The organism is Terrimonas sp. (assembly GCF_003075435.1).
GTDB lineage: Bacteria > Bacteroidota > Bacteroidia > Chitinophagales > Chitinophagaceae > Agriterribacter.
In genome coordinates, this window is the sequence record NZ_QCZJ01000009.1 from 1 (window position 1) to 57671 (window position 57671).

The following is a 57671-nucleotide window of genomic DNA, read 5'->3' on the forward strand; positions in this document are numbered from 1 at the left end:
TTCTAATTTTAGCTAAGGTTTTTATTGCTAAAATCAGGTGGTATTTTTTTAAAAGTTGTATAGGTATCCAAAAATAGACTTGCATTTTTTAAATCAAGGTTGTGCAACAGCCACGAGACGCTTGCGCCTGATAGGGGGATAAAATAATACATTTAAATGGAAATAATAGCAACTAGATTTTCATTGGGCTGTATAATTTTAAATTTGGCAATACTGGCTTTTGTATTCTTTAAGACACCATATTGTAGTGAATTTTCAGCTTTCTATATAATCTACAAAACCCTATTTTTACTTTGTGCTCAATTCTTTATATATATTTTTTTTAGAAAAAATATTGTTATCGGCTTTTTGGTGTTGTTATGTGTAATTTGGAACATATTCGATTTTATCCATTATTTAAATTCTGCTTCAAGCTGCTGGTAACCTACACCAGTAGCTATAGGAGGCGCATTATTATCCGTTCGGCGGTACACTTGCCGGCATATCTGCGCAGGCTGCTAATAAACTAGATAACAGATTTGAGTATAATGGAAAGGAAAAACAACAAAAGGAATTTTCGGATGGTAGTGGATTGGAATGGTATGACTACGGTGCAAGGATGTATGATAATCAAATAGGAAGGTGGCATGTGATTGATCCATTGAGTGATGTTTCAAAAAGATGGTCGCCTTATAACTATGGGTATAATAACCCAATGAGATTTATTGATCCTGATGGAATGCTGGCTGTCGGTGGGCGGTTTTGTAAGCGGCAAAAATAGTGTTTTACCATAAATAATAAGGCGATATCCGGTTGTGGGCCTGGCTACTTAAACGCGCAACAAATTTTTTAATCTTATAAGATATTTTGTTTCTTCCTTATTGAGCTTTCGTGTTGCTTCCGCAATATGCCGCGCACTGTTGAAAACGCGAACGCGGGTATGTGTATCAATTTCCTGCTGATGGTCATTAAAATAAGCTTCAAAAGCATTGTATGCTTCTTCGGCTGGAATCATGCTGTCTTCCATCGCTTCAAATTCAAACTCGGTCAGGAATGCCCTGTCACTGCCAAAGCGGTCGGTGCTGTTGTCATAATGTTTCCAGGCAAACTGTATCTCTTTATCCAGCTGCGTTTTTTCTTCAGCTCTAACAGTATCATCCGCGGCGGCTATGGCATAAAATAAATCGCCTAATGCTTTATAAAATTTGCGTGAATCTTTCATGCATCAATATTAAAATTGTTCCAGGCATTTATCAATGATCTTTATCATGGTGCGGAGTGTTTTTTGTCAATTCCCCATGCCGTATTATTGCCGCTATATAATCCGGGGATATCTCAATTTTCCCCCATTCCTCCTATAACATTAATTTAACGCAATAAGCCAAATGCTGGTAGCATTTTGGATATACATCTTACCGTGAACTTTATTCTTCATTTAAATCGATTGTTATGAAATGCATAAACGTAAAATCAGTAGTAACTATGGGATTTATGGCTGTTACCCTGCTGATAAGCGCATCTGTATCTGCGCAGGATAAAATGCAACACAAAACCCCGGAAGAGAAAGCGAAAATGATGAGCGATAAAATGAAAACAGCATTAACGCTTACAGATGAACAATACCAGAAGGTGCAGGTTATAAACCTTGATTTTGCTACCAAATCAAAAGACATCAAAAAAGACGGCGCTGATAAAAGCGCCTGGATGGAAAAAATAAAACCACTGGAAGAAGAAAGAAACACTGCCCTGAAAGGAGTATTAACGCCTGAACAATTTACCAAGTACGAATCTTTGAAAGAAGAAATGAAAGGGAAGATGAAAGACAAACAAAAAGAAAAGTCATAGGTTTTGACAGTAAGCGTATAAAAAGCGCCCCAATTAAGGGGCGCTTTTTATTTTGTGAAAACAGGAGCGGCGATATAAATTTTCAGTATCTTAGGATTGTTGCTGTAACCATTGCTAATGCTAAACGTTGTTAACCATGACCACCAAACCTATGGCGATACTTTTTTTATGTGCTCTTTGCTGCACACGCGTTTTCTCCCAGGATTATTTTTACAATAACCGCTATTACGACAAAGACTTTCTGTTTGAAATAAATGCTTCTGCCGGTGCAATAAATTGCCTTACTGACCTTGGCGGCAGGTCAGGGGATGGTAAAGGCTTTTTGAAAGACCTGAACCTGGTCAATACTAAATTCAGCGGAGGAATAAGCGCCGGGTTTGTTTACTTATATACGCTGGGTGCAAGGCTTGAATTTAATGCAGGAACTATTACCGCTTCGGATAATATCCTAAAAAGCGATCAGTCAACCGGCGGAATAAACCGTTATAAAAGAAATTTGCAATTCTGGAGCAATATCTACGAATTGCTTTTACTGGTTGAGTATTACCCGCTATCGCATTTGCTTTTTAATAATGATAAACGTTCCCGGTTTTCACCTTATATAACCGGCGGCATTGGTATATTCCATTTTAATCCGCAGGCGTACTTGCATAATGAAAGCATAAACCTTCAGCCCTTGCATACAGAAGGACAGGGATTTACTGAATATGGTGATCGTGCTCCGTATAAACTAACACAGGTAAATTTTCCGGTTGGAGCAGGGATAAAATATGAACTCTCCCCTTTGTGCAATCTCCGTATTGAAGTGCTCCATCGCATTACCACAACAGATTATCTTGATGATGTAAGTACGCGATATATTGATCCTGCATTATTTCAAAAATATCTAACGCCCGAGAATGCCAGTCTCGCTATGCAATTGCACGACAGGCAGGGAGAACTTGACCCGTCACATATCACAACTCCGGGTTCCATCAGGGGAAGAGATAGCAGAAATGATTCGTATTTTACAATACAGTTTAAAGTTGGAATTATTTTAGGAAGAGCGTTGCGCTAAACTGCAGTTTCATATCCGGCCATTCCTTTTTAGTTTGGGGTCAGTTAATTCTGCCCGGGTTTCGGCTTAGTTCATCAGCGATTGTTAATGAGATTTATAATGAGTTGTATCATTAATTCTTTATCATCAGGATTGCTTTGCGCTACAAGTAATGCGAGCGCCACTAATCCGTTATCATTTATTTTAAGCTCTCCATTTTGTTTGAACCGGTGTTTGTTTTTTTCCAGGAACCATATAAACAAAAATGCGCCTATTCTTTTATTGCCATCGCTGAAGGGATGATTTTTGATAACAAAATATAAAAGATGTGCCGCCTGCTCTTCAATACTTTTGTACAGGTATTCACCACCAAAGGTTTGAACTATATTGCCAAGAATGCCCTTGAAACTTTCGTCTTTTTGATTCCCAAATAATGCAGTGGCTTCTTTATTTTCTATCAATTGTTGTTTAAGCGTTTCTATTGCCTTTATCGCTTCTGTGTATTGAATTTCATATGTAATGTTTTCATCCAGTCGCTCACTGGTGAGCCTGTTACTGTCGAAACGGTTTAGGAGCACGAAACTTTGGGTGTAATTGGCAATGATATCCAGCAGTCCTTTTACTTCCGATGCCGATAACCCTTTATTTTTTCCTGATTCCTGTATTATACTTACCACCTGTTGTAATTGTTCCAGTCGCTTTTGGTTAACTGCATAACCCTGCACTAAAAAGTCTTTAAGGCGTTGGGTGGCCCATTGCCGGAATTGCGTGCCTCGTTTGGAGTTGATACGATAGCCAACCGACAAGATTGCATCCAAATTATAAATTAATTGTTTACGTTTTACCTGTCTTTTCCCTTCCTTTTGAACTTGTAAGTATTCCTTACAAGTTGAATTTTCTTCAATTTCATCTTCCGCATAAATGTTTTTAAGGTGAAGGGTGATATTTTGCGGTGTTGTTTGAAAAAGTTCAGCCATTTGCTTTTGTGTAAGCCAAGCGGTATCTCCTTCAAACTTAACTTCTATTTGCGTTTGATCGTCTGGAGATTGATATATAACAATTTCACTCATCTTATCTTTTTTCAGCATAGGCTGTTGTATATGAATCTATACGTTGAACACACAATGTAAAAAACATAGGTAAGATTGCCAACCCATGTTTTGCCCTTCAGTGATAAAACATAATTGAAAAACGACCATAAACACCCAAATTTATACCGGGCACTAAAAACAATCCACAATGCTTTGATTAATCATTTCTATTTTCTAATATTACGTTCCCTCCCTGAGCAGATGCCTATGACCCCTTTTACAACACATTATCCGCAACTAGAAAACTTTATTGCATAAAGCACCTGCCACCCCTGTAAAATCACATCCTGAGTTTTGTGTAAAACCTATCCATTAGTTCATTCATTAAATTCAATTTGATGACACAGGCGCAATTGTCTGCCATGCTCGAAAGCATTACCGGCCATCTTACCGCCAAAGATGCCGCACAGGAAGAACAACTTCAGCAGGCGAGGTTGAGGGTTGCATCTTCCCTGCTCAACCAGAAAATTGAAGATACGGGCAGTGAGCAGCTTTTTTATAAAGCCAATCTCTATAGCAGGGACAATATAAAAAGCAGCACACTGCAAAGTATAGATAACCTGGCTCACCAGCTAATTGGCAATGCCGGGGCAGAGCCAACCGAAAATGTTTTTGTACGCAGCACTCCGGTGTTGAATGCAGCAATTGCAGGCAGCAAACCCGACTGGGCTGCAGGCGCTTCTCCGGCTGAAAGTTTTGGACCGTTCCTGAATAATGAAGGGCGTGAGATATGGATAGATATTTACCGTGTAGAAAAGCTGATTACATTATATCTCGGTAACCAACCCATTCTTTTATTTAAAGCTTCGTTCCGCGGCGGCATATTCCTGCCTGCCAATCAACTCTTCACCACTTATAATATTGTTGCCGGCAGTGTTTGGATCAATGCAAGGTTTTTGTATGCTTCCGCGGCAGCAGACAGGTTTGTTGGTGTGCAGGTAAAGAAAGGCAGCCTTAAATTAAGCGCCGCTCCAACACTGCAGAACAACCAGATAACAATTAATCCGGCTGCTGTAATAGAAATGTCGCTGGAGCTGGTGCAGGATGAAGATGACGGAGCAGCAGAAACTTCTCCTTATGGTAAAGATGCACGTGCTGCCATTTATACGCTTCCTGCAACATGGGCATTTACATGGCAAAACAATAAAGCGAACGTTACACAGGTTGCTCCTTCTTCCTGTAATATATATGGTCAGGATATTGCTTTCAATTTTACGCCTGCTGCAAGCACTGCCTTCAAATATGTAAATGATATGCTGCTGATCCCCTGGAGGGCAAGTGTAAATGAGTTTAGTTTTTTAAAAAATCAAAGCCCTTGGATTTTGCCTGCCGACACCGCGGAGCTGCAAAAATCATATTGGGCTTTGCCAACCAGCGCAATCAATATAGCCTCGCCGGTTGCCGCTTCCGGCAATGGGTTGGTAATGCTGCAATGTGCAGAAGGACTACGCATCAGCTGGACAGGATTGCAGGATGAAGACATCCGTCTTGTTGCCCCCACCATATTAGGCAAGCCAGGTGATATTGCTATTATTGATCTTGAATCAAACGGGCTTGGCGCATCACATCATTTACAATTATGGCAGGATAACGAGAACCCCCATGGCACAACCGCTGATCTTTTATTACTGGAAAAAGCGCCGCTTATTTTTATCAGCAACAGTAAGGCCGCTGTTGAAGTGATCAGCACTTTCTGCGCGGCAGATATACAGGCCGACAGACCGGTAAAAGTGAACGGTGAACCATTCCCTGTAGAATCTTTATCGTGCTCATTATTATTGAGCGGCGGCAAAAACGGAAGAAGAGTAATGCTGATAGAAGATGATGTGCAGGCTGACCAGGCAGTTAATACGAATATAACAGGTGCGGCTCAGCAGGTGCGGTTGTTTTCTATTGCGCTTGAAAATGCTTTGTTCACCGTATCTCCTGTAAAAACATTTATTCTTTTTGGAGAGTGCGATGATAGTATGACGGATGTGAAGCGCGGAAATTTTATTGTTGTATTTACACTATACAGCTATTTGCCAACCCTGCCTGATCCTTATGTAGCAAACCTGGGATTATGGAGAAGGGGTGCAGGCAATGACAGGTATAACCGTCTTGCAGGAGCTGCGGGCTTCAGCAGCCTGCTGGTTTGTTTCATAACTTTTGTTGGGGCTGATGAAGCAACAGATAATGTAAAAGTCAACTTTTACTTTGGCGGCGTTGAGCTGCCCAATGTTATGGATCTTCCGCAGCAAACGCCTGTTAAAAAAGCGATTAAAGTCTCCGATGCAAAAGCAAGAACTACTATTACAGCGTTAAAGAAACCATTGCGGCAAACAGCCACCGTTGCAAGGTCTCTGTTTGGTAATTTGCGCACAACAACTAAATTAACAAGCAACCAGTTTTTACCCGAGGTAATAGATGATATACTAACCGGCGAAATCATAAAACAGGAACCACAACTGAATGTTGATCTGCTCTCAGGGTATAAAGATGGCAATGGAAAAATATATGATGCGAATGCGCTTGCCAAAATGAAGAGAGATATAGAAGATGTATGGGATAGCAGCATCGGTGTTCAGCATGAATTTTTTTCTTTGTTAGATGTAAGCAGCAATGCCAACCAGTTGGGTGTAAGCTTTGGAACCAACTGGCAGATCATAAAAACAGGAAGTGTTCGCGGCAGGGATGGAGAAGTGCATAATATAGATTACAATGCCGCGGCGTATAATACCGCGTTCCCGTTTTTGGTGGAAGGCATGCAGGTTAAACTGCCATCGCACCGGGTGCGCGCCTTCACATTGCCGTTAATGGCCTGGGAGCCGGAGATAAATCTTACTCCGCCGGATAGTGATAATCCTCCTGCAAAATTATTAATGGATCCCGATGCAGGCTTTTTATATTATGCTGATGATGGCGGCCCGGCACGTATATGGAATAACAATGCTGCCCCTGTTCCGTTGGCGCCCATACCGGTTACCAATGGATTGATTGAAGACTTTACATCGCAACCGGGTAATTATACACTGGCAACCTTCACCCTGCCATTTGGCTTAAAAGCCATCAGCTATATTTCAAAACATTTTGTTGAACCGCAAAAGCCGGCTATTGAAAATATCCGTCCAAAGTTCAGGAAGAACGAAGAAGATAACACGTATAAACTTGAGGGCGGTATCCAGGTAAGCCTGCAGGCCGGAAGATTCGGCAAACCCAATCCTGCCAATCCAACGGAGTATGATAGTGATATGTTTCCCGGCTATACCGTTCAGGCAAATAACCTGCTGAACTGGTATGGTATTGCTTCTTATGCCAGCAACCTCGGACACAGAGTGACAGAAATTTTTAATAATGAATTTTTATTCGGACCATTAAGCCTTTCCTCTCTTTTAAAAGATTCACGCGGCGTGCCTGTTTCCCGTATGGATGTTACGGGATATGGCGCCAGCATATTCAGCAACTGGATAAGCCCCGGCGCGGCGTTGGCGCAAACCAGCCAGGCACGGTTTGATGTAATGCTTGGCCGCACGGGGCATGAGGTGATACAGGTGAAAAGCATCCTGTATCCCTGGGGTATACGTGTAGTGCGCACCATTACGGTTTTCCGCACAGGTTCAGGTTATGTGTTCAGAACCGACAGCGGCTGGAAAGCAGAAAGTGACGGCTTGTTTGATTTTTCATTCAGCTATTTAAAGAAAGGTGTTGACCCATTCGGCCACCTTACAACAAATGACTTTGTGCACATACCCGATGAAGCGAATAATATACCCCCGCAATACGAATTCCACACCGGTATCATCAGGGGATTATTCAATGTAAGAAATATCAAAGACGCCCCTTCCGTAACGGAATATAACAGCGAAAATATTATTGCAATCAACGAAGATTATGTGAACGGTGTGAAAGGACAGTTATATACAAATACAACCGGCGCTCCTTTGCATGAGCCTGTAAAATGCGGCGGTGTATATTTTGATGCTGATGTAGAAATAGAAAATGTAGTGCAGGGGCATGTAAATAAAAGAGTGGTATCAAAACGCATACTCGGTTATGTGCAGGTAGCGCCCGCCGGCAAACCGCTGACAGCCCAACAATTAAAAGAACTGCTGGATCTGCAAAACGGGAGCATCGGCGGCGATATTGATTGTGTACTCGATATCAATAAAAGCAACCAGCAAATACGTGCAGCGCGTTTTGATGTAGCGCCTTCAATTGATAAGGCGGGTACCAAGCCGGTATTTGTGGTGGCTGCAAGGGGTAATGTTTTTCTGCCTAAAGATGGTAGCTGGGCTTTGGTTCAGCATAATGTAGGCACAGGAGAAGTTACGCCGCTGCCAACAGATACAATGGTTCCGCTTATTCGCACAGGCGCATGGAAAAAAGGAAATGTGGTTGATAGCAATATTCTGCAGAAACAACTTGTTCGTGTGGCGCATCCTATGGAAATATTACGCGACCCTGCTGCTGACACACTGAACTTCGGTTACCTGCAATCAACCGCAACGCAAAAAGCCTTATTCCTTACACCGGCCTACGAGCTGAATAATGCTAAAATGCTCAGCAAAACGCCGCCTGTTTTTGCTGATGCTTACCGCCTGATGAGCGGGGAAAGTATATTCCCTAATATCGGTAATGCCATAGACAATTTTGGCAAGGCCATGCCTTTGCTCAACAGCAAAGATGGTAATGGCAACACCTTCCAGGCTTTTACGCAAAGCGTGCTGGAAGACGGAGGAACAAAAGTTTGGGAGTTAATGCAGGTGGAAGCAGTGAAGGCAGGTGAAGCCGCGATCAGCCAGGGTATGAATATGCTGAAGCAGGGGGCAAATGGCATTCTTGATAAAGCATTGAGGTTTGATGTGCCTTCTTTTGAAGTGCCGCTGGTTGACACGGAAGCGCTTAGAATATATATTGAATATAAAACGGGTAAAAAGGATGCTCCTGCTAATACTTATGTAGACAGTAAACTAAACTTTGATGTAGATTCTTTTGCCAACGATATGGGCAACCAATGGAAGAGCCGCCTGAATAATCTTGCGATGGTGGTTGACCTGGGTGACATGAAACGCCTGATGATTATCAAAGGAAATTTTGATGCCGGAAAAGGCAAAGAGAGTAATTATGAAGGCGGACCTGATGGTAATACTGACGGGCTGCCAATGCCGGAAATAGAATTCAGCGATGCATTACAACCGGTAATTGATATACTGCAGATGCTGGCATCGTTAAGCACCAATGATTATAAAGAAGTGCTGAAAAAAGGATTGAAGCTTGCCATGAGCAATAGTGGCGAAATATGGCAATATAAATTTGAAGCCAGCAAAGAGATCGCCACCATCCGGTTCCCGCCTACAGATGAACTATACAACAGCGCTCAAACACCGCTCAAGCTTGAAGCATCATTAAGCGCCGGCGTATATTTTAATGCTGCATTAAAAGTTACTACAGATCCTTCACAATTGTTGCCAACAGCAGGAGCATTCCTGCAATTCCACGGCGGTTTGCAGATCATGTGTTATTCCGTTGGTGTTGGATCAATATATGCTATTGGAGCGGTAGATGTAAAAATTGCCGCAGATACTAAGGTTGGGCCGAGCCTGCAATTGAAATTTGGTTTTGGGGTATCCATAGTTGTTAGTCTGCCTGTGGTAGGCAATGCGAGCGTAAGCTTTATGGTAGGTGTGGAAATGTATGCAGATAAAGATAAAGTGGTGCTGGCAGCATTAATGGTATTTAAAGGTCAGGCAAACCTGCTGGGTGGTTTGGTATGTGTTGCCATTACTATAGAAGCCAAAGGAATAGTGGTGCGGGAACTGGGCAGTGATAAAACAGACTGCAGCGCCCAGGTAACATTTGCTATAGATATCAGCATCTTTTTGATTATTGATATCAGCTTCTCCAAAACATGGGGAGAAGACAGGCAGGTGGCGTAGGGCGGTGGGCAATGGGCTTTGAGCTATCAGCCGTCAGCTATCAGAAGGTCTTTCATGCCGATCGCCCATAGCTCATTGCCCATAGCCGACGGACTAAATATTAAACGTTGATAATATTATATTATGGAAGCGAACAGAAGATATACTACGATGGTTTTCCCTCAGGGATTTGATGGAACAGTATTAAAGCTGAACATCGTGCTTATTCCGCGTAACCGTGATCCTTTTAATAATGCAACAGGACTGGCCGCGCCATTTGATACCGCAACAGCTTTTGCTGATATTAACCCTGAGTTTGAATTAAAAGTAGTTAAAGGAATGAGTGAATGGCCTATTGGTAATGCGTTGGCTGTTGGCAGAACCCCTGTTAGTATTGGCATTAACGTGAATGCTGCGGGAAATAAAAAAGCTTTGCTTGAAGCGATCAGAACAGATTTTGGCGCTAAGATCAATATTACGGATACGGATAAAACACCCAGTGAATTTTATACGGTAAATAAATACCTGCCGGAAACCTACCGCGATTCATTCAACTTTACCGGACCGCGTGTGCCTAATGCAAAAACAGATGACAGCTATCACTGCGCCATAAAAAAAGATACCAAGAAGAAAGATGGCTGGAAAAACGATGACGACCTGAGCTGGGGTAAAGTATTTGCCTATATACTCCGCCAGCCATTGCTTGCAAAAGCATGCGGTATGGTTTACGAAACACAGTTGGTTATTGATGACGGCAATAAAGCATTGTTCGAAAAAGGTTGCTATATATATGCTGATATCACCACACCGGAATATAAAAATATACAGGATCAGTTGATGATTACCGCAGATGGCCCGTTTATTAAGCCGTATGCCGCAAGAATACCCAAATTAAAATTGGGTGATGAAAACAAACGACCTGTATTTGCACCCATTTTATTCCCGGTATTGTTTGTAAAAGCAGGTGAGCTTGTAGACCCGGAGCCGCCCAAAGCGCCCTGGGATAAAATATTCGCTGAGCTCAATGAATATAATGACGGCTTCTCAAAAATTGTACATGCCGGTCAACCTGTAAGCCGTATATGGCTGGCTGAACAACAGGATGGCGCTCCGCCTGTAAAAGATGAAGGCATACGGCTTGCATGGGATGATGAGCAGATACTGATATGGTATATGCGGCAGTTAGAAGCCAACCCGCAGGAGCCGGGCAAACGTATTGATGCACCGCTTGGCGTATTCGGGTATAAGATTGATGTACAGGAAGATGCCGTGAATGCCGACTGGAGCAGCCTTAACCTGGTAAGCTGCAAACAGGCATACAGTTTTGGCGGCGTACCGGTAGGTAATGCACCCAACCAGCAGCTCGAATTACCCTTCCAGGTTTTTCCCACACAATTGGATAACGATACTACGGCGCCTTTCTGGCTGCCCATGTATTTTACAAGCTGGATAGGCAAGAGCATGATCTTAAAAGATACCGACGCCATTGCTATTCACCAGAATGATGAAGCAAGGTTGGATAAGGATGATCCCACCCCAACCAAAGCGGTTGACGCCAATAATATGTTTGATGAAGTGCCTGCGGCTACGCTGCTCCGTTATGGTCACCGTTACCGGTTCAGAGTGCGCATGATGGATATAAGCGGCGGCGGGCCGGGCATAAGCGAAGATGTATATAACAATGCGCCCGCGCCAACTTCTGAATGGAGCTTTAAAAGATATGTGTCGCCGGCATTATGCCGCATAGAAAAGCCATTGGATATACGACTGGTTAAGGCTGATTTTTATAATGAGATCATCACTGAAGGGCAACCTTCGGTATTTGATGCAAATCCGGTTATTAATATTCAACGACCACTGCTAAACTACCCTGCTGTTGTATTTACTGATAAATACCAGGCGCTGGGCAGCAACCCTGTACAACTGCTGATACAATCCGCACAGGATCAAAAGCAGGGAGGAACTACTGATGAGCCCAATGTTGTTCAGCCTGCGATTGCTGATCCTGATGTAACCAAAGTTGAAGTTAAGGTGGAAGTTGAAACGCTGAGGCTTGATAACCTGGCCAGCGATAGTGGTAAGGAAAATTATATTACACTATACAAAACCACAAGAGATTTCCCGGCGGTAGTCAATGCCGCTGATTTTGAAAATTCACTTTCGCTGAATGTGGTTTTTCATGATATACCAACACTTAATCTGGGCAGCCTTGATGATCCGTTTAATGACCCTGCATTGAACAAAGCAGCTATCGACGCTATGCAGGATATACCATTGCCTTCCGCAAGAAAAATAAGAATGACGATAAGAGCTGTATGTGATGGAAACAATAGCTCGTATTACGGGTTTATTAACGAAGGTAATCATGATCTGGACAGCCGCTACGGTAAAACAACCCAATTCCGGTTTTATAAGGAATCTGCTGATGAAAGTAACCTGCTGTTGCCAAAAGCCAATGTGCCCGGGCTGAAGGGGTTGTACCTGCAACCCGACCCTGAGTATATACGCAAGGGCGTTGTTGGGCAGTTTTTCTTTTTTAACGCAGAAACAAGCGTGCAGCCCAATATCATGCAGCGGCTTGCACAGCAACTGGGTGTAAAAGCCAATGGTTTAACGTTGGTATCAGAAAAAGGCGAAAGGGTTGTGTTTGGCTGCAATAACAAGATACGCCATAGCCTGGCGCCAGATGGCAGCAGCATTACTTTTTCATCCAAAGGAGATTTGTGTAACCACTGGTTGGGTTGCCTGGTATACCGGATTGACCGCGACTGGAGCTGGGACGCATTGGAAGATGTAGCCTTTACTATCTCCCGGAATAAAAAATTCAGTAAAGATGCGCCGGATGAAGCAGAGGTGCTGGCAAATATCGGCGATATAGAACTGAAGCATTCGGCTTCGTTCGAGTCATTACAGGCGGACGCTTTTGGTAATGTGAACAGGAGCAGTACCACTATTATTTTTATTGACGCGATTGAACCAAAATCTTCTTTACTTACTCCTGGTGGACGACTGCGTTTCCCGGATACAATAGAAGTGCAGTATACCGTCACACCAAATTTTAAACCAGGGCATGGACAGCCTGCAAGTATACAACCAGACCTGATTCTGTTGCCTTCAACCGTTATCCCATCACAGGTGCCTAAAATTGCGAGTGTAGGATTGGCGTTCTCTCCATATATCAAGGCAGAAAAATATCAATCTACCGAGGCAAGACAAAAATATTTATGGGTTGAACTGGAAGAGCCGGTTGAAAACCCGGCTGATACCTTGTTTTGCAGGGTGCTGCATTACGCGCCGGACCAGCTCATCGGTAATAATAAGCAGCTTGCCGAGCTGTTGCGTGAAACAGAAGAAAATCCGCCTTTACCCATTGAACCGGAATATATCCGGATGATCACGCCCGGGCAAACAGATGATATGGCCGGACTGAGCGCTATGCAGCCTATGGAAAAAGCAAGCGATGATGACGATATTCACTACCTGCTGCCTTTGCCACCGGGACTGTATGCTGAAAGCCCTGAACTGTTCGGGTTCTTTACCTACGAGTTCCGCATCGGCCACGGGCACTGGAGCGACGGCCAGGAAGGAAAAGAAAATTTATGGAGCACCGCGCAGGGGCGTTTCGGACGACCGCTTGAGGTAGCCGGTATGCAACATCCCGTACCAACATTGCTGTGCAATGTAAACAGGGATAAAGACAAAGTATATGTAACCGCGCCGTACGCCAGGGCAGTATATAAGGGAAAGAATGTAACCAGCGATCCGCCACGTACACAACTGCATTGCGTATTGTATGCACAGGTGCAGCAGGCAGACCGGCTTGAATACAGGAATATATTGCTGGATGAAAAATTAATGACACTGGTAAAACCACCGGCCAGGGGAACTGTGGGCACATTTAATCCCGGCACTTTTACCAATACGGTTGTGTCGTCCATAACCAATATATCAACGGTATGGACACTGGGCGAAGTGGATGATATAGCAAGAGCCAATGTGGTGCTGAGCAATCTTACTTTAATGAATGAAGTATCGCGGTTGAATGTGAGCGGTGAATATGAGAAAAAGATAACAAGGGCTATAACAGATTACAGGAAAGGCAAAGTGGTTAAAATAGATAAAGGCATGGCCTCAACTATATTGCAGGCCTTTGATGAGCTGAAGCTGAAAGAGGCTGCGCCGCCTGTAGCCGCCGCAAAATTTACTGATGCTACGCTTGTGGCGGGAGCAATAAAAGCGATTTATAAAGACCTGCCTAAAACCGCCACCGCTGTCTGGGATAATAAAGAGATCGCGGTGCTGCTTACACAATTGGGTTTACCTGAAGATGCCGCGCTGAGCGTATTGGTGGTAGAAGTATTCGGTAATATCACCAGCTTCTTTGATCATTTCTTTTCTTTAACGGATGAGCAACTGACCGCCTTGCAGGGTATTGATAATACCCAGTTGATCGCATCAACATTGCTGGAAAGAAGACGGAAGAACCGCCAGGCGTTGAATGAAGAACTGGGTAATTACAGGATATTGCGCACATCGCCGCTTACAGAGGTGCCGTTTGTTTGCTGCCCTACGTGCGGGTGAGGGTATCGCCAGAGGCGATAAGAGGGCTATGCGTGGCGAAGACGCCACGCATAGCATGAACGCCACGCATAGGATGAAGACGCATTATCATATATATTCAAACCCATAACACTACATGATAAACCGCGGATAAGCATGCTCACCCGCGGTTATCGTTTTCTCATTACCTGCTATTCATCCACCGCAGGGGTTTTTGCCGCAGGTATCGATTTCAGGTACCGGTATATTGCTTTCAGTTCAAGATCCGTCATACGCTTAAAACTATTCCATGGCATTGGGCTTGCAGGATTAATTTTTCCTAACCGCATACGCTCAATAAAAGTTTGCTCCGACCAGCCGAATATACGGCTGCTGCTATCGGGTGTAAGATTAGGAGAGATCAGGCCTTCTACATTATTTCCCCCTGCCATCAGCGGCCCGGTGAATTTACCGGACAGGTCTCTTTTGGTATGACATCCGGCACAGTTGGTTGTACTTGTTACAATATACTCACCATACGCAATACTGCTGTCTGGCTTTATATGCTTCTCTACAGCATGAGATGGTCCAACAGGTTTGATCAAAAATGCTTTCACCGTTTTCCCCATCATGCTGTATTCAGGTGAAGGAACCGGCTCGTGAACCGGCTTTTGTGTTCGCAGGTAAGATACCACAGCCGTAAGGTCATCATCACTCATATTGGCAAAGCCCATAAAATTCAGTACGGCATTTCCGTTGGCATGCACGCCGTAACGGATAACCCTCGCAATCTCTCCGTCTGTTCTTCTTCCCAAACCATACACGCTATCAGACGTTAAGTTAGGTGTATAAATTTTCGCGATGCCTACATCAAATAACCTGCCGCCGCTTAATGCGGGTTCAATACCAAGCTCCAGTAAAGAATCAGCATTTTGTTTGCTGTGGCAATCCGCACAATGTGCCTGGCTGAAAACAATATGCCGCCCCCTGTTGATCACATTACTGTCGCTGCTGGCGCGCACATCAGGATACGGGGCCTCGAACTTTAAATTCTGGCGCATTGATATAAGTACTACCAGGAGTATAACCAGGATCAAAAGCCCTGATACAAATCTTTTGGCTATCTTTTTTATTCTTTTCATTGTTATATTTATTACAAAAAAATTTCCAGCTACCCGGCTAAGCATGATTTCCGGGAAGAATAATTGCTTTAAAAATGGATTATCAGTAAACCGTTTTAGACAATAGCGATTGCCTGCGTTTTGGTGAGCGGTTGTTCATTAATTCGTCAATGTATTTTTCAATCAGCGCATCTGTTGCATAGCTGTTCAGCTCTTGTGCAAGCCTTACAACATTTGCTTTATATACCGGGTTTTCAAAAATTTCTTTTACAGCCTTCTTTATCCGGGCGGCTCCCGGGCGTTCTGTCTTCAGGTTAATACCGTATTTAAAATATCCAACCCTTGCGCATATTTCATTTTTCCCTTCATGCACACCGGCAACCACCATCGGCATTTTATGCTCAATACCGAGCAGCACACCACCATAACCTCCATTGGTTATAAATACATTGGTATAGGGCATGATGTTTTCAAAAGGAATAAAATCTTCTATAATAATATTGGGCGCATTATACTTTGCGCGCAGCGCTTCTGTATTTGCACTGCCGGTTGTGCAAACCACCAGCACATCTTCATCATCTTTAAATGCTTCAAGCGTAGGTATAATTAATTTTGAAGGATCCTTCTCCACGGTTCCCTGTGTAACCAATACAACTATTTTATATTCCTCCAACCGTTTATCGAACCAGGAAGTTGCCTGGTTCGATTTGCGATAAGGAAGTACCGCACCGATAAACCTGACACGTTTATCCAAATCACTTCTTTTATAATCAAAAGACGGGCAACCGCTCTGCAGAACGATGTCTGACTTTTTATAACCTATATCAAATATGCCTGTATTGTTGTGCGCAATGCTGTATTTCTCCAAAGCCTTACGCATGGCACTATCAGCCTTTCTGAACAAAATTTTTCGGGATAACCATCTTAACCCCTTGTGAAAAATTTTACCTGCACTGGTGTTGGCTGGTATTAATCCAAGCCCATAAGGAGGCAGGTCACAGGAACTGCCGGGAAAAGGGAAAACCGAAACAGCTATTACCGGAAGCTTCATGCAATCTTTGATATAAGGAATGCCGGGAAAAGCAATATCACAGATAACAATATCTGGCGGAAAATTTTGCCGGATCTCGTCAATGTCTTTCATGTATTCTTCCCCGCGTTCAACAAAAACATGAATCATGTCGAAATTTAATTTTCTGACAGGGTTTCTGATCTTTGCTCTTTCAGGATAATGCGCTTCCATATACGAAATATGGAGGTCTTTTGCGATCCTGAACGGATAGTGCTTCATGCCGAGACCTGCTATATCATTTGTATATTCTTTTGAAGCGTACCAGCGAACATCATGCCCGCAGGCATCAAGATATTTGGCTATGCCTGTAAGCGGCTTAAAGTGACCATCTGCAGGAAAACATGCCACCAGAACTTTTAATCTGCCTTGCATTGTAGAATTATTTAAAATATTTAACTACTTCATTAGAATCTCAAACTGTTCCTGTTTTCCTTTATGATCATTGGTCAGCGCTTCAGCTTCTCTCGTCATACGTATCATTTCATCATACAGGCTTGTCAGTGCCTGTGCAACCCTGGGCTCAGTATAATTGTAATCAACAAGACTGGCGTTTTTTGCTTTCCCCCAGGGATAAGCGCCTATCATATCATTGAATTCCCCGAAAGCAATTTTTGTATTTGTTTTGAGCAGGTTCCACAGTATTGTGCGGGTAGCAGCTTCTTTTTCCTGGAAAGCATGCATAATAGTTTGCCTGCATTTCATGAGTTCAGCTAACCCGTTTTTTTCTCGCTGCGCGGTAAGCGGCAGCGCATCATACTGCTGCTTATACCATTTCTCAATATCGCTGTACACAGTATAATAAAACTCATTTGCCTGCTCAGTTCCTTTGGCATAAGGAATGGTTGCTTCCTGCATTTGCTGTAAACATTTCGCTATTACCATGTCAATATTCATAGCGGCAGATGTGTTGTTTACATTCTTTTGTAATTCCTCCGATGTCTTATCATCTCTTTTCACCGGTTGGCTCGTCATATATTTTTTTAATTCTTCCTGCTTCTGTGCATCGGTCATTTTATTATAGGCTTCCCTGTATTCAGGGTCATTCATCATTCGTTTCATCATGGCGTTTAAGCCTGCGGAAGCACTCATCTGTCCTTCCGGGTTATTCACCACCTGTTCAGCAGCTTTTTGTGCAGCCTGTTTTCTTTCTGCTTCGCTCATATTCATTACCGCATCCGTGCCTCCCATTTGTTGCACTACCGCATTATTATTGGCGGCAGCTTTTGCATCAGCAATCATCATTTGCTGATCGTTTCGCTGTGCAGTCAACTGTTGCTGCATCATGTCGCTTAGTTGTTTTTTTCTTAGTGTTACCTTGTCAATATAAGCCTGGTATTTAGCGGCGTTGGTTAGCCTTGCTTCAGGCAAAGAAGGAACGGGTCCCGGCATTTCTTCCCATAGTGGAAACAAATTCATTTCACCAGCTTTGTGTTCATATCCCGGCTTATAATGCTTTACCAATTCCTGCTGTTCCTGCATTGCCTGCATGACCCATTCCCTGATTTGTCCTGTTGCGTTATCTACCTTTTCTCCAAGTATTTTATAATATGATTTTTGTGCTGCCGCATCCTGCTTTGTTGTTTTATATATTGCCAGTATATCATTTAATGTTGCTTCAGATATCTTTGATTTGTTTTGCGCTGATGCTGCAATAAAACAAAAGATCAGGCAAACTGTTAGTTTGAATATTTTATACATACCGTTTATGATTTGCATTGCAAAGATTGATCGCGGTTAAAACCTGGTCAATAGCAGGTGCTGTGAAATGCTTAACTACGTACATCAATTGCTGAGATCGATGTATGAATATTTATTTGAAAATCTTTTCCGCAGCATACACAAAAAGCAGAATCCTGAAAGTGTACATGGCGTGTACAAACCATAACACACACGCTGTGCGAAATACCCCTACAGGAATAGTTGTATGAATTGAGGATTTTGATGTATGAACTGTTAAACAAGCCGTACATGCGGCATGTATTTTTAAGTTTGATACAATAGATTTGTATTAAACAGAACCCTTGCTCAGGCACATACTTTTATCACTCTTTTTGTTGGTTTGTGTACATACAGATGCACAGCCGGATTTTTTGTTTTCATACCTCGGAATGCAGCATGGACTTGCAGGTGAATATGTAAGGCAGGTTCAGCAGGATAAAAACGGTTACATGTGGGTGATGACAAGAAGCTGCCTGCAGCGCTACGATGGCATACGGTTCCTGGATTTATATACCGGCAGGGGTGTGCTGCCACAAGGTTTTATAAGAGAAATACTGATTGATAAACAAAACAGGCTATGGGTTTCTTTTGAAAATGATATACTGGGATACCTGGACCCGGTAACATTTAAATGGCATCCGGTAAAGCTTATCCTGGGCAAAGGGCTCGCAGTTCGCGATCCTCATTTTTTTGAATCGAACGATGGGAAAATAATATTCGCCTGCACCGGCAAAACTTTTTTAACGTTCAGCGAGGAAAAGCATGAATTTTCGGAGGGCTATAACCTGTTTAAATTACCCGGAGGGTGGAATTTTATCTCGCTCTGGCAGGATAAAAACCAAAATTACTGGGTCTCCACATACGGAGGACTGGTTAAATATAACTCCTCAAAGAATACCCTTTCTTATAAAGGGCATAATACTGATGCCGACAGGTATATTGCAATGACAGAGGATCTTACCATGATCCAGAACTTTTTTATTGACCAAAATGAAACAGGCTGGATCACTTCATGGCCTGCAACCACCGGGCTTTCTTTTAAAAGCATTGATATAAAAAACGGCAAAACCAGGAAACGGGAACTTGAAATATACGATGGCTTAAAAGGGGAATATTATACCATTATTAAGCTGCTGCAAATAAAAGGCGCGTTATGGATGTATGGAGATAATCTTTTAGCCTTGTACGACAGTGCGAACAGCAGGTTTCTGTATGTGCCCAAAAGCGCTCCGGGTAAATTCAGTATTTCATATGATGTTGTTAACCATGTGTACGAAGATCGCGAACACAATATGTGGATTTCAACCAACCAGGGATTATACCGGTATACAGCAGCTAATAAACAACTCAGATCTTTCAACAACTATAAGCCGGGCAACAAAGAGACCTTTACTGTAGAAGTAACAGATATTCTTGAAACAACCAGTGGTGAAGTTTGGATAAGTACATGGGGTGGCAACGGGATATATACTTACGACACTGCGTTTAAACCTGTATATTCTAAACTGCTGAAAGATGATTATGGTAAAAACGCTGCAATGGTGTGGAGCATGGTTCAAATGAACAATGAAGACATTTGGTGGGGCGCGCAGGATGGATGGCTATGGAAATATGATGCAGCAAAGAAACATGTGTATAGTTTTCAGCCGGCATTGGCTGCGCAGCATACCATACGCCAGTTAGCCAAAGATGCGCAGGATAATTTATGGATAGGTGTGCAGGGCGGGCGCATTATAAAATTTAACCCGGCTACCGGTGAATGGCTGTTTGTGCATAAAGCCGGTTCAAGCGTTACCCGGATGATCGTTTCACAAAAAAATGAAGTGTGGGTAGCAACGGATTATGACGGTGTGTATTGCATAGAAGCTGCTACGGGTAAAGTAATGAGGCATTATACCGACTCCCTGCCGCAGGGTAAAAAATTATTAAGCCCGGGCGCAGGTGATTTTCTTGAGTATAACGATAGCATAATGCTGATTGTTTCTGCCGGGTTAGATATACTTAATCTCCATACCGATTCCATTCAACACAATTATTCGCAGTATGAAATATTTAACCTGGCAAAAGATGCTGAAGGCCTGGTTTGGGCAAGTACCAATCTTGGGTTAATGGCTTTTTCGTTGCGTCACGAAAAACCGGTATTGAAATATGATCAGCGTGATGGTTATAGCAATTTCTCTTTTAGTATAGCGGCATCAGGCAGTATCAGTAATGGAACGATTGTATTTGGGAATAATCATGGATTTCTTGCATTTAACCCGGAAATGCTGAAGAGGGAAGTTGAAAAAAACATTGCAGGCAAAGTACTGATCGCTGAAGTATATGTGAATGAAAGCAGCCTGAGGGTAGATTCCATCCTTCAGTTAAAAAGGCTGAAAATTGGCCCGGGAGATGTATCTGTAAAAGTAAGATATACTACCAATGCTTTTAAAGAACCCTTACCCGTATATTATATGCTGGAAGGTATTGATAAAACATGGAAAGAAGCTTCCGGCAACAGTGAAGTAATGATGAGTTATTTGCCACCAGGCAAATATTTACTAAAAGCGGGAATAATGGATGAGAACAACCAGGTAGGTTCTGTTACTGAATTGTTCGTTGAAATAGCCCCCAGGTTTTACCAGACGGAATGGTTTTATATTTTAATACTGCTTGTAGCGCTGGGCATTTTATTTCTGCTGGATTATTACCGCATGAAACGTAAAGAAGATGTGCAGCAACTGCGCAGAAATATTGCGAGACAATTGCATGAAGACGTGAGCAGCACACTGGAAAAAGTGAATATCCTTAGTGATATAGCCATCATAAAGCATGAAACAGATCCTGTTAAATCGCGGGAGTTTATTGCTGAAATAAAGATGAGAAGTGCAGCGATGGTTTCGGCCATGCAGGATATGCTGTGGGCTATTGCACCGGAAAATGATAGCATGAAAGAACTGGTAAAGCGCTTTCATAAATATGTGCAGGTAACCAACAACAGGCATAATGTGCAGATAGATTTTGCAGCAGATGAAAAAGTGAGCAAACTAAAATTGAATATGCAGGTAAGATATGAGCTGTTGCTGCTTTTTAAACGAAGCCTGAAATTTTTAATGAGTGTTGCTGTAAAAGAGGTGAGGATTTATATAGGGTTTGAAAAAAATATTTTGTATTATATATTTCAATTTGTTAATGAAGCGGGAGACACAAAACAGCTGAATAATTTTTTCAGCAGCAAAGACCTGAATGACAGGCTGAAGAAGCTGAACGGAGAAATCACTACAACGGTAAAGGCGCATATCACCGAAATTATTTTCAGAATTAACGTATAGTATGAAGCTGCATCGCCCTGCATATAATTCAAAAGAATGGCTGATAATGCCGTTTATTTGTTTTGCATTTACATTTATTATCAACAGTATTTACTTTGGCAAACTGTATTACAGCAGCGGCTTGTTTTTTATCGGCGCCACCATAATTACTTATGCAGAGCTGATCATAGATTTTCTTATCTGCGGCTATATAGCGCTTTTGCTTACAAAACGATTCCCTGATATAAAACAAACGGTAAAAAAGCTGGGTTATATGATCGTAAGTTTTGTGCTGCTCAGCTCTTTTCTGAAATACCTGTTATTTAAACTGTATGAGATATTACCTTTTTTTAAAACCGAGCTTAACGAGAACAGGCTGGCCTGGGTTTGTCTTTCCATAGCCATTGCCAATATCTTTCTTATTTTTTTGATGGAGGGTATTTCAAGATATGAAGCCTGGCAGCAGAGTGTAAAAGAAACAGAATTGCTCAACACGAATTACAGGCAAACGCAATTAAATGCTTTAAAGAGTCATATTACACCACATTTTTTATTCAACAACTTAAATACCTTAAGCAGCCTCATTGAAGAAAATGAAGATATGGCGGAAGACTTTCTTAATGAAATGACGAAGGTTTATCGCTATATGCTGAAAAATGACAGCGATCAACTGGTTACACTCGATACGGAATTACAATTTCTTCAATCGTATTTGCATCTGATGGAAAAAAGATTTGGTGAAGGCTTGCGGGTAAATATTGACATAGCCGAAGTATATAAGCAAAAATATATTGTTCCTATGCTGCTGCAGGTTATTATTGAAAACGCTTTCAGCCAGAATGCCATCAGCAGGTCAAAACCACTTGAGATCAATATTTTTTCAGAGGACGTGGATGTGTTGTTGGTACAAACCCTGCGGCGGCCTAAAATATTTTCTACTGACGTGGAAATTGAAACCGGGCTCGACACAATGGTGAAGAAATATAAGCTGCTGGGTAAGCAGCTGGAGGTAACAGATACGGCCGGTGATATAAGAAAGATTTTCATACAACTCATTAATGAAAACGTAAAGGCATGAGAAGATTGATCCCTGGGTTTACAAGACTAAAGCAATACAGCTTTTTAACTTCAATGCCTTTTATTATAGCTATGCTTCAGCTGATCATGTTTGAAGACAGGGTTTGGCAGGAGCCTTCTGTCTGGATTTTTTCTTCACTGATCATTTTTGTAATGGGGTTTTTCTCAATGGTGGGTCACGTGCAGTATGATAATTGGGTAGAAAAAAAATATCCGCTGTTATCGCAAACACGGCAGAGAATACTGACGAAATCGCTGATTACCGTATTTGTAATGACGCCATCAGTATATGCTATCTTCCTGCTGTACCACGTATTTCATTTGTTTAATTACAGTATACAACCAGATCATTTGTGGCAGGGTGCGCTGGTTGGGCTGAGCGTAAACGTAATATTTGAAACTTTGTATGAGGCCGATTTTGTTTTCAGAAGGGTTAGAGAAAACACCGCTGAAAACGCTACGTTACAACAGCTTTCGCTAAGGCAGGAATTTGATACGCTTAAAAACCAGGTTAACCCGCATTTTCTTTTTAACTGCTTTAATACACTTTCATCTCTTATAGGCACTGATAAGCAAAAAGCAGTTCAGTTCCTGGATGAATTAAGCAAGGTTTACCGCAGCCTTTTGCGCAGCAACCAGGATTCGTTGAGCGTCTTATCGCAGGAGCTGGAATTTATTGAATCCTATTTCGGGCTGTTAAAAACACGGTATGGCGGGGCAGTTAAAATGCGTATCAATATCGATAGGCAGTATCTTTCTTACCTTATTCCATCCCTGTCGTTGCAATTACTGGTAGAAAACGCGGTAAAGCATAATACCGTTTCAAAAAAATATCCCCTTACCATAGAAATTTTTACCTCGGGAGAAAACAAATTAGTGGTGAATAATAACCTGCAGCGTAAGGTTAGCCTTTCTCACTCCAATGGCATGGGCCTGCAAAATATAAAGGCCAAGTATGAACTTTTGCAATGTCCCGGGTTCCAGGTAATGGATGGTGAAAGGAACTTTACTGTTGTGCTTCCATTAATATGGCGGCCGGCAGAATCAACACAAAACGTTTAGCCGCAATTAATACGGTGTTTGCAACAATACATTACATATCAACCGGAGTATCCTTATTAATTCAATACATTTATTATTAAAACACACTACTATGAAAGTACTGATTATTGAAGATGAAGAACTGGCTGTGAGCAAGCTGAAAAAAACACTGGCTGTTATTGATGAAAGCATTGAAGTTGTTGGCGTTGGCGACAGCATTGAGACTTCGGTAGAGTGGCTGCAGCAAAACCCCGAACCGGACCTGATCCTTATGGATATTGAACTGAGCGATGGGCAAAGTTTTGAGATATTTAATCTTGCTGAAGTAAAATGCCCTGTTATATTTACTACTTCTTATGATGAATATGCCTTGAAAGCATTTAAGGTTAACAGTGTTGATTATCTTTTAAAGCCCATCCAAAAAGATGAATTAAAAAACGCAATAGAAAAATTCAAGGCTAATTTTGCCGGGCATCCGCCTGTTGCGGATATTGATGGATTGATGCGTGAACTGAAAAGTAAAATTCAACCCAAAGAATTCCGGAAAAGATTCCTGGTAAAAAATGCCAACCGCCTGGTAAGTATTGAGGTAGACGATATAGCCTATTTCTATAGCGAAGGCAGGTTTACTTTCTTTAAAACTTTCGACAACAAAAAATTCATTGTTGATTATACCATTGAAGAGCTGGAAGATATGCTTGCGCCTGAAAAATTTTTCCGGATAAGCCGCTCATTTTATGTATCCATAAAAAGCATCGACAAAATAGAAGATTATTTCGGCAACCGCCTTATCCTTCAGTTAAAGCCATCAATAGATAAAGAGTCTATTGTAAGCAGGGAAAAGGTTACAGATTTTAAAGTGTGGATGGGCAAGTAATGATCTCCGAAAATCGGTATGAGCGTATGTTTCTAACAACATAAAAAAAAGTGATTGTATATGCTACAATCACTTTAAATAAACCATCCTATAAAAGCCCTGTTAAAATTTTTGCAGGAACTGCAATGCATTGCCCGTGCCATTCAACCTGAGATATATAGCTTTTGTGCCATTGGCTTCTGTTTTAAGTTCATAGGTATAATTTGTGGTTGCTGTTATTTCGCTTTTATCCAGATCCCGGTCTTCCGTTGTCTGCCCGTTTTTGCTTTGCCTGTAATGTGCAGTATGCGCATGTGTGATAATTGTTTTGGACGCTTCGTTAATTTCAATGGTTCCTTTGGTAAGCGATTGATGATAAGTGCTGAATGTACCTGTTACTGTTTTAGAAGTAAAATACTGCTCATAGGTTCCGTTTGCATTAAGCGTAAAAGCAATTGCTATTTCAAATGCATTGCCGAGATAATCAGCCGGGTTCTGGCTCCAGTATTCTGTCATTGAAAAGTTGCCATACATCCAGTTGCCCTGCATGCCGGAAGATACAGGAGTTCTTGGCCCATTTCCGTAACCGCCCGGGGATGGTTGTACCGGATCTTTCTCACATGTACCAAACAATGATGACAGCGCTATTGCTACGATGATAATTTTTTTCATAATTTTTTTGCAAAAATATTCCGGGCAGTATGTATGAAAAATGTAAGTGGTTATGAACTGCGCAAACAGGAGTATGAACTGAGCAATAGTGGATCAATGTTGTTTCCTTAAGATAAATCATCAGCATAAAACTTTTAATAGTCAGCAATGCGAAGACTTATCGAATTGTTACCAGTATCCGGCAAAACGATATTGAATAATGAATAGTAAATAAATTGAAGATAGCTGTTCACTATTCACAAAACAATGCGAACTGTTATGGTTAACACAAAAGTATATTACAGGGAAGCTCTCAGTGTAAGCTTAAATGGTACTTCAATGTGTTTCTTATCACCTGTCAATACAAGTTGGGCTGCCTGTACGCCCATTGCATAAAAATCTGTTGAGATGGTTGTAATACCATTAAGAATGATTTTTTTCATAACGGTTTCGTTGTAAGAAATTACGCCAATATCTTTTCCTATTTTTAACTTCATTGATATCAATCTTTCCACCAGCGCTACAAGATCAGCCTCCATTAAGTTAATATATACTTCGCCGCTGTGAACGGCCTCAGAAGAAATATCATGCACTATTTTATGGGTGAAAGCATATTCATGGCAAAACCTGTTGAATCCTTTAATGATCTCCTGCGGGAAATAGCTTTTTTCGGGAAAAATTATTTTGAGCGTATGATATTTGGCAAGGGGCTTCAGCGCCTGTTCAAGTGCATTGTAAATATCTTTCTCAAAATTTTCATATACGCCTCCGTATTCTCCGTCAACACCCGGAAGGCTTTTGTCGAGCAATATTAATTTGTGTTTGGGAATAGTATTGATGATGTCATCCGCATTATCTCCTGCTTCTATAAAATGCGGAATGATCACATAGTGAGAATAGTCTTCTTTTGCATTTGTAATAAGCTTTTTGAACAGCGCGTAATCGTTATTGTAAATGTAGAAGTCAATGGCAACATTTTCGCCAAGTGTTTCTACAAAAGCATCGTATACTATTTTTTTGTGAGCGCTCAGCTTGTTAAAGAGTAGCATTACCCGCTGAGACTGCCTGATATTGTCATTCACTATATAATAGCCTTTACCGGGCACAGAACCAAGTACCCCCATTTTTTTGAGATGCTTATATCCCTTTTCGGCAGTATCTCTTGATACTTCAAGCTCAAAGCTTAATTCGTTTATAGAAGGAACGATATCATCTTTCTTCAATTTGCCTGCTTCAATGGCATTGAGTATTGAATTGGTAAGCTGTAAATATTTGGGAGTAGAAGAAAACTCATCCACCTGCACATTAGCGAAAAAATTGCTGAACTTCATACGGGCTCAAAATAAAATAGCAAATATAACTGTATATGGTGTTTATAGTAGTTAAAAAATCAGGGATTTTGCTTTTAGAAAAAAACATTTGCGGTTATGTGTCATCTCGAACGAGCAACACGGGAACTTTACTATTATCGTTTTGGCGCGAGTGAGAGATATGCCGGGCCTTGGTACTAATGCTCAATATTTGTACTACTGCTGATACACGGATGATACTGATAAACACCGATACATTCCGTGAATATCCGCTATATCTGTTTTATCCGTGTTCCATTCTGCGTATTGGGCATGCCCGGCGGGAATGGGTTTGTTACACAAAGAGCCACGAAGGATACACAAAGTTACACAGCGTGTTTTATTATTCTTTGCGGCTCTTTGTGTATTCTTCGGGTACCTCTGTGAAATAACCAGTGAATAATGCAACCGGTAAGCCGGGACTTATAAGCTGTAACCGGCATCCTGCCGCGTAGCGGTTACCTGTTTGTAGCTAAATGCTTAAATGTGATATCCCTGTTTAAAAAACATGGTTTTTATTCTCCTGATATGTACCCTCCATCTTTTAAATCTTCTATTGATGTTATTGGATTTAATATACCCTCCTTCATTAAAAAACACATGTTGGCTATATCAAATACCTGTTTATAATAGTGATCAGTCAATATAAAACCTTTAACTGCCGACAGTTCAAGAATTTTATTCCTGCTGTCGCCATTGGCGACATTGCTAAAAAAGAAACTCTGAATTCAGAAATATAATGCCTACTTCACCTTCTCATCTAATTCTTCAAGCGTCCACGGATCCCAGCGCCTGCCAACGACGTCTCTTACTTTTTTAATATCATCAACATGCACGGGACTGGCTGAATTGCCAAGGTTTGTTCTTATATAACTGAACACTTCCGACAGCCATTGATCTTCACTATTCATCATGGGTGGCATAATGCTAGAGTATTCTTTACCATCTACTGGGCCTTTCAGTCCGCTCAATACAATGCGTATCAGTTTTTGCGGGTCGCCGTTAACTCTTGGAGAGCCTGCGAGCGGGGGAGCGATCATGCCAGAGCTGCCGAACTTCAGTCCCTTGCCATCCGAGCCATGGCAGGAAGAACAAATGGATTTAAAATTCTCCGCACCCTTCAGCACCAATGCTTTATCAGCTTCATTCAATCCGTCTGTTTTTACCAGTACAGGTTGTGATGTGGTAAGATGACCAATGGTGATCTGTGCCGCCTGGTATACCATACCTGTATGCACTGAACCTGTTTTTATTGCTGCTTCAAGCATCGGTTTCGCAACTTCGCCTGTACTGTACCGTAAGGATTGAACAAGTTGTGTTTTTACATCTGTATCCGTATCATTTACCATTTTTCCTATTGCGGCCATAATATCAGCATCGTTGGTTTTTATCAGTGGCTCACTCAGCCATATTGCCATTTTTCTTATTTCAGGTACGTTATCGTTTAATGCAGATAATAATAATGGTTTATCAATAGCATGCAAACCTTCCAGTGTCCATAATGCATGAATTCGTCCTGTAAGTGTTGTGCCGGTTTTCCAAAACATCAGCTTATCCATAAAACTGCGCTCATTCAAGGCCATTTTTTTAAGCGCGGGTATCGCAGATTGTTCATTTCTTACAATGAGTAGCTTCTGGGCATTATCCCTCCACCAGCCATTGGGATGATCAAGATTGGTTACCAGCTCTTCTGCAGATGCTTTAATTAACCGGGGCTTTGTATTATCGGGTGGTATAGCTTCATGCACAATGCGGTAAATTCTTCCCCTGCCGATATTCTTATCTAAACCAAAACGTTGTATCTGCGGGCGGATATATGATGAAGGTCCTGTCCAGTTGCCTTCCTGTATAATGCCCCTGTACATATCAGTAATATACATACAGCCGTCAGGGCCTGTGGCAAGGTTCACCGGGCGGAAGTTCATATCTGTTGAAGCGATAAATTCCATTTTATCATAAGCGTTCTTAACTACACGCACGCCGTTTTTGGCAAGCACTTTCGCCCGCCTGATCAATCTGCCCACCGGTTCACAGATAAAGAGATCACCTTTCATGGTTTGCGGAAGCCTGTCGCCACGGTAAATGGTTTGCCCGCATGTTGCAGTAAAATGGTTGAGCGTGCTATCATCTTTCAATCTTTTTTTACCACCTTCAATATCCGGCGTTGCAATAATTGGCCAGGGGGTATGAAAATCTCCTTCATATTGTGCTTCTTCAAAATCAAGCTCGCCATAGGCAGGCATCTGTTGAAAGCCAAGTGCTGCTACTTCACCACCGGCAGAGGAAAGAAACAGTCTGCCATAATCATCATTACCCAAGCCCCATTGGCCGCCCGGAACATCCACAAGACTATCTACTACCAGCTCCTGTCCGGTCCATTTATAGCGTAATTGACGGCTGGTATATATCCAGTTATCCAGGTTCCAGACCAGTCCGCTGCGCTGGTGTTCCAGGTTACGGGTATCCGGTATATCGTTGTGGTATACCTGCACTTTTTCATCTGCAACGCCATCGTTATTCGTATCCCTGTAAGTATATAAATTGCTTGAATAAGTTTCTGCAACCACCAGCCTGTCATCCAGCGCCAGTATCATGCGCGGCAGTACAAGGCTGTCAATAAAAACAGTACGCTTGTCCATTTTGCCATCGTTATCGGTATCTTCCAGCCGCACAATGCTGCTGATGGGCAGATTTTCATCAATAGCATTTATATCCTGCATATATGTTTTCATTTGTGCCACATACATTGCGCCGTTACCATCCCAGGCTATGGCAACCGGCTCCTGTATCATGGGTTCGCTGGCAACCAGCTCAAGCTTGTATCCTTCGGGCAGATGAATGGTTTTCATACTTTCTTCCGGCGATAAGGGCGCGCCTGAAGGGTGAGGATTTACAGCTATTTTAACCGGCAGTTTTTCCGGAATATCCGCAATGTTTTTTTGAGAGCAACCCAGGGCTGAAAGCAGGCAGAGGAGTAACAATAAATGGAATAACTTCTTCATTATAAAAAATTTACAACCTGTGCCGGTATAAGCACAGGTCGTAAAGAGAAGACAGTAATACCTGTATACCCAATTTTTATTATGATTAACCTGCTTTCATATTTCTTGCACCCTATAACCTTTACCTTTCCTCAAATCAGGCATTCTTCAATTCTTTTCAGCCCTGTTGCTACTGGCAGCTTTTCCCATAGTATTTTATATACTACTTTGGCAATAGGCATATCAGCCTGTATTTCTTTATTGATATTGTAGATGCTTTTGCTGGCATTATATCCTTCAGCCACCATATTCATTTCAAGCTGAGCAGATAGTACAGAATGTCCCTTGCCTATCATATTACCAAATGTTCTGTTGCGGCTGAAGAGGGAGTAGCAGGTTACCAGCAGGTCGCCGAGATATACAGAAGCCGCGTAATTCGGTGATTTTTTATGGTGTGTTTTATCAGCAGTATGTACGCCTACATCAATATTGCGTATGCCAGCCTTTTTTAAAAATTCCGCCATTTCATCTGCGCAGTTGGCAATAAGAACGCTTAAAAAATTATCGCCATAGCCTTTGCCGTGTGCAATGCCTGAAGCCACTGCATATATATTTTTTAAAATCGCGGCATATTGAACACCATATATGTCAGTATTAATAATTGTATTGATATACGCTGTAGAAAAATGCCTGGCAATATCTTCTGTCGCTTCCGCATTGGTGCCCGAAAATGTCAGATAGGACAGTCGCTCTGCCGCTACTTCTTCGGCATGGCAGGGTCCCATAATGGTGAAATAATTATCTATACTGAAATGGTATTCTGATGCCAGGTAATCATTCAGCAATTGGTTATGCTGCGGAAGCATACCTTTAACAGCAGATATGATTTTTTTCCGTTCAAGGTCTTCTGCCCTGAGTTCATTGAACTGCTGCGCTACAAAAGCCGAAGGAGTAACTATTACAATATGATCAGATTGCAGGATTGTATTTGCCGCATCGGTAGTTAACGATAAAAGATTTGTATCAAATGCAACAGAAGTAAGATAATTGGGATTGTGATGTCTTTTCAATATATGCTGAAGGGTTTCGTCTCCCCTCACGCACCAGTTAATATGCATTCCATTATCGGTAAGCATTTTTGCCAGGGCTGTTCCCCAGCTGCCACTACCTATTATACCAAACTGCATAGTATTTATAGTTTATGGTTTGTGGTTTGTAGTTGAACGCAACGTATCTCTAACCGTAAACCATAAACTACAAACCATAAACCTTCCTTATTTCTTCACTTCAAACAACTGATCTTTCGGCACAACCTTTACCTTGGTTCCTGATTTAAGCGTTTTGCTAACAATGGTATATGGTCCTGTGATCACTTCATCTCCTTCCTGCAAGCCTTCACTTATCTCAATATTATTGATATCCTGTATGCTGGTTTTAACCTGTTTTAATTTAACGGTATTATCTTTCTGCAATACAAATACCACTTCAAGCAAATCATCATTGGTGTTAGATGAGCCTGGTGCAGGCGCATTATTATCCGTATTTGTTGTTTCTTTTTTTACTGCAACGGTTTTTGTTTTGCTGGCAGCGGTATCATTTTTATCGCGGGTGGTTACCGCGTTTATAGGAACAGACAGCACATTGTTATGCGTTCGGGTTTGTATATCCGCGCTGGCGCTCATGCCTGGTCTGAAGGGGAACTTTCTTGGTTTGGAAGGATCAATAAGGTCAGCATAAGATTCACGTAAAATACGTATACGTACTTCATAATTCGTTACATCTGTGCTGCTGCTAAGCGAGGAAGATGTTTGCGTGGCAGCGCCTTTCTGGCTGCTGGCTATTTGTGTAACTACTCCTTTAAACTTCCTGTTATTATAAGCATCTACCTCTATAACAGAAGTATCGCCGATATTTATTTTCTGCACATCATTTTCTCCAACTTCCACTCTTATTTCAAATACGCTTATATCCGCAATGCGCATCATTTCCGTACCTGCCATCATGGAGTTTCCCACTACTCTTTCACCCTTCTTTACATTCAGCAGCGACACAACACCTGTCATCGGAGATATTAGTGCGGTTCTGCTCAGGTCTTTGTTGGCTTTTGAAAGATTTGCGGCTGCGCTTTTTACCTGCGCCTCGTTGCTGCGAATGCTTTGCAATGCTGCGTTGTAATTTGCCTGTGCGCTGTTCAGGTTGTTTTGCGCCTGTTCAAACTCTGATTTTGAAATTACTTTATCCTTCAATAATTTTTCCTGCCTTTCGTAAGTCGTTTTCGCGAGGTCAAGCGCTGATTTCAATGCTTCTAACTGCGCCTGTGAGTTTGCTACCAAAGATTGCTGACCCGCTACCTGTGCCGCGGCCTGGTCGCGTTGCGTAGCATATATATCCGCATATATCCGGGCAAGTATCTGCCCTTTTCTCACACTGTCTCCTTCTTCTACATTCAATTCGGTTATCTCACCCGAAACGTCGGGGCTTATTTTTACTTCTATCTCAGGATATACTTTACCGCTCGCGGTTACTATTTCCGTGATATTGCGGCGTACTACTTTTTCAGCGGATACTTTAGTTCCTTCTTCTTTTCCAATTACACCGGCCTTTTTTAAAGCGATTAGCAACACAACCAAAGCAACCAGTATAATTACAATCCAAAGCAGTTTTTTGTTCATGAGATATTCTTGTTAAATAAGTTGATGATTATAATTTAATTCCCTGTCCTTTGTAAAACTCCAGTACTTTCATTTTAAACACATAATCATATTGCGCTATTAAAGCATTGATTTTAGCCTGGGCTAATGTGTTTTGATTGTTTAACCATTGTATGGTTTGCAATACGCCTATATCGTATCGCTTGGTAGCATAGTCAAATGCTTTTTGTGCAGACTCAACCGACTTTTTACTTGCATTATATTTCTCAAACGCTCCTAATGCCTGTTGGTATGCATCAAAAATATCCCGCTTCATATTCAGCTTATCCTGTGTAAGCAGCAACTCCTGGTTTTGTATATTCAGTTTTTGCCGAGAAACATTTGTTCTGGCAGCAAGTCCATTGAAAATAGGAATGCTTATGCCAATTCCAATATTCTGATTGAAGTTGTTGTTTACCTGTTTCCACGGAGAGATTTTTCTATACTCGTCAAATATTCTTTGTTTGGCAATTGAATTAACCGTCTGCGCTCCGGGATCTGTGCCAACTGTTCCTATTACAGGATTTATTTCCACATAATTTCCATGCCCTTCCATAGCCTTGTCATTCAATAAACTATTTACCGATCCATACAAAGAAATCGTGGGGTATTGCATTCCTACTGCTGCCTGGTAATCTTTTTGGGCAGCCTGCAATCTTAAATCATTCACCCTAAACTGGGGTAATGATGTAATAGCCATATCATAAATGGCTGCAGGTGAAACTTCAAGAATATTATCGACCGGAATACTTTCAACAGGAGGAGTATCAATAACAAAAGCTGTGTCTGCGGGAAGATTTAATGCTGACTTGAGTTGAAGCAATGATAATTCTATTGTTGTTTTTGATTGTATCCAATTGGCGCTGTCAGTTCCCAACTGTGCTTCAAGCTCAACCGCATTTAGTTCCGGCAATAAGCCAGCATCTACCTGTTTACGTATATTGTCAAACTGGGCCCTCGATTGCTCCATGCGGGTTTTATTAATATCCGCCTGTTGAATATTGAACAATACCTGCAGGTACAGGTTGGCAACATTTAATGCAATATCATTCTTAACCTTATCTATCTGAAGTTCTTCTGCTTTTTCTGTTAACTTATCCGCTGCGGTTGTATTTTTTTTACTGAACCAGTTAAACAAGGTTACATTGCTGTTTAACCCTGCGGTAGTTTGAAAAAAGGCCTGGTTGGTGTATGTATAATTTACCTGGTCAACCGAACGTCCAAAATTCCAGCCGCCATTAATGGTTGAGTTTAGTGAGGGGTATTGTGAATATTTACTTTGGATATAGGTTAAATGAGATAGTTGAAATTGAATTGCCTGTTGGCGCACCTGGATATTATTTTCCATGGCATAGCTTATACATCTCCGCAAGTTCCAGTTATTACCATCCTGTGCTAATGATAGGTTTGCAAATATTATTAACGTAGCCAGGCAAAAAAAGAATTTTCTCATGAACAAAATTTATGATAGGAATAGTATTCGCCAAGTTATCATGAACGAATACTATTATTATCCTACAAATATTCAACTAAAAAAACATTTGACAAAACCTCTTATATAATATTTAATGCCTGTTGTAAGTCATTAATAATATATTCAGGTTCCTCCTGACCAACATACAAACGGAGCATGCGTTGAGATTTTTTATTAATATCATAATCCTGCTCTTGTACAGATGCGCAACCGGGAATGATGAGCGATTCATAGCCTCCCCAGCTTACCGCCATAAGTATATGCTTAAGGTTTTCGCAGAAAGTTACGATATCTTCAATTTTTTTTACTTTCAGGTGAAAAGAAAGCAGCCCGCATGCGCCACCCATTTGTTTTTTTGCCAGTTCGTATTGGGGGAAACTCTTATCAAACGGGAAAATAATTTCTTCTACTTTTTCATGTTGTTGTAAAAACGCCAGAACCTTGCCGGTGTTTGCGGTTATTTGCTGAAGCCGCACGGGTAATGTTCTCAGCCCGCGTATAAGCAGCCAGGCATTAAATGGCGAAATGCCTGTACCGGCAGTGCAAAACTCTGTTTCAAAAATTTTTTTCATCATGGCTGTTGTGCCGGTTAATACGCCTGCAACAACATCACTGTGGCCTCCTATGTATTTAGTGGCAGACTGCAGCGCTATATCAATGCCCATGGTAATGGGCTTTTGATATAAAGGGCTGCAATAACTATTATCGCAAATGGTTAATATACCTTTTGATTTTGCTATTGCTGCAATAGCGCGCAAATCCTGCAGGTCAAGATACCAGGAGTTTGGCGTTTCAAGATAAATGATGGTAGTATTGGGTTGAATAGCCTTTTCAAAATTTTCAACAGCGGTTCCGTTTACATAGGTGGTGGTTACGCCAAAATTCGGCAGTATATTATTGAATAATTTCTGCGCCCAGGTATAGGGCTTGTTCACGGATACAATATGGTCGCCGGATTTTATATTCGCCATTACCGAAGCATATATAGCAGAAGAGCCGCTGTTGAAAACGAGACAGTCTTCCGCTTCATCCAGCGCTGCCAGTTTTTTTCGCAGGATGTCTACTGTTGGGTTAAGCCCTCTTGTATAAATATAGCCTGTATATTCATCTTCAAACAGGCGACGCATGTCATCTACCGTATTAAAAACAAAATTGCTGGTTTGAATAATGGGCGGCGCTACCGCGTTAAAATATTTTTCGCGTTCTTCTCCAAGTTCATTTATGATGTAAGAGATATCCATATGCTATGCTTTCTTTCTGTGATAAAAAATAAAATATACAATGGTTAAAAGGAGCAAAAGTATTACACCGGTTAATGCAGCCAACGGTTTATCAATAATTACAGCTACCGCAACGCCTGCATACGCTAATACAAATATTGCTGCCAGCAATGGCGTCCATTTTGTCCAGCCGCCGGAAACGGCTTCTTCATTTTTTCTTCTTTTACGCAGGATAAACAGGGTAGCTGCAGAAGTGCTCATGCCAATGCTGTCTAAAAAAATGCTGAACCCAAGAATATTATCAACTTCCTTTCCAAAAAAAGTAATAATAATGGTGATAATGGCGAACACTGTTAATCCCCCGGTTAATGCCAGTGTTTTACTATTGCGCTTAGAGAAAAATGCAGGCAGTACCTGGTCCTGGCTCATGGCATACATTACCCTCGGGTTGCTCATCAGGCTTACATTTACATAAGCCAGTACGGATAAAAACATCAACCCGTCAAATACTTTGGCGCCGGTTTTACCAAACCATGCTTCACAAAGTAAAGCGCCGATGGCAGAGGCATTCTTCATGCGCTCATAACCTATCACCTGCGTATAGGCGAAGTTTATACCCACATACAGCAAAATAGAAATGAATATGCCGGAAATGATGGCTTTAGGAAATATACTGGTCTGCTGCACTTCACTGCCAAAATTGATGGTTTGCTGGTAGCCGCCATAAGAAAAAAATACAGGTACCAGGCTGATCATATACAGCTTTAACCAGCCGTGATCTTCTATTTTATATACACTGCTGTTTTCATTATAACCATGGGGTTCTACCATAATACCTTTTAATACACTGGCAATAAGCAGGATCATCACCGCGGTTTTAACTACGGTAAGTATATTCTGCATACGGCTGCTGGTTTGCAGCCCCATTAAGTTAACCGTATAAAAAAGACATACTGCTATTATTGAAACCGCTACGGTAAAACCCTGGCCGGAGGGTTTCCCGAATAATAGATCGCTAACATAATCTGCTCCTATCAGCGCCACAACGCCAAGAGATGCAGCATTGCTTATGAGTATTAACGCGTTTACCGTAAACCCTACCGCAGGGTGATAGCATTCCGCGAAAATCTTATAATAGCCCCCCATTACAGGAAGCCGTACGCCTATTTCAGCATAGGTTAATGCGCCACACAATGCAACAAGCCCGCCGGTAAGCCATACTGAAAAAAATATAATGGATGAACCTGAAGTTGCAGCTACTTTAGCCGGTGTGCCAAAAATGCCCATTCCCACAACAAGGCTCACCACTATCATGGTGAGCGAAAAAAAGCCCAATGTTTTACCGGATGATGCCATGCTATTATTGTATTTTACGTATTGCCTAACCATTAAGGCATTAAGACCATTAAGATCAAACCTTAATTAACTTAACTTCTTAATGGTTTAATCACATACTATTCATTTATCCTGATTTTCTGAATCCTGACCGGCAGCCATACCTGCATATCATTTGTGCCGCGGTTGTTCCAGGTAAAATATGGTATTGCTGTAATGGTTTGTTTGCTGGTAGAAACAGACAGACCATCATTAGCTACTTTTATAACCGGTGCATCAAAACGAATTACATTTACGCCTCCCAGTAAGGATGGTTCGTAAGCTGTTTCGAAAGTTGTATTTTCCGGCAGCATTATATTCCCGGATTGCAATATGTTTTTTTCACCCTCAATGCAGTAAATCAATGGACCATATTGCAATGCCACCCGGTTTGTATTTTGTTTTATCTGCGGATTGCCTGCTATTTTTCGCACTTTCATCGGTAATCCCATTGTAACAATATCTCCTTTCTTCCAGTTGCGTTTTATTACGGCATAGCCATTATCAATCGTATAATCCGCTTTTTCTCCATTAACCATTAAAGTTGGCTGATCATTTTGCTGATCAGCATAATGATACAGGTTGCCCGGCACCGGTGTTGTTAACCAACCGGGAACGCGTAACCGAAGTTCAAATAATGATTTTTTAGCAGGAGATACAGTAAGCTTTATATTTCCCGTCCAGGGATAGCCTGTTTCCATAGCAAGCGCTATTTTATTTTTTCCCTGCTGCACAACGGTATTGCTGCCTATAAACAGGTTAACCCATACTGCGTTGGCTGAGCTGCCATAAATATAGTTGCCTACAGAACTTACCAGTCTTGCTATATTCGATGGGCAGCAGGCGGTTCCAAACCATTCGCTGCGGCCATATCCCCCGTTTGAAGCCAAAGGGTTACCATAAAAAAACCGATCGCCTGAAAGCGATAAACCATCTAATGCTCCGTTATATAAGCTTCTTTCAAGCACATCTATATATTGTGCATTGCCGGAAAGCATATTCATGCGCTGGTTCCAGAATACCATGCCAACCGATGCACAGGTTTCACAATAAGCGCTTTCATTAGGAAGATCATAAGGATGCCCGAATCCTTCATTTTTTCCCTGTGCGCCAATACCGCCTGTTATATACATATGGCGGAATACCACATCGTGCCATATAGAGTCCATTGCAGTAATATAACCTGCGTCGTTGGTAACGGCCGCAACATCCGCGGCGCCGGTATATAAATACATGGCTCTTACTGCATGACCTGTAATTTTTCGTTGATCCTTTACCGGTAGTCCGTCCTGGCAATAATCAGGATCTTTCCACTGATCCCATATTACACCTTTTCCATTGCCCCTTCCCCGCTGCGCAAGAAACCAATCCGATAATTCCAGGTATTTTTTATTTTTTGTATGATGATATAATTTCATCAGTGCCAGCTCAATTTCCTGGTGACCGCTGACCCAGGGGCGGTTTTGCTTACGAAATACAGAATCAATGTGATCTGCAAACCGGATAGCGGTATTCAGCAGCTTGTCTTTTCCCGTAGTGTTATAGTAGGCTATGCCTGCTTCAATCAAATGCCCGGCGCAGTAATCTTCATGCTTCTCCATATCCGTCCAGCGTTTATTGATGTCCGTTAGTTCGTAGTATGTATTAAGATATCCGTCGGGTAATTGGGCCGCTGCAATTTTATCAATCCATTCATCGGTATTTTTTTCCAATGACGCATCAGGATGATTTTTTAAAGCGTAGGCAATGGCTTCAATAGCCTTGTATACGTCTGAATCATCATAGTATATGCCTTCATGTTTTCCCGAATGCTTTGCAGCTTTTTCAAAATTGCGGATGCGCCCGGTTTTATTTTGCGTATAATTTACACAGGCATCAATAGTAGCAGTAGCAACGGTTTCCATCTTCGGTTTCCAGAAAGCGTCTGTTATGGTTACGCCGGCATAACTTACAGGATATATTTTTTGTAAGGAGTTTTGGGCGAGAACAAAACCCGATGCTAATAAAAAAACAGATGTAATAAATATTTTATTTTTCATCAGTATGCTTCTTTAACAATTATGGATAGCCTGTATAAAACTTCAATTTACAACAGAAATGTTTTGGCGGAAGTTTAATTTGTAGCAATATTTATTCAATATTTATCAGTGCAGTAATATTTTTATTTCTTCTTCCGAAAAATTATACAACAGTCCACTATGGTTTCCTTTACGAAAAACATTCTTTACTACCATCCTGTGGTATACAGGATTGTTAAAAAAAAGATTTTATATACATTTAAGATTACAACCCTGCTCCATTGAGTAAACTTTAAGAAGTGTAAACATTTTTACTGTGTAAAGTTTCTGAATCCAATATCATTCTGAATATATTCAACACCAATTCAACACCTATATGATCTCAAATCGATTGTTTCGTTTACTCCTGCCCAGCGTGGCATTTCTTTTAATCTCTGTTGTTGCTTTAGCCCGGGAATCCAAAAAACCTTTAATACCACCACTTAATGCATATGATACTGCTGTTGTGAAAGGGGTTGTTATGGGTTCGGGGAATGTGCCATTAGCTAATGCGAGCATTATACCGGAAACCGGAAGGGCGTATGTTACTAATGATAAAGGAGAGTTCTCTGTTCCTTTTGTTTTGCCGGTGAAACTGGTAATAACAAGTGTAGGTTACCGCGATACTACTATCACCATTAATGATGCCTCAGTTTTTTATACCATCGTTTTAACAAAAGACGATAAAAAAGAACAATTGAGCGAAGTAACAGTAGTAGCGCTTGGTATTTCCAAAAAAACCTCCGCAGTTGGTTATTCTATTGCCGAAGTTCGTGGTGATGCCGTTCAAACTGCAAAGGAATCCAATTTTGTGAATGCATTGCAGGGTAAGCTTGCCGGTGTGCAAATTAATACCAACTCTGGCTCAATGGGAGGTTCTACCAAAGTGGTAATAAGAGGAAATAAGTCTATTACCGGTAGCAATAATGCACTATTTGTTGTGGATGGTGTATTTATGGGCAATACAGGCACCAACCCCGCTGGTCAGCAAAATGGCGGCGGCGGCTTCGACTACGGTAGCCCGATACAGGATATAAACCCGGATGATATTGATCAGATAAGCGTTTTAAAAGGAGCGGCTGCAACTGCACTTTATGGCAGCAGAGGTTCTAATGGCGTTGTGTTAATAACCACTAAGAAAGGGAGCAGCAAAAAAGGACTTGGTGTTACCTATAATCTGAATGTTCAGATGGACGACGTTTATTACCTGCCTACATATCAAAACAGGTATGGTGGCGGTGGTGCTAACACAAGTAATGTAAATTTTGTGGCAAGCGGTTTTGATACTTTGTGGCAAAGCACTAACCCAACCTTATTTAAAAATGCACCTACATACAATGATCCGGTAAAAGGCGGCTATGATTTACTGCCGCAATATGGTGTAGATGAATCATGGGGTCCGGAACTTACAGGACTGCTTATACGCCCATATTATTCTTTTGATGAAAACAAGGGTAACCCGTACTTTGGTGTAACCACACCCTGGTCACCTCATCCCAACAATATCAGAGATTTTTATGAAACAGGTACTACGCTTACCAATAGCATTAGCGTGGGAGGAAGCAATGATAAAGGGGCATTCAGGCTGGCGTATAGTAATTTGAATCAAAACTTCATACTGCCTAACGCTTTACTAAAAAGGAATAATATTGGATTTAATGGTAATCACAGGTTAGGCAAAAAGTTGAATATTGTTGCCAGCGTAAATTACTCGGAGAATTTTGGGAGAGCAAGGCCCGGAACAGGATTTTCCGGATATAATCCAACCCAGTTGTTCACCATGTATGGTCAACGGCAACTGGAAATGGATAAGCTTGCTTACTACCAGTTTCCCGACGGATCGCAGGTTAGCTGGAACAGAACTTCTCCAACCAATCCCACACCGCTGTTTGCAACCACTCCTTACTGGCATCAGTATAAAAACTATACTACCGATAACCGTAAACGCCTGTATGGTCTTGCCGGCTTTGAATTTAAACCGGTTGATTGGATAAATATTTCAGCGAAGGCATTTATGGATCAATATACCACGCTGCAGCAGGAAAGGGTAGCAAGAGACTACACTACCGGTTCGTACGCCAGATCGACTATTGATCATAGAGAAATAAATTACCAATTACTTGCGTCTGCAAACAGGGATCTTAATAGCAAGTTCAACCTTGGCGTTTCTGTGGGAGGTAATATTATGCAACTCAGGGATGGTGTAAATGGAGCCAGCTACGCAGGGTTGACTGTGCCGGGTTTATATACCTTAACCAATAATATCGGACGCGTTACCTACTCTGAAAGCCTGGCTCAGAAACGAATAAATTCAATTTTTGGAAATGCTACGCTGGGATATGATAATGTTGTTTTTTTCGACATATCCGGAAGAAATGATTGGTCTTCTACACTTCCCAAAGGGAACAACTCTTATTTCTACCCTGCAGCCTCTTTATCTGTAATTTTTTCTGAGTGGATTTCATCTGCAAAATGGCTTAGCTTCGGCAAAGTCAGGGCAAGTATGGCTCAAATTGGTAGTGATACTGATCCTTATCGTACCTATGTTGCGTATAATGCCCCTGTGATATTTGGAAGCACCGGAAACTCCTATATTCTCAGAAACCCTATTTTAGGTAATAGTGCGTTAAGGCCAGAAATAAGCAGGGAGTTTGAAACAGGTGTTGAATTAAAGTTTTTCAATAACAGGGTAGGTGTGGATTTCACTTATTATAACAGAATAACCAGGGATTTGATTATTCCTTTGTCAGTATCACTAACCTCAGGCTATAGTAATTTCTATGCAAATGTGGGTAAATCAAGAAATCGCGGAGTAGAGCTTCAGGTTAGCGGTTCCCCGGTTAGAAATGAGCATTTCTCCTGGAATATAGTAGTTAACTATGCCGCCAACAGGAGCAAATTACTGTCGCTCAATATTCCAAACAATCCAACGATTGACAGGTATATACTGGCTACAGAAAGAAGAAGAAATACCGTGTCAACAGCAGCCGTTGTCGGTCAGCCACTATTTGTTTTAACAGGAACAGATTATACTTACCTGAATGGCGAGAAAGTAATAACAGATGCGGGTCTGTATGTAGCTTCAGCCGGAGGAAAGGTAATTGGAAATACGCAGCCTGATTTTGTGGGCGGGGTAACCAATAGTTTTTCATTCAAAGGATTTACTTTAAGTGCTTTAGTTGATTTCCAGAAAGGTGGCAATTTCTTCTCCTATACCAATATGTACGGACTGTATTCCGGCACATTGGCTGAAACAGTTGAGAATAATGTTAGAGAAACAGGTGTTGACGTATCAGGCGTATTAGCAGATGGAACAAAAAAGACGGTGCATGTAAACGCGCCTTTCCATTTCAAGAATAACTATGGTATCCGGATAAGTACAGCCAATTTATATGATGCGAGCTATGTTTATTTAAGAGAGTTAAGGTTGGGATATGCATTGCCAGCAAAAGTGAATCAGTTTCTTCATACCAGTAACGCGAGTATTTCCCTGTATGGAAGAAATTTATGGTTGATCAGCTCCAACGCGCCTAATGTTGATCCTTCAAATATTTTGAACTCTGATTCAAATGTTATTGGTCTTGAAGGCGGAGCATTGCCGTCTGTGAGGTCTGTCGGCATTAACTTAAACATTAGCTTCTAACCCTTTAAAAACAGAAATATGAAATCATTATATAAAGTATCATCGTTTTTAATAGTTCTGGTGTATATCCTGGCGCAATTTTCATGTACAAAAGGTTTTGAAGAAATAAACCAGGATCCCACCAAGCCAACTGCTGTAACCGCAGCTCAGCTGATTACAGGAATTGAAAGAACAGCGTCCGACATTATGTACAGCGGAGCAGTTAACGATAATGTAGGCATGTTGTATGCGCAATATTTTTCGCAAACACAAACAGAAACACAAAGCCAATATCAGTTGGATGAAGCGGCCAATAATCAACTATGGACATCTTACAGCGTGCCGCTTTCTAACATTCAGGAGTTACTGAGAATAAATTCCTTAAATCCTGAGCCGGCTTCCGGCAACCAAAACGCTATCGCAAAAATTTTAAGCGTATGGATTTACCAGGTGCTTACAGACGCTTATGGTAATGTTCCTTTTAGTGAAGCATTACGTGGCGATCAGCTTTTTCTTACATCGAAGTATGATGATTCAAAATCAGTTTACGATGGATTAATTACGCTCCTGAATGAGCAAATAGCGGAACTCGATCCAACATTCAGCTCTTTCAGAAGCGGGGAGTTAATATACCAGGGAGATATAAATAAATGGAAAAAACTTGCCAATGCTTTAAAGATCCGCATTGGGCTTAGAATGGTGAATGCAGACGCTGTAAAGGCCAAGCAGGTGATTGAAGAAGCAAGCGCCAATACCTTTACCAGTATTGGTGATGAGGCAAAATTCACCTATTTATCTATTGCTCCCGATCAATTTCCATACAATGACCAGGATGGAACCAATATCTCCAATGCATATTTTGTTTCTGCTACACTGGTTGATTTTATGAACGAAACAGGCGACCCACGCTTGCCAATGTATGCAAGGGTTGCTCCTGCTACCGGAACTATTGTAGGAAAACCGTATGGACTTGGCAGCTTCACTAACATTAATGAATACTCAAGAGGTAGCGCGAAAGTATACAGTACAACGTTTCCGGGATATATTATGAGCTATGCAGAAGTGCAATTTGCATTGGCAGAAGCCGCTGCACGTGGCTTTAATGTGGGCGGTGATGCCGAAACCTTTTATGCCAATGGTATAAAAGCGAGTATGTCTTTTTGGGGAGTAGATGAAACCGCAGCTAATACATTTATTACTAACAACCCCTATGACCAGGCAAACTGGAAAAATATAATCGGTACTCAAAAATGGGTAGCGCTGTACAACCAGGGTTTACAGGGCTGGTTTGAAAGAACAAGGCTGAACTTTACAAAACCCAACGGTGATCCTTTTTTCAGAATACCTAATACCATACTGGATAATACAGTGACTACCGTTCCTTACAGGATAACTTACCCGCTTGCGGAGCAATCCAACAACGCAGAAGCATATAACCAGGCAAAAACGGCTATGGGAGGAGATAATAAGGGTATTAAACTGTGGTGGCAGGAATAAATCTTTCTTTTACCAAAAAAAGGCTGATGAGTGATCATCAGCTTTTTTTGTTGCTCAGGGTTACTCACCTTCCATAGGAAGGCAGCTCTTTAAAGCAGCCCTTTCACAACAGTAATCACATCCTTCAGTTGCGACACGTCCTGACCGCCTGCGGTAGCCAGTGTTTTTTGACCACCGCCGCCGCCTTTTATTAATGGCGCTACATATTCTTTAATTATTTTACCTGCATCCAGTTGCTTTGCTGCTGCTACCACATCAGACATGCCGATAGCCACATAAGGCTTGCCATCTATATTGGCACAAAGCACAATTACATAATCACGGAGTTGGTTCTTTACATCAAAGCAGAGTTTTTTTAAAGCTTCTGCGCTGCTTACTTCAATAATATCTCCAATAAAAGTAACACCGTTCACAATCTCGTCTTTCTGCAGTATTTCATTTCTTATCTGTACCAGTTGTCTTGCTTCAAGACTTTCAATTCTTTTTTGCAGTACCGCTTTTTCGTCCATCAGTTTTTCAATGGCTTTCAGCGGTTCTTTGGCTTTCAATAGTTCACCAATATTTTTAAACTGGTTTATCTTATCAAAAGTATATTGTATAGCGGCAGGCCCTGTAAGCGCTTCAATCCTCCTGACGCCGGCAGCCACTGCCTGTTCGCCGGTAATGGTAAACAGTCCTATCATGCCTGTGTGGCCAATATGTGTGCCGCCGCAAAGCTCAATAGAATAAGCGGGGTCAATAACAACCACGCGAACAGTATCTCCGTATTTTTCGCCAAACAATGCCATAGCGCCGAGTTTCAATGCTTCTTCTTTGGGCATTTCATTTATTACAACAGGGATGTTCTGCCTTATTTTTTCATTTACCAGCAGTTCAATTTTTCTTAATTCCTCATCGGTAACTTTAGAAAAATGAGAAAAGTCGAAACGAAGTTCATCAGGTGATACCAGTGAACCTTTCTGGGCCACATGTTTGCCCAATATTTGCCGCAGCGCCGCATGCAACAGGTGCGTTGCTGTATGATTATACATGGTATTCAGCCGCTGCTCAAAGTCTACTGCAGCAGTTACAGGCGCTGTTATATCTGCAGGTAACCCTTCTGTGAAATGTATAATGAGGTCGTTCTCCTTTTTGGTGTTGACTACATTTATCTTTTCTTCACCAAACTGCAAAATACCTTTGTCGCCAACCTGCCCGCCGCTTTCGGCATAAAAAGGTGTTGTTTCAAGCACTACCTGGAACTGTTGTTTTCCCTTCGCTGTAGCCTTCCTGTATTTTACCACCTGTGTTTCAATCAACAGATCATTATAGCCGACAAAAGAAGTTTTATCAACCTTGTTTACATCAACCCAGTCTTCGGTATCAATAGTGGTAGCAGCGCGGGAACGGTCTTTCTGCGCTTTCATTTCCAGTTCAAATCCCGGCTCATCAACCGTAAGCTTATTTTCAACTGCTATTAACCTTGTTAGGTCTATCGGGAAGCCGTAAGTGTCATACAGTTCAAAAGCCTCCCTGCCTGAAATAACTGTTTGTGCATTAACCGCCGAAGATTTAATAATATCATCAATTCTTTTCAGTCCCTTTTCCAATGTCCTCAAAAACCCTTCCTCTTCTTCTTTCACTACCTTACTCACAAAGTCAACCTGTTTTTCCAATTCGGGAAAAACATCTTCAAACTGCTTTGCCAATAATGGCACCAGTTGAAACAATAGGGGTTGCTTATAATGCAGGTACGAATAATAATATCTTACCGCTCTTCTCAATATTCTTCTTATCACATACCCTGCTCCTGTATTGGAAGGCAATTGCCCATCAGCAATGGTAAAGCTGATAGCTCTTAAATGGTCGGCGATAACCCTGAAAGCAATCGCTTCTTTGCTATCGCTGTGATCATATTTTTTATGGGTGATATTTTCTGTAGCGGATATAGTGCCGGTAAAAACATCCGTATCGTAGTTAGATGTTTTTTGCTGAATTACTCTTGCCAGTCTTTCAAATCCCATCCCGGTATCTACATGCTTTGCGGGCAGTGGTTCAAGGCTGCCGTTTTTTGAGCGGTTAAACTGGATGAATACATTATTCCATATTTCAATCACCTGCGGGTGATCATTGTTCACCAGCATTTTACCGGATATGGTATTGCGCTCTTCATCAGGCCTGCAATCCACATGAATTTCCGTACAAGGTCCGCAGGGCCCGGTATCGCCCATCTCCCAGAAATTATCTTTTTTATTGCCCAGCAATATCCTGTCTTCGGCTATATGCTTTTTCCATTCATCGTAGGCTTCCTGGTCTTTGGGGATGCCTTCTTTTTCATCACCCTCAAAAACGGTAACGTATAAACGATTTTTATCAAGCTTATATATTTCTGTAAGTAATTCCCAGCTCCATGCAATAGCTTCAGCCTTAAAATAATCGCCAAAGCTCCAGTTACCCAGCATTTCAAACATGGTATGGTGATAGGTATCTACCCCTACTTCTTCCAGGTCATTATGTTTGCCGCTTACGCGCAAACATTTCTGGGTATCGGCCACACGGGGAAAAGGAGACTTTTTATTGCCCAGGAAATAGTCTTTAAACTGGTTCATGCCGGCATTGGTAAATAAAAGTGTAGGATCGTTCTTGATAACTATAGGGGCCGATGGAACGATCTGGTGCCCTTTCGACTGAAAAAAATCAAGGAAAGCTTTTCTTATCTGGGAAGAGGTCATCGCTATACTTTTATAATTTTTATACCGTTTGAATGTTTAAATTTTATATTTGCCTTCCTGCCAAAGCAAGTGTGCGAAGGTAATTAATTTATGGTTGGATTTTTGCGCAAGGCAAACCGGTTTCAGATATCCTGTAATGAAAAAAATTAAATACTATTATAATACCAATACGCTCCGGTATGAAAAATTAGTGATCCCGCTTAGGGTGAAGCTGCTGCGCATATTGGGTTTTCTTGCCGCGGCTCTTGTAACAGCATTCATTATAGTTTTTATTGGTTTCCAGGTAATTGATTCTCCAAAAGAAATGCTTATCCGCCAGGAAAATGAGCGGATAAAGGAAGATTATGTGCTCCTGAACAATAAAATAAAAACCATGGAGGAGCAGATGACGGAGCTGGAAAAGAGAGATAACCAGGTTTACCGGGAAATATTTGAAGCTAACCCAATCCCTGACAGCGCCAGGGCTAAAACCCTGGAAAAGCAAAAGGAGATCAGGCTTACAGAATCTATGGAGGATAATGAGCTTGCATATTCAATAGCTGCAACAGTTGATAACCTCATGAACCGTATGAATTTTCAGAAAAAATCTTACAATGACATCGAGGGTATGATAAAGAACAAGGAAAAGCTATTGGCGGCCACACCTGCCATTCAACCCATCAGCAATAAAGACCTCAGCCGCATGGCGTCAGGCTTTGGATACCGCATCGACCCGGTATACAAAACCGTTAAAATGCATGCCGGGCTTGATTTTGCGGCGCCGCAGGGAACGCCTATTTACTCAACAGCCGATGGCGTGGTAAAACTTGCCGGTAATACAGGCAATGGTTATGGTAATTATGTTATTATTAACCATGGCTATGGTTACGAAACCCTGTATGGTCACCAGTATAAAATAAAAGTAAAATCGGGCCAGCGTGTAAAACGCGGTGAATTAATTGGCTGGGTGGGAAGCACGGGCAAATCAACCGGCCCTCACGTACATTACGAGGTACATAAAAACGGGCGGCATATTGATCCTATTTATTTCTTCTATAATGATCTTACACCTGAGCAGTTTGACCGTATACTTAAAATGGCCGCGGCAGGCAATCAAAGTTTTGACTAAATGTTAATAATTCGCGGCATTATTTTTTCTGCATACCGTTAATTTAGTGGAATGTTTAAGCAGCTGGATTTATTTGCGGGTTTTCCTGATGAGCATCCAAAAAAGGATGATAAAAGGGCTGAAGTTGTGCCTGCTTCTATACAGGAGGAAGAGATAACTGCCGGGCAGGATGATATAGCTATTGCAGAAACGGAAGAAATTTTTTTTGAAGGATCAATTAACGGACCGGGCGAAGGCGATATAGCAGCTGAAGAAGAAACGGATATTTTTTTAGTGGAAGCAACGCCTGTAGCTGATAATATATTAACAGAAGAAAGGAAAACGAAAGTTGCTTCAAAACCTGTTAAGGGAAAGCGCGGCAGAAAATCGCTTAAAGAAATGGAGGGAGAATCTGATTTTATCAGTATTCCCGAAGATGAAGTGTTGTTTAAAAAACAGTACTACAGTATAGGCGAGGTTTCCGCGATGTTTCAGCTCAACACTTCATTGCTCAGGTATTGGGAAACAGAATTTGATATTTTGAAGCCAAGGAAAAACAGGAAAGGCGATCGTCATTTCAGGCCTGAAGACATAAAGAATTTATACCTGATACATCACTTATTACGGCAAAGAAAATATACTATTGAAGGTGCAAAAGATTATTTGAAAAAAAATAAATCAAAAGCGCAACAAAATTTTGAACTCATACAACGTCTCCAAAAATTGAAAGGATTTCTACTCGAATTAAAAGCAGGGTTATAACAATTGTTTATCAGTTAAATGCTGTTGGATATCAACGTGAAAATATTGCGTTAAATAGAAAATATTTAACACGCTGGTATTTTAATTTTAACTGCTAACAAAAGTCAAAGAAAGTAATAAGGGAAAATATTTAAAATCTCTACTCGTTTTTTATAACGCTAATTAAGAATCACTATGAGTTTTATCCGAATCCTTTTATCATCGTTCGCCATCTTTACCTGTGTTTTTTTACAGGGATTTAAAGATGCAAAGTTTTCTTCTGCGAAAAATATAAATGATGTTGTCGATACTTCATTTGGCAAAGCAAAGCAGGAAGACATTAAAGCAGCGCCGGGTTCTTACAAAGTTGTTATTAAGAAGAGTGCTTACGAAATGACGATATATGATGAAGATGGATGGTATGGTACCTACCCGGTAGTATTTGGTAGTAAGAGCCAGGAAGACAAAAAAATGGAAGGCGACAGGCTTACACCTGAAGGAAGTTTTAAAATTGTTGGAAAGAGAATTCATAAGCAGTGGGGTAAATTTCTTGCGCTTGATTATCCCACAAAAGAAAGTTATGCAAGATTTAATTCAAGAAAAGCTGCCGGCACCATACCTAAAAAAGCAACCATTGGCGGTGGCGTAGGTATACACGGCACACGTCCTAACGAAGAATGGGTAATTGATAAATATATTAACTGGACTGCAGGTTGTATTTCGGTTAGATACAGCGATATGGCAGAGTTATACGATATGCTTCCCATAGGCACGGAAGTGATTATCGAAAAATAGCTACAGTTACTTTAATGGTGTTTTGATATTTGAAAGCCGTCTCTTAAGACGGCTTTTCTGTTTAAAGCTATCGCTCTGTATCATCTTCCAAAGCACGCCCCGGTAACTATACGTAGGGCTTGCTGTTTAACTCCATTTTGGTGATATGCTGATAAAGATCATTGTATATTCATGCTTTGGTTATTAAATTGCTGCAAGGGTTTTGAATCAAATTTTTCAAAAACCATGCAGCTGTTTCGGCATAATTAAATTTTACGAACCTTTTTTGCCTCCACAGCCGGCGGGCTGCGTAACCGGAACGCCGCTGCTTTTTGTCTTTTGAAAAAATAAGCTTCGCATTTTTTCAATTTCGCCTTCGGCGAAACCATACAAAAAGAGGCGGCTAACCCGGTTACTGGTAAAAACTTAAAAAAATAAATGCCGGGAGTTAAACAGCAAGCTCTACTTATGGGCATATATCACGATTGACCAACAGGTATGAAAGGGGTTTGAAATTCAGATAAAGTTTTTTCTCTCTTCAGTGCCCTGGAATAACTCCGGGCTATATTAACAATACATCAGCTACAAAGCAAGATCATGCAAAGCGTTTAAATGTTCATTATAGCTGAGGTGTAATACAAGTACAGCGCAGTTTGAATAAATAAGTATACAGGGCTGTTCCTGGGTCTCCTTCCCTTCAGGAAGGTCGGATGGGCTGGCGCTTTTCCCAACCTTCTCTCACTATTGCACGTATATCAACTGAGCCGTTGCAACGATGATCGCAATAACGTACTCTATTATAAGATAGTTCCGTGCTTGTATAAGTTAGGATGTAGAAACCCCCGCATAGCCTGCCGTGGGGTTTTCTTTTTACCATATCTTCACTGCATGAAGCATATATTGATCGTATTGTTAACATTTGTTTACCTGCAATCAAGCGCACAGGATTCTACCCGTAAACCAATGATGGTGCAAACCATTGGCAGGTTGCCTTACCTGGAATATGGTTTGGGAGACGACAGGCTGGGCGGCGCTAAAATGACTTACCTCGATTCTGGTGTTGTAATGCTGGTTGTAGATTCTGCAGATGGAGATTACAGGGTTCAGCTCTCAAAAAATCATTCCGCGTATATCAGTAAAGAAAATGTAAAACCTGTACCTGAAAAAAGGCCAAGACCATATTATCTTACATCAAACTGGCGCGTATTTGGTAATGATACTACAGGCTTTGACTATGTAACTATCAATCTTGATGAACGGTTGCCATACAGAAGTATTCAGCAAATTAATCCATCACGTATTGCAATAGATATATTCGGTGCAACATCCAACAGCAACTGGATATCCCAGTTTAACTCAGTAAAGGAAATAAAGAATAGTTGGTACGAGCAGATAGAAGATGATGTGATGCGGGTATTTATTGAATTAAAGCACAGCCAGCATTGGGGGTATAATATTTCTTATGACAGTGTATTTCCCAGGCTTATCATTAAAGTAAAGCGGCAACCCCTGGTATTAACTTTGAGTAAATTGAAAATTGCTATTGATGCCGGACATGGGGGTACAAACACCGGCGCGTCAGGTAAATCATCGGGCATACTGGAAAAAGACTACACATTAAAATTTGCAAATGAACTTAATAAGCTGCTAAAGAAGAATAATGTAAAAACCTTTATGACACGCACTACGGATACTACTTTAGATATGGCAACAAGGGTTGAAATGCTGAAAGCCTGGAACCCGGATATTCTCATCAGCATACACTTTAACTCATCAGGCAACGCGCTGATAAAAGGTACGAGTACATATTACCGTTATATAGGCTTCCGCAGCCTCTCGCAATCTGTGTTAAAAAGAATGCTGGAACTTAAACTGATAGAAATTGGCAATGTAGGCAGCTTTAATTTTTCGCTAAATGGCCCCACAGATTATCCCAACTGCCTTGTTGAAGTAGCTTTTCTAAGCAATTTGGATGATGAAAAGAGAATACTAGATCCCAAGTTCAGGGTGGCTACCGCAAAGAAAATAGTTGATGGTATAAACGACTGGCTTAAGAAAATTAAATAAATTGTAGCCCTTAATATGAAAAAAATTTCTCGTCGTAAATTCGTTAATCAAACCACTAAAGCCGCTTTTGCCACTGTTGTGGCCGCCGGCGTGGTATCAAATACTCAGGCTATGATAGAAAAAGGAACATTCATTCATCATGTTTATTTCTGGCTTAACAACCCGGAGAGCAAAGAAGATTTTAATCAACTGGTAGCAGGATTAAAAAAATTATCGGCAGTTAAAACCATCGCCTCTTTTCATATCGGGAAACCCGCTGATACCAACCGGGATGTTATTGACCGATCTTATTCCGTATCGTGGATGTTATTGTTTAAAAACAAAGCAGACCAGGATAGCTACCAGGTAGACCCCATACACCTGAAATTTGTGGAGGAATGTAAGCACCTCTGGAAAAAGGTCGTTGTGTATGATTCTGTAGATGTATAATTATTGTAAAGCTTTTGGATATCCCGGCAAACAGCCGGGATTTTTTATTGTTACCTTTTCAAACGTTTGCCTTTGTGTTTCTTTGTGTAAATCTTTGTGCCGCTTTGCGATAAAAAACTATTCCTAAACTTTTATAAAACCAACAGCAGGATAATTATAATGAGTATCCTTCTTCCTTATTTGTCTTTACGCTATTATAACGTTGATTATCCCGTATGAAAAAATTTATGCTCTTCCTGTTGATTGTATTACCGGGCACACACAATAATTTATCAGCCCAGGTTGCGGCTAAAGATGTGCAACATGTAAAAGTATATTATGAACCCGGCATGTATGGAGGCTGGCCTGCAAATAATGGTATATGGATATGGGGCAACGAAATACTGGTTGGTTTTTCAAAAGGATATTATAAAGATCTTGGACCAAAACATAATATAGACAGGGATAAGCCTCAATTGCATTTGCTTGCCCGTAGTAAAGATGGCGGTAATACCTGGGTAATAGAAGACCCTGCAACAAGAGGATTGGTGCCACACGGGCATTTTATAGCTAAACCAAGAACCGATGTTCCACAACAGAAGGTACAGCCGTTAAAGGAGCCCATTAATTTTCAGCACCCGGGTTTTGCGCTTGCTGCTTATTCCAACAGCGATGCGGGAGAATCACGTTATTGGTATTCGTATGATAAAGGGTATAACTGGAACGGTCCGTTTGCCTTACCCAACTTTGGCACGCCCGGTACAGCGGCGAGAACAGATTATATTATTGACGGGAAAAACGAATGCACACTTTTTATTACTGCTGCCAAATCGAATGGTAAAGAAGGGAGGGTGATTTGTGTAAAGACAACAGACGGCGGTAAAACATGGTTATTACGCTCACGCATAGGCGGAGAGCCGGAGGGATATGATATTATGCCTGCGTCAGTGCGTATATCAAAAAATGAAATCCTGGTAACTACCCGTAAAAAAGAGGGAGATGTTAGTTTGATTCCTGCATGGTATTCATCTGACAATGGCAAAAGCTGGAATCAATTGCAAAATGCCTGTGATGATACCGGTATCGGTAATCCTCCTGCTATGATAAGGCTGAAAGATGGGCGCATTTGCCTGGTTTATGGCTACAGGTCTGATGCCGAAAGTATTGCAGCCAATACAAAAACAAGCGATATCAGGGCACGCCTTAGCAGTGATAATGGAAAATCATGGAGCAGGGAATATATTTTACGCAATGACGGGTCAGGACAGGATGTCGGCTACCCGAGAATAGTACAGCGTCCTGATGGAAAAATTGTGGCGATCTATTATTTTATGGATAACAAAACCGGGCGTGAAAGATACATAGGCGCAACGATATGGGATCCGCCTGCGTTTGGTAAAGAATAATTAAATTTGGTTTGGTGGGAAATAACAGCAAGGGTGTTAATCAACAGGCAAATTTAAAATTTGAGCGTTAAATTGTGTAAAATCAGCGTATGAATACTACAAGCATAAGACAGCAATTGCATAACTATCTTGAGGTTGCTGATGATAAGAAACTGAAAGCAATATATGTGATGGTAGAAGATGATCTAAAAGAAATCTCTGTAGCCTACACAAATGAATTTAAAGCAGAACTTAACCGAAGAGTAGAATACTATTTAAGCGGAGGCAAAATGGTAACACCTGCAGAAATGAATAAAAGGCTTAAGGCAGTTAGAAAAAAGAGAAAATAAGTATGGCCGACTATGCATTCCTTTTTGTACCTATTGCTGCCAACGAATATGAAGAAGCATTTAGGTGGTATGAAGAAAAAAGTGTAATTGCTGCAGATGGCTTTATTGTAGCTGTTCAGGAGGCTGTAAATGCAGTATGCACACACCCTGAGAGATATCGAAATACATATAAAAATTTACGAGAATTAACACTAAAAAAATATCCATTTAATCTGATATATTATATTGATGAATTGAATAAGCTAATAATTATAGTATCCATATATCATCATAAACGTAACCCACGCAGAAAATACACTAAAAAACGATAGATAATAAAATACACGGCATCAAAATATTAGGTATTATGCCAAATAAAACCCCGGCATCAAGCCGGGATTTTTATTGTGCATCATCTCAAAAACTGAAACTAAAACCAACTCTTTATCCATTTTTCATTTGCCGCTGTATCATTGGCTAATTTTCTCTTTCTTCTTGCCACATCAAGCCTGTGCCTGAACATGGTTGCAAATACCAGCGGAAGGAAGATGATTGTTAATGGCGGAATGCCCAGCATCGATATCCATTTACCACCATACATATTACGCATCGGGCGCTTCAAACGCTCTGCTATCAGGTACATAGCCGGCACAATGATCAGCGTCATAAAGAACGCGAATATCAGGCCAAAGATGATTGTCCATGCCAACGGCTTCCAGAAGCTGGCACTATCACCACCTAAAAATATATGTGGATCAAAGCTGGAGAATAAGCCCACAAAATCAATATTGAAGCCCACCGCCAATGGTATCAGCCCGAATATCGCAGCTAATGCGGTAAGTAATACCGGTATGATACGTGTCTTACCCGCCTCAATAACCGCTTCTCTTGTTTTCATTCCGCGCATTCTCAGCTCATCGGCAAATTCAATCACCAGTATACCATTTTTCACCACTATACCTGCCAGTCCAACAACGCCTAATCCTGTAAAGGCAACCGAAACATCCATGCCTGTTAAACTAAAACCAAGCAATACACCAATAATGCTGAAAACAATTTCCATTAAAATAATTACCGGCTTGCTTATGGAGTTGAACTGTAATACCAGTATGAACAAGATCAGCATCAATGCTATCATCATTGCTTTCATCAGGAATCTTCCTGTTTCAGCCTGTTGTTCTCCTTCACCTGTTTGTTTAATCGTAACGCCTTCCGCAGTGCCTGTAAATGCATCAATATAGTTTTTGATTTGCGCATTCACCGCGGTGGGTGTATATCCCTGCGATTCCAGCACGTTTGAACGCAGGGTGATGGTACGTTTCTGATCTTTTCTTTTTACGCTTCCCAACGTAGTAGTATAGTCAACTTTTACCAGCGAGCTGATCGGCACATTTTTGATTGCTCCGCCACTTGCCATATCACGGAAGGTAATATTCATGTTCAACAGGTCCGAAAGGCTCTTGCGCTGCAATTCATTATTGCGCAGCTGGATCTTGTATTCATCATCACCATCTTTAATTTTTGAAACCTCGCGGCCAAACAATGCCGTCCTGATTTCCATACCAATCTGCGCAGATGATACGCCTTCTATTAATGCACGCTGCCTGTCTACCGTTAATGTTATTTCCGGGTTGGTAAGGTCAACATCCATCTTCAGCTCTTCCACTCCCGGCACCTGTATAGAGTCGAGGTAATTCTTCAACGCAACACCTGTTTTGATCAGCTTATCAAAATCATCACTCGCTATTTCTATATTAATAGGGGGGTCAGTAGGAGGCCCGCTTGACTCCTGGTCAACAGAAATTTCTGCACCAGGTATTCCCTTAATGGCTTTACGCACAGAATCGAGTATGGCAGCGGTTGAAGCGCCATGTCGTTTTTCAAATTCAACAAACGATACCTGCACCCTTCCCAGTTCCGGCCTTGTGCTCCTGTCGCCGCTGTTAGGATCACTGGCGCCTACAGCCACATTAGAAATTACGCTTTCCACTATAGGGTTCTGCTTGCCGTTTTCCATACCGAGCACTTTTACTACACGCTGCTCCAGATTGCGGGTGATGGAATCCGTATATTCTACATCAGTACCAACAGGCAGCTTAAGATATACATAAATGAAGTTGGGATCTGATTTGGGGAAGAACACTACTTTAACGCGCTGGCTGCTTACAGATGCGCCAAATATCATAAAGCTGAATATCAGCAATAGGAATGTGCCTATTAAAAGATATACAGGCCTCCAGCCTTTCAGCGCCCATTTTAATAATGATTCATAATGCCCCATGATCCAGGGCAGCGCCCTGTTCTGGAAACTGTGAATAATACCGTCTAACACATAAATATTCAGCAACACGAGCAACACAAGGAACAATATTATATTACCCAGGAACGTGATGCCCATGATGTCGAACAGTATACCAACCACAATAGCTATCCAGAAAAACGGTTTCCTGAAAATATCCGACTTCTTTTTCTTGTGTTCTCCTTCGGGATGGTTCATGAAATCTACCGCAAATACCGGGTTCATGATGAATGCCACGATCAGCGAGGCCGTCAGCGTAAATATTAGCATTACCGGGAGGTATATCATGAACTTACCTATTAGCCCCGGCCAGAATAATAGCGGGAAGAATGGCGCCAGCGTAGTAAGTGTACCAGCCAATACAGGAATAAACACTTCTCCCGCGGCCATCATGGCGCTTTTTTCCGAACTGAGCTTACCATTTGCCTGCACGAAAATGCGGTGTGTATTTTCTATAACAACTATCGCATCATCTACTATTATACCCAATCCAAACAGCAGCGCAAACAATACCATGAAGTTGAGGGTAACATTCGATCCTATAATAATATCAGCTACAGGTAAAAACCAGAAGGCCACAAACATGCTCAGCGGAACGGACAGCGCCACGAAAAACGCATTGGTTACTCCCATAAAAAACATCAGGATGACCAATACAAGAATAAACCCGATCACAATAGAGTTAACCAGCTCGTTAAAGGAGTGTCTTGCATTTTTACTTTGGTCTCCGGTGATGGTTACGTTCAGATCTTTGGGCAATTCATTGCTCCGCATTTCTTCCATCGCTGTTTTTACCTGGTCGGCTGTTTCAATCAGGTTTTCACCGGAACGTTTAACGATGTTTAATGTAATTACATTCTTGCCGTCAAGCCGCGCGTAGCTTTCCCTTTCCTTTGTGGTGTCTTTAATTTGTGCAATATCTTTTAAATATATGGCACCGCCGGTGGGGCCACGCACAACCACTTTTTCAATATCCGCCACTGAACGGAACTGCCCTTTCAGCTGCATTGTTCTTTTTGTATTGCCTACTTCCAGCAAGCCTCCGGTGATATCCATATTTTCGCGGGCAACAGCATTCGCGATATCATCAAATGTAACATTAGCGCTGCGCATGCGGTAGTTGTCAACATTGATCTGGAACTCGCGTTCAGGAGCGCCTACAATATCAACTCTTGTTATCTGTGGTAATTCTTCCAGCCGGTCCTGTATATCATCCGCAAATTTTTTCAGCTTCATATTATCATAATCGCCGCTGATGTTTACATACATGATCGGTATTTCTGATAGAGCTACTTCCATTACAGAAGGTTCTTCTGTAAGGTCTGTAGGCAAATCAGTTTTAGCTTTATCTACCGCGTCTTTCACTTTCTGCACCGCCACATCAATATTTTCATTTGCGTCAAACTCTACTACAACAGCAGAATAATCCTGGATGGATGTGCTGGTGGTTTTTTGAATTTTAACGCCGGTTATTGCTTTTATCTGTTTCTCTATTGGCTGTGTAACCAGATTCTCTATGTCCTTTGGAGAATTGCCCACGTATATCGTTTGTACGTATACGGTAGGAATTACCACATCAGGAAACTGCTCTTTGGGTAAAGTAATAAATTGCGTAATGCCAACAATGCTCACAAAGAGCATAAGCAGGTAAATAGATGTCTTGTTTTTTATACTCCAGGTAGTAGGTTTAAATTCCTTAAACTTTCCTGTAAAATTTTCTAAAGCACTCATAGTATTGTTCTGTTGATCTCAACAAATAATTGTGAATCTTTCTTGTTTGCAGTCTTTTATGCCGCAGAAGGAATAATAGTCTGCCCGTCGTATAAGCCCTGCACACCTTCTGTAATGATCTGGTCTCCTGCCTGCACACCTGACTTTATTTCCACTTTATCCTTGTATAACTGCCCGATGGTGATCATCTTTTTGCGGGCTATCCATTTGTCGTTTTCCTGCACTGCCACCATCACAAATTTTCCTTTATCGTCGTTTTGCATAGCAGCTACAGGCACAGTAATTACATTTTTAGCGGTATAATCCTGTATCTGTATCATAGCGATCTGGTTAGGACGCAGCGATTTATCGTAAGGCATCTTTGCTTCAATATAGAAGGAGCGGCTGTTAGGGTCTATCAGCTTACCGGCTACAGAAACCTTTGTATTGATGGTTTTATTAGCTTCAGGAAAATTTATCACGAGCTGGCTGCCTACGTTTACACGCTCCATATAATTTTCCGGCACCTGTGCTGTTACTTTTAAATCATCCGTATTAACAATACGGATTTGCTGCCCGCCCATAAACATTTCACCTACCTTAATGTTCACTGTTTCTGCCACACCACTCATTTCAGCATATACATTTGAAAAGGAGGATTGTTCCTGCACTGTAGCAATTTGCT

At 41.4% G+C, this 57671-nt stretch carries 35 protein-coding genes and 1 pseudogene (1 of these 36 running past the window's edge); 19 read left to right on the top strand and 17 right to left on the bottom strand.

Features of this window, described 5'->3' with window-relative positions; translation table 11 throughout:
- Positions 1 to 463: 463 nt before the first annotated feature.
- Positions 464 to 760, top strand: a pseudogene (locus tag DC498_RS11355) (RHS repeat domain-containing protein); the annotation flags it as partial.
- Positions 761 to 808: 48 nt separating this feature from the next.
- Here the strand turns inward: DC498_RS11355 and DC498_RS11360 are convergent.
- Complete coding sequence (locus DC498_RS11360; RefSeq protein ID WP_116874279.1) at positions 809 to 1201, bottom strand: hypothetical protein; 393 nt, start codon at positions 1199 to 1201, stop codon at positions 809 to 811.
- 227 nt (positions 1202 to 1428) lie between these two features.
- On the opposite strand from DC498_RS11360, the gene DC498_RS11365 reads away from it, so the two are divergent.
- Both DC498_RS11365 and DC498_RS11370 read left to right on the top strand, forming a co-directional pair.
- Positions 1429 to 1824 (top strand): hypothetical protein, encoded by a 396-nt coding sequence (locus DC498_RS11365; protein ID WP_116874280.1) that lies wholly within the window; start codon positions 1429 to 1431, stop codon positions 1822 to 1824.
- A 136-nt stretch (positions 1825 to 1960) separates the two neighbouring features.
- The gene (locus tag DC498_RS11370; RefSeq protein WP_116874281.1) at positions 1961 to 2881 is read left to right on the top strand and encodes a DUF6089 family protein; all 921 of its coding nucleotides are present in this window, start codon (positions 1961 to 1963) and stop codon (positions 2879 to 2881) included.
- 74 nt (positions 2882 to 2955) lie between these two features.
- Here the strand turns inward: DC498_RS11370 and rhuM are convergent, their stop codons facing one another.
- Entirely contained in the window at positions 2956 to 3948 is a 993-nt protein-coding gene (gene rhuM / locus DC498_RS11375) for a RhuM family protein (RefSeq protein ID WP_206197594.1), read from the bottom strand.
- A gap of 341 nt (positions 3949 to 4289) precedes the next feature.
- On the opposite strand from rhuM, the gene DC498_RS11380 reads away from it, so the two are divergent.
- Together DC498_RS11380 and DC498_RS11385 are read left to right on the top strand one after the other, a co-directional pair.
- Positions 4290 to 9866 (top strand): hypothetical protein, encoded by a 5577-nt coding sequence (locus DC498_RS11380; RefSeq protein ID WP_116874282.1) that lies wholly within the window; start codon positions 4290 to 4292, stop codon positions 9864 to 9866.
- Positions 9867 to 9989: 123 nt separating this feature from the next.
- A complete protein-coding gene (locus tag DC498_RS11385) occupies positions 9990 to 14426 on the top strand; it encodes a hypothetical protein (protein WP_116874283.1) in 4437 nt (1478 codons plus the stop codon).
- Positions 14427 to 14596: 170 nt separating this feature from the next.
- On the opposite strand, the gene DC498_RS11390 is transcribed toward DC498_RS11385, so the two are convergent.
- The 3 genes from DC498_RS11390 to DC498_RS11400 all read right to left on the bottom strand — a co-directional run bounded on the left by DC498_RS11390 (position 14597) and on the right by DC498_RS11400 (position 18275).
- Positions 14597 to 15526: a c-type cytochrome gene (locus tag DC498_RS11390; protein WP_133176833.1), complete on the bottom strand. Its 930-nt coding sequence runs from the start codon at positions 15524 to 15526 to the stop codon at positions 14597 to 14599.
- A gap of 82 nt (positions 15527 to 15608) precedes the next feature.
- Entirely contained in the window at positions 15609 to 16949 is a 1341-nt protein-coding gene (locus tag DC498_RS11395) for a glycosyltransferase (RefSeq protein WP_116874285.1), read from the bottom strand.
- 24 nt (positions 16950 to 16973) lie between these two features.
- Positions 16974 to 18275 (bottom strand): hypothetical protein, encoded by a 1302-nt coding sequence (locus DC498_RS11400; protein WP_133176834.1) that lies wholly within the window; start codon positions 18273 to 18275, stop codon positions 16974 to 16976.
- A 323-nt stretch (positions 18276 to 18598) separates the two neighbouring features.
- Between DC498_RS11400 and DC498_RS11405 the strand changes: the two genes are divergently transcribed.
- The 4 genes from DC498_RS11405 (at position 18599) to DC498_RS11420 (ending at position 24581) form a co-directional block, all read left to right on the top strand.
- On the top strand, positions 18599 to 21607 hold the full coding sequence (locus tag DC498_RS11405; RefSeq protein WP_133176835.1) for a ligand-binding sensor domain-containing protein: 3009 nt from the start codon (positions 18599 to 18601) through the stop codon (positions 21605 to 21607).
- 1 nt (position 21608) lies between these two features.
- Positions 21609 to 22664 carry a sensor histidine kinase gene (locus tag DC498_RS11410; RefSeq protein WP_116874288.1) on the top strand — a complete coding sequence of 352 codons (1056 nt, stop codon included), beginning with the start codon at positions 21609 to 21611 and terminating at the stop codon, positions 22662 to 22664.
- Positions 22661 to 23725 (top strand): sensor histidine kinase, encoded by a 1065-nt coding sequence (locus tag DC498_RS11415; RefSeq protein WP_116874289.1) that lies wholly within the window; start codon positions 22661 to 22663, stop codon positions 23723 to 23725. Before DC498_RS11410 ends, DC498_RS11415 begins: the two co-directional genes overlap by 4 nt.
- A gap of 91 nt (positions 23726 to 23816) precedes the next feature.
- Complete coding sequence (locus tag DC498_RS11420; RefSeq protein ID WP_116874290.1) at positions 23817 to 24581, top strand: LytR/AlgR family response regulator transcription factor; 765 nt, start codon at positions 23817 to 23819, stop codon at positions 24579 to 24581.
- A 102-nt stretch (positions 24582 to 24683) separates the two neighbouring features.
- On the opposite strand, the gene DC498_RS11425 is transcribed toward DC498_RS11420, so the two are convergent.
- The 9 genes from DC498_RS11425 to DC498_RS11465 all read right to left on the bottom strand — a co-directional run bounded on the left by DC498_RS11425 (position 24684) and on the right by DC498_RS11465 (position 38338).
- Entirely contained in the window at positions 24684 to 25232 is a 549-nt protein-coding gene (locus tag DC498_RS11425; RefSeq protein WP_116874291.1) for a hypothetical protein, read from the bottom strand.
- A 278-nt stretch (positions 25233 to 25510) separates the two neighbouring features.
- Positions 25511 to 26542 (bottom strand): GntR family transcriptional regulator, encoded by a 1032-nt coding sequence (locus DC498_RS11430; protein ID WP_116874292.1) that lies wholly within the window; start codon positions 26540 to 26542, stop codon positions 25511 to 25513.
- Positions 26543 to 27303: 761 nt separating this feature from the next.
- Positions 27304 to 29562, bottom strand: a complete 2259-nt coding sequence (locus tag DC498_RS11435; protein ID WP_116874293.1) for a DUF7133 domain-containing protein — start codon at positions 29560 to 29562, stop codon at positions 27304 to 27306.
- Between the two features lie 131 nt (positions 29563 to 29693).
- The gene (locus DC498_RS11440) at positions 29694 to 30728 is read right to left on the bottom strand and encodes an NAD(P)H-dependent glycerol-3-phosphate dehydrogenase (RefSeq protein WP_116874294.1); all 1035 of its coding nucleotides are present in this window, start codon (positions 30726 to 30728) and stop codon (positions 29694 to 29696) included.
- An 87-nt stretch (positions 30729 to 30815) separates the two neighbouring features.
- Complete coding sequence (locus tag DC498_RS11445) at positions 30816 to 32213, bottom strand: efflux RND transporter periplasmic adaptor subunit (protein ID WP_116874295.1); 1398 nt, start codon at positions 32211 to 32213, stop codon at positions 30816 to 30818.
- 28 nt (positions 32214 to 32241) lie between these two features.
- On the bottom strand, positions 32242 to 33684 hold the full coding sequence (locus DC498_RS11450) for a TolC family protein (RefSeq protein WP_116874296.1): 1443 nt from the start codon (positions 33682 to 33684) through the stop codon (positions 32242 to 32244).
- 101 nt (positions 33685 to 33785) lie between these two features.
- Positions 33786 to 34946, bottom strand: coding sequence for a trans-sulfuration enzyme family protein (locus tag DC498_RS11455; protein WP_116874297.1), 1161 nt, complete (start codon positions 34944 to 34946; stop codon positions 33786 to 33788).
- Between the two features lie 3 nt (positions 34947 to 34949).
- Complete coding sequence (locus DC498_RS11460) at positions 34950 to 36281, bottom strand: APC family permease (protein WP_165813821.1); 1332 nt, start codon at positions 36279 to 36281, stop codon at positions 34950 to 34952.
- 98 nt (positions 36282 to 36379) lie between these two features.
- Positions 36380 to 38338: a glycoside hydrolase family 127 protein gene (locus DC498_RS11465; RefSeq protein ID WP_116874299.1), complete on the bottom strand. Its 1959-nt coding sequence runs from the start codon at positions 38336 to 38338 to the stop codon at positions 36380 to 36382.
- A 355-nt stretch (positions 38339 to 38693) separates the two neighbouring features.
- Here DC498_RS11465 and DC498_RS11470 point away from each other — a divergent pair, with 355 nt between their 5' ends.
- Both DC498_RS11470 and DC498_RS11475 read left to right on the top strand, forming a co-directional pair.
- Complete coding sequence (locus tag DC498_RS11470) at positions 38694 to 41999, top strand: SusC/RagA family TonB-linked outer membrane protein (protein ID WP_116874300.1); 3306 nt, start codon at positions 38694 to 38696, stop codon at positions 41997 to 41999.
- 18 nt (positions 42000 to 42017) lie between these two features.
- Positions 42018 to 43475 carry a SusD/RagB family nutrient-binding outer membrane lipoprotein gene (locus DC498_RS11475; RefSeq protein WP_116874301.1) on the top strand — a complete coding sequence of 486 codons (1458 nt, stop codon included), beginning with the start codon at positions 42018 to 42020 and terminating at the stop codon, positions 43473 to 43475.
- Positions 43476 to 43564: 89 nt separating this feature from the next.
- On the opposite strand, the gene alaS is transcribed toward DC498_RS11475, so the two are convergent.
- A complete protein-coding gene (alaS, locus tag DC498_RS11480) occupies positions 43565 to 46186 on the bottom strand; it encodes an alanine--tRNA ligase (RefSeq protein WP_116874302.1) in 2622 nt (873 codons plus the stop codon).
- A gap of 136 nt (positions 46187 to 46322) precedes the next feature.
- Between alaS and DC498_RS11485 the strand changes: the two genes are divergently transcribed.
- From DC498_RS11485 to DC498_RS11520, 8 genes are all read left to right on the top strand, one after another.
- Positions 46323 to 47294 carry a M23 family metallopeptidase gene (locus DC498_RS11485; RefSeq protein WP_116874429.1) on the top strand — a complete coding sequence of 324 codons (972 nt, stop codon included), beginning with the start codon at positions 46323 to 46325 and terminating at the stop codon, positions 47292 to 47294.
- Between the two features lie 51 nt (positions 47295 to 47345).
- On the top strand, positions 47346 to 48035 hold the full coding sequence (locus DC498_RS26550; RefSeq protein ID WP_240627978.1) for a MerR family transcriptional regulator: 690 nt from the start codon (positions 47346 to 47348) through the stop codon (positions 48033 to 48035).
- 174 nt (positions 48036 to 48209) lie between these two features.
- Positions 48210 to 48809 (top strand): L,D-transpeptidase family protein, encoded by a 600-nt coding sequence (locus DC498_RS11495; RefSeq protein ID WP_116874303.1) that lies wholly within the window; start codon positions 48210 to 48212, stop codon positions 48807 to 48809.
- An 867-nt stretch (positions 48810 to 49676) separates the two neighbouring features.
- Entirely contained in the window at positions 49677 to 50855 is a 1179-nt protein-coding gene (locus DC498_RS11500) for an N-acetylmuramoyl-L-alanine amidase family protein (RefSeq protein WP_116874304.1), read from the top strand.
- Between the two features lie 15 nt (positions 50856 to 50870).
- Positions 50871 to 51284, top strand: a complete 414-nt coding sequence (locus tag DC498_RS11505) for a Dabb family protein (protein WP_116874305.1) — start codon at positions 50871 to 50873, stop codon at positions 51282 to 51284.
- 215 nt (positions 51285 to 51499) lie between these two features.
- Positions 51500 to 52669 (top strand): exo-alpha-sialidase, encoded by a 1170-nt coding sequence (locus DC498_RS11510; RefSeq protein ID WP_116874306.1) that lies wholly within the window; start codon positions 51500 to 51502, stop codon positions 52667 to 52669.
- Positions 52670 to 52758: 89 nt separating this feature from the next.
- Positions 52759 to 52998, top strand: a complete 240-nt coding sequence (locus DC498_RS11515; protein ID WP_116874307.1) for a hypothetical protein — start codon at positions 52759 to 52761, stop codon at positions 52996 to 52998.
- Positions 52999 to 53000: 2 nt separating this feature from the next.
- Positions 53001 to 53309 carry a type II toxin-antitoxin system RelE/ParE family toxin gene (locus DC498_RS11520; RefSeq protein ID WP_116874308.1) on the top strand — a complete coding sequence of 103 codons (309 nt, stop codon included), beginning with the start codon at positions 53001 to 53003 and terminating at the stop codon, positions 53307 to 53309.
- A gap of 98 nt (positions 53310 to 53407) precedes the next feature.
- Here DC498_RS11520 and DC498_RS11525 read toward each other — a convergent pair whose 3' ends face one another.
- Positions 53408 to 57007: an efflux RND transporter permease subunit gene (locus tag DC498_RS11525; RefSeq protein ID WP_116874309.1), complete on the bottom strand. Its 3600-nt coding sequence runs from the start codon at positions 57005 to 57007 to the stop codon at positions 53408 to 53410.
- Positions 57008 to 57063: 56 nt separating this feature from the next.
- Positions 57064 to 57671, bottom strand: partial view of an efflux RND transporter periplasmic adaptor subunit gene (locus DC498_RS11530; RefSeq protein ID WP_240627980.1) — the 3' portion only. It continues 553 nt past the right edge of the window; 608 of the gene's 1161 nt are visible here — the last part of the coding sequence; its start codon lies off the right edge, out of view — the gene reads right to left on this strand; the stop codon is at positions 57064 to 57066.

Bases quoted from the DNA above. Each gene is read 5' to 3' on its own strand.
- DC498_RS11515 (WP_116874307.1), top strand. From the start codon at position 52,759: ATGAATACTACAAGCATAAGACAGCAATTGCATAACTATCTTGAGGTT.
- DC498_RS11385 (WP_116874283.1), top strand. From the start codon at position 9,990: ATGGAAGCGAACAGAAGATATACTACGATGGTTTTCCCTCAGGGATTT.
- DC498_RS11520 (WP_116874308.1), top strand. From the start codon at position 53,001: ATGGCCGACTATGCATTCCTTTTTGTACCTATTGCTGCCAACGAATAT.
- DC498_RS11470 (WP_116874300.1), top strand. From the start codon at position 38,694: ATGATCTCAAATCGATTGTTTCGTTTACTCCTGCCCAGCGTGGCATTT.
- DC498_RS11420 (WP_116874290.1), top strand. From the start codon at position 23,817: ATGAAAGTACTGATTATTGAAGATGAAGAACTGGCTGTGAGCAAGCTG.
- DC498_RS11460 (WP_165813821.1), bottom strand. From the start codon at position 36,281: ATGGCATCATCCGGTAAAACATTGGGCTTTTTTTCGCTCACCATGATA.
- DC498_RS11445 (WP_116874295.1), bottom strand. From the start codon at position 32,213: ATGAACAAAAAACTGCTTTGGATTGTAATTATACTGGTTGCTTTGGTT.
- DC498_RS11440 (WP_116874294.1), bottom strand. From the start codon at position 30,728: ATGCAGTTTGGTATAATAGGTAGTGGCAGCTGGGGAACAGCCCTGGCA.
- DC498_RS11365 (WP_116874280.1), top strand. From the start codon at position 1,429: ATGAAATGCATAAACGTAAAATCAGTAGTAACTATGGGATTTATGGCT.
- DC498_RS11430 (WP_116874292.1), bottom strand. From the start codon at position 26,542: ATGAAGTTCAGCAATTTTTTCGCTAATGTGCAGGTGGATGAGTTTTCT.
- DC498_RS11450 (WP_116874296.1), bottom strand. From the start codon at position 33,684: ATGAGAAAATTCTTTTTTTGCCTGGCTACGTTAATAATATTTGCAAAC.
- DC498_RS11510 (WP_116874306.1), top strand. From the start codon at position 51,500: ATGAAAAAATTTATGCTCTTCCTGTTGATTGTATTACCGGGCACACAC.
- DC498_RS11415 (WP_116874289.1), top strand. From the start codon at position 22,661: ATGAGAAGATTGATCCCTGGGTTTACAAGACTAAAGCAATACAGCTTT.
- DC498_RS11455 (WP_116874297.1), bottom strand. From the start codon at position 34,946: ATGGATATCTCTTACATCATAAATGAACTTGGAGAAGAACGCGAAAAA.
- alaS (WP_116874302.1), bottom strand. From the start codon at position 46,186: ATGACCTCTTCCCAGATAAGAAAAGCTTTCCTTGATTTTTTTCAGTCG.
- rhuM (WP_206197594.1), bottom strand. From the start codon at position 3,948: ATGCTGAAAAAAGATAAGATGAGTGAAATTGTTATATATCAATCTCCA.
- DC498_RS11500 (WP_116874304.1), top strand. From the start codon at position 49,677: ATGAAGCATATATTGATCGTATTGTTAACATTTGTTTACCTGCAATCA.
- DC498_RS11400 (WP_133176834.1), bottom strand. From the start codon at position 18,275: ATGTATAAAATATTCAAACTAACAGTTTGCCTGATCTTTTGTTTTATT.
- DC498_RS11435 (WP_116874293.1), bottom strand. From the start codon at position 29,562: ATGAAGAAGTTATTCCATTTATTGTTACTCCTCTGCCTGCTTTCAGCC.
- DC498_RS11495 (WP_116874303.1), top strand. From the start codon at position 48,210: ATGAGTTTTATCCGAATCCTTTTATCATCGTTCGCCATCTTTACCTGT.
- DC498_RS11395 (WP_116874285.1), bottom strand. From the start codon at position 16,949: ATGCAAGGCAGATTAAAAGTTCTGGTGGCATGTTTTCCTGCAGATGGT.
- DC498_RS11370 (WP_116874281.1), top strand. From the start codon at position 1,961: ATGACCACCAAACCTATGGCGATACTTTTTTTATGTGCTCTTTGCTGC.
- DC498_RS11360 (WP_116874279.1), bottom strand. From the start codon at position 1,201: ATGAAAGATTCACGCAAATTTTATAAAGCATTAGGCGATTTATTTTAT.
- DC498_RS11410 (WP_116874288.1), top strand. From the start codon at position 21,609: ATGAAGCTGCATCGCCCTGCATATAATTCAAAAGAATGGCTGATAATG.
- DC498_RS11505 (WP_116874305.1), top strand. From the start codon at position 50,871: ATGAAAAAAATTTCTCGTCGTAAATTCGTTAATCAAACCACTAAAGCC.
- DC498_RS11465 (WP_116874299.1), bottom strand. From the start codon at position 38,338: ATGAAAAATAAAATATTTATTACATCTGTTTTTTTATTAGCATCGGGT.
- DC498_RS11380 (WP_116874282.1), top strand. From the start codon at position 4,290: ATGACACAGGCGCAATTGTCTGCCATGCTCGAAAGCATTACCGGCCAT.
- DC498_RS11390 (WP_133176833.1), bottom strand. From the start codon at position 15,526: ATGAAAAGAATAAAAAAGATAGCCAAAAGATTTGTATCAGGGCTTTTG.
- DC498_RS11525 (WP_116874309.1), bottom strand. From the start codon at position 57,007: ATGAGTGCTTTAGAAAATTTTACAGGAAAGTTTAAGGAATTTAAACCT.
- DC498_RS26550 (WP_240627978.1), top strand. From the start codon at position 47,346: ATGTTTAAGCAGCTGGATTTATTTGCGGGTTTTCCTGATGAGCATCCA.
- DC498_RS11475 (WP_116874301.1), top strand. From the start codon at position 42,018: ATGAAATCATTATATAAAGTATCATCGTTTTTAATAGTTCTGGTGTAT.
- DC498_RS11485 (WP_116874429.1), top strand. From the start codon at position 46,323: ATGAAAAAAATTAAATACTATTATAATACCAATACGCTCCGGTATGAA.
- DC498_RS11425 (WP_116874291.1), bottom strand. From the start codon at position 25,232: ATGAAAAAAATTATCATCGTAGCAATAGCGCTGTCATCATTGTTTGGT.